This window comes from Parvularcula oceani, assembly GCF_000733125.1.
Taxonomy (GTDB): domain Bacteria; phylum Pseudomonadota; class Alphaproteobacteria; order Caulobacterales; family Parvularculaceae; genus Parvularcula; species Parvularcula oceani.
Map to the genome: position 1 here is coordinate 57,112 of NZ_JPHU01000006.1, position 55,569 is coordinate 112,680.

At 67.9% G+C, this 55,569-nt stretch carries 54 protein-coding genes and 1 tRNA gene (2 of these 55 cut by a window edge); 26 read left to right on the plus strand and 29 right to left on the minus strand.

The genetic code is table 11. The features are described from left to right. On the minus strand, nt 1-761 hold the 5' portion of the coding sequence (gene purD / locus IE88_RS0108160) for a phosphoribosylamine--glycine ligase (RefSeq protein WP_031552814.1). The gene continues 484 nt to the left of window position 1, outside the view; the window shows 761 of its 1,245 coding nt (coding positions 1-761); it begins with the start codon at nt 759-761; its stop codon lies beyond the left edge, outside the window. Between purD and IE88_RS0108165 the strand changes: the two genes are divergently transcribed. Genes IE88_RS0108165 through IE88_RS0108185 form a run of 5 tightly spaced genes read left to right on the plus strand, consistent with a single transcriptional unit; the run spans nt 760 to nt 5,688 of the window. Next, nucleotides 760-1,545, plus strand: coding sequence for a hypothetical protein (locus IE88_RS0108165; RefSeq protein ID WP_162178320.1), 786 nt, complete (start codon nt 760-762; stop codon nt 1,543-1,545). The genes purD and IE88_RS0108165 overlap by 2 nt on opposite strands. A 9-nt stretch (nt 1,546-1,554) precedes the next feature. Then, entirely contained in the window at nt 1,555-3,183 is a 1,629-nt protein-coding gene (gene xseA / locus IE88_RS0108170; RefSeq protein WP_036766900.1) for an exodeoxyribonuclease VII large subunit, read from the plus strand. A 38-nt stretch (nt 3,184-3,221) separates the two neighbouring features. After that, nucleotides 3,222-3,449 (plus strand): DUF2093 domain-containing protein, encoded by a 228-nt coding sequence (locus IE88_RS0108175; RefSeq protein WP_031552822.1) that lies wholly within the window; start codon nt 3,222-3,224, stop codon nt 3,447-3,449. Next, nucleotides 3,449-4,360, plus strand: coding sequence for a M23 family metallopeptidase (locus IE88_RS0108180; protein ID WP_051881707.1), 912 nt, complete (start codon nt 3,449-3,451; stop codon nt 4,358-4,360). The genes IE88_RS0108175 and IE88_RS0108180 overlap by 1 nt, the downstream gene beginning before the upstream one ends. After that, entirely contained in the window at nt 4,357-5,688 is a 1,332-nt protein-coding gene (locus tag IE88_RS0108185) for a dihydroorotase (RefSeq protein WP_031552829.1), read from the plus strand. The genes IE88_RS0108180 and IE88_RS0108185 overlap by 4 nt, the downstream gene beginning before the upstream one ends. Here IE88_RS0108185 and IE88_RS0108190 read toward each other — a convergent pair. Next, nucleotides 5,675-6,073: a TIGR02301 family protein gene (locus tag IE88_RS0108190; protein WP_031552832.1), complete on the minus strand. Its 399-nt coding sequence runs from the start codon at nt 6,071-6,073 to the stop codon at nt 5,675-5,677. The genes IE88_RS0108185 and IE88_RS0108190 overlap by 14 nt on opposite strands. Nucleotides 6,074-6,075: 2 nt before the next feature. Further along, a complete protein-coding gene (locus IE88_RS0108195; protein ID WP_036766901.1) occupies nt 6,076-6,522 on the minus strand; it encodes an NUDIX hydrolase in 447 nt (148 codons plus the stop codon). Nucleotides 6,523-6,542: 20 nt separating this feature from the next. Between IE88_RS0108195 and IE88_RS0108200 the strand changes: the two genes are divergently transcribed. From IE88_RS0108200 to IE88_RS0108210, 3 genes are all read left to right on the plus strand, one after another. After that, nucleotides 6,543-7,214: an SOS response-associated peptidase gene (locus IE88_RS0108200; RefSeq protein WP_031552838.1), complete on the plus strand. Its 672-nt coding sequence runs from the start codon at nt 6,543-6,545 to the stop codon at nt 7,212-7,214. Next, the gene (arfB, locus tag IE88_RS0108205) at nt 7,211-7,636 is read left to right on the plus strand and encodes an alternative ribosome rescue aminoacyl-tRNA hydrolase ArfB (protein ID WP_031552841.1); all 426 of its coding nucleotides are present in this window, start codon (nt 7,211-7,213) and stop codon (nt 7,634-7,636) included. Before IE88_RS0108200 ends, arfB begins: the two co-directional genes overlap by 4 nt. 219 nt (nt 7,637-7,855) lie before the next feature. After that, on the plus strand, nt 7,856-8,575 hold the full coding sequence (locus IE88_RS0108210; RefSeq protein ID WP_031552844.1) for a hypothetical protein: 720 nt from the start codon (nt 7,856-7,858) through the stop codon (nt 8,573-8,575). 121 nt (nt 8,576-8,696) lie between these two features. Here IE88_RS0108210 and IE88_RS0108215 read toward each other — a convergent pair whose 3' ends face one another. Next, nucleotides 8,697-9,728 (minus strand): patatin-like phospholipase family protein, encoded by a 1,032-nt coding sequence (locus IE88_RS0108215; RefSeq protein WP_031552848.1) that lies wholly within the window; start codon nt 9,726-9,728, stop codon nt 8,697-8,699. After that, complete coding sequence (locus tag IE88_RS0108220) at nt 9,728-10,519, minus strand: 3-hydroxybutyrate dehydrogenase (RefSeq protein WP_031552851.1); 792 nt, start codon at nt 10,517-10,519, stop codon at nt 9,728-9,730. Before IE88_RS0108220 ends, IE88_RS0108215 begins: the two co-directional genes overlap by 1 nt. A 110-nt stretch (nt 10,520-10,629) precedes the next feature. Between IE88_RS0108220 and mnmA the strand changes: the two genes are divergently transcribed. After that, complete coding sequence (gene mnmA / locus IE88_RS0108225; RefSeq protein WP_238319285.1) at nt 10,630-11,808, plus strand: tRNA 2-thiouridine(34) synthase MnmA; 1,179 nt, start codon at nt 10,630-10,632, stop codon at nt 11,806-11,808. Here the strand turns inward: mnmA and IE88_RS0108230 are convergent. Continuing rightward, the gene (locus tag IE88_RS0108230; protein ID WP_031552855.1) at nt 11,786-12,160 is read right to left on the minus strand and encodes a hypothetical protein; all 375 of its coding nucleotides are present in this window, start codon (nt 12,158-12,160) and stop codon (nt 11,786-11,788) included. The two genes, mnmA and IE88_RS0108230, sit on opposite strands and share 23 nt — an antisense overlap. A gap of 1 nt (nt 12,161) precedes the next feature. Next, nucleotides 12,162-12,701 (minus strand): hypothetical protein, encoded by a 540-nt coding sequence (locus IE88_RS0108235; protein WP_156032497.1) that lies wholly within the window; start codon nt 12,699-12,701, stop codon nt 12,162-12,164. Nucleotides 12,702-12,860: 159 nt separating this feature from the next. Between IE88_RS0108235 and sucC the strand changes: the two genes are divergently transcribed. Beyond that, on the plus strand, nt 12,861-14,054 hold the full coding sequence (gene sucC / locus IE88_RS0108240) for an ADP-forming succinate--CoA ligase subunit beta (RefSeq protein ID WP_031552859.1): 1,194 nt from the start codon (nt 12,861-12,863) through the stop codon (nt 14,052-14,054). Nucleotides 14,055-14,057: 3 nt separating this feature from the next. Beyond that, nucleotides 14,058-14,807, plus strand: a complete 750-nt coding sequence (locus IE88_RS0108245) for a class I SAM-dependent methyltransferase (protein ID WP_051881710.1) — start codon at nt 14,058-14,060, stop codon at nt 14,805-14,807. 76 nt (nt 14,808-14,883) lie between these two features. Here the strand turns inward: IE88_RS0108245 and IE88_RS17285 are convergent, their stop codons facing one another. From IE88_RS17285 to IE88_RS0108265, 3 genes are all read right to left on the minus strand, one after another. After that, the gene (locus IE88_RS17285) at nt 14,884-15,684 is read right to left on the minus strand and encodes a cupredoxin domain-containing protein (protein WP_051881713.1); all 801 of its coding nucleotides are present in this window, start codon (nt 15,682-15,684) and stop codon (nt 14,884-14,886) included. A 164-nt stretch (nt 15,685-15,848) separates the two neighbouring features. After that, the gene (locus IE88_RS17840; protein ID WP_081871538.1) at nt 15,849-16,025 is read right to left on the minus strand and encodes a CsbD family protein; all 177 of its coding nucleotides are present in this window, start codon (nt 16,023-16,025) and stop codon (nt 15,849-15,851) included. A gap of 18 nt (nt 16,026-16,043) precedes the next feature. Beyond that, complete coding sequence (locus IE88_RS0108265) at nt 16,044-16,871, minus strand: DUF1206 domain-containing protein (RefSeq protein ID WP_036766904.1); 828 nt, start codon at nt 16,869-16,871, stop codon at nt 16,044-16,046. Between the two features lie 176 nt (nt 16,872-17,047). Between IE88_RS0108265 and sucD the strand changes: the two genes are divergently transcribed. From sucD to IE88_RS0108300, 7 genes are all read left to right on the plus strand, one after another. Next, nucleotides 17,048-17,947, plus strand: coding sequence for a succinate--CoA ligase subunit alpha (sucD, locus tag IE88_RS0108270; protein WP_031552867.1), 900 nt, complete (start codon nt 17,048-17,050; stop codon nt 17,945-17,947). A gap of 137 nt (nt 17,948-18,084) precedes the next feature. Continuing rightward, nucleotides 18,085-21,048, plus strand: coding sequence for a 2-oxoglutarate dehydrogenase E1 component (locus tag IE88_RS0108275; protein ID WP_031552869.1), 2,964 nt, complete (start codon nt 18,085-18,087; stop codon nt 21,046-21,048). Nucleotides 21,049-21,059: 11 nt separating this feature from the next. Beyond that, the gene (odhB, locus tag IE88_RS0108280) at nt 21,060-22,610 is read left to right on the plus strand and encodes a 2-oxoglutarate dehydrogenase complex dihydrolipoyllysine-residue succinyltransferase (protein WP_031552871.1); all 1,551 of its coding nucleotides are present in this window, start codon (nt 21,060-21,062) and stop codon (nt 22,608-22,610) included. Between the two features lie 85 nt (nt 22,611-22,695). Beyond that, nucleotides 22,696-24,288, plus strand: a complete 1,593-nt coding sequence (gene guaA / locus IE88_RS0108285) for a glutamine-hydrolyzing GMP synthase (RefSeq protein WP_051881714.1) — start codon at nt 22,696-22,698, stop codon at nt 24,286-24,288. Between the two features lie 73 nt (nt 24,289-24,361). Beyond that, nucleotides 24,362-25,753 (plus strand): alpha/beta hydrolase, encoded by a 1,392-nt coding sequence (locus IE88_RS0108290; protein WP_051881716.1) that lies wholly within the window; start codon nt 24,362-24,364, stop codon nt 25,751-25,753. 27 nt (nt 25,754-25,780) lie between these two features. Next, the gene (thpR, locus tag IE88_RS0108295; RefSeq protein WP_031552878.1) at nt 25,781-26,323 is read left to right on the plus strand and encodes an RNA 2',3'-cyclic phosphodiesterase; all 543 of its coding nucleotides are present in this window, start codon (nt 25,781-25,783) and stop codon (nt 26,321-26,323) included. Between the two features lie 121 nt (nt 26,324-26,444). Next, the gene (locus tag IE88_RS0108300) at nt 26,445-27,173 is read left to right on the plus strand and encodes a DUF1499 domain-containing protein (RefSeq protein ID WP_036766905.1); all 729 of its coding nucleotides are present in this window, start codon (nt 26,445-26,447) and stop codon (nt 27,171-27,173) included. Here IE88_RS0108300 and IE88_RS18135 read toward each other — a convergent pair. Together IE88_RS18135 and phaC are read right to left on the minus strand one after the other, a co-directional pair. Next, nucleotides 27,170-27,319: a hypothetical protein gene (locus tag IE88_RS18135; protein WP_156032499.1), complete on the minus strand. Its 150-nt coding sequence runs from the start codon at nt 27,317-27,319 to the stop codon at nt 27,170-27,172. The genes IE88_RS0108300 and IE88_RS18135 overlap by 4 nt on opposite strands. A 106-nt stretch (nt 27,320-27,425) precedes the next feature. Further along, complete coding sequence (gene phaC, locus IE88_RS0108310) at nt 27,426-29,489, minus strand: class I poly(R)-hydroxyalkanoic acid synthase (protein ID WP_081871540.1); 2,064 nt, start codon at nt 29,487-29,489, stop codon at nt 27,426-27,428. Nucleotides 29,490-29,577: 88 nt separating this feature from the next. Here phaC and IE88_RS0108315 point away from each other — a divergent pair, with 88 nt between their 5' ends. From IE88_RS0108315 to glpX, 3 genes are all read left to right on the plus strand, one after another. Next, nucleotides 29,578-29,961, plus strand: coding sequence for a hypothetical protein (locus IE88_RS0108315; protein ID WP_031552884.1), 384 nt, complete (start codon nt 29,578-29,580; stop codon nt 29,959-29,961). A 97-nt stretch (nt 29,962-30,058) separates the two neighbouring features. After that, nucleotides 30,059-31,333 (plus strand): homoserine dehydrogenase, encoded by a 1,275-nt coding sequence (locus tag IE88_RS0108320; protein WP_162178321.1) that lies wholly within the window; start codon nt 30,059-30,061, stop codon nt 31,331-31,333. Nucleotides 31,334-31,342: 9 nt separating this feature from the next. Beyond that, nucleotides 31,343-32,335, plus strand: coding sequence for a class II fructose-bisphosphatase (glpX, locus tag IE88_RS0108325; RefSeq protein ID WP_036766907.1), 993 nt, complete (start codon nt 31,343-31,345; stop codon nt 32,333-32,335). 69 nt (nt 32,336-32,404) lie between these two features. Here glpX and IE88_RS0108330 read toward each other — a convergent pair whose 3' ends face one another. The 3 genes from IE88_RS0108330 to IE88_RS0108340 form a co-directional block, all read right to left on the minus strand. Next, complete coding sequence (locus IE88_RS0108330) at nt 32,405-33,265, minus strand: acyl-CoA thioesterase (protein ID WP_031552890.1); 861 nt, start codon at nt 33,263-33,265, stop codon at nt 32,405-32,407. Nucleotides 33,266-33,356: 91 nt separating this feature from the next. Continuing rightward, entirely contained in the window at nt 33,357-35,453 is a 2,097-nt protein-coding gene (locus tag IE88_RS0108335; RefSeq protein ID WP_031552893.1) for an alpha/beta hydrolase family protein, read from the minus strand. An 83-nt stretch (nt 35,454-35,536) separates the two neighbouring features. Next, on the minus strand, nt 35,537-36,052 hold the full coding sequence (locus tag IE88_RS0108340) for a gluconokinase (protein ID WP_156032503.1): 516 nt from the start codon (nt 36,050-36,052) through the stop codon (nt 35,537-35,539). 200 nt (nt 36,053-36,252) lie between these two features. Here IE88_RS0108340 and IE88_RS0108345 point away from each other — a divergent pair, with 200 nt between their 5' ends. Together IE88_RS0108345 and IE88_RS0108350 are read left to right on the plus strand one after the other, a co-directional pair. Further along, on the plus strand, nt 36,253-37,623 hold the full coding sequence (locus IE88_RS0108345) for an MFS transporter (RefSeq protein ID WP_337588811.1): 1,371 nt from the start codon (nt 36,253-36,255) through the stop codon (nt 37,621-37,623). Between the two features lie 9 nt (nt 37,624-37,632). Next, entirely contained in the window at nt 37,633-38,811 is a 1,179-nt protein-coding gene (locus tag IE88_RS0108350; protein WP_031552901.1) for a vWA domain-containing protein, read from the plus strand. Between the two features lie 4 nt (nt 38,812-38,815). Here the strand turns inward: IE88_RS0108350 and IE88_RS17290 are convergent, their stop codons facing one another. The 10 genes from IE88_RS17290 to IE88_RS0108400 all read right to left on the minus strand — a co-directional run bounded on the left by IE88_RS17290 (nt 38,816) and on the right by IE88_RS0108400 (nt 46,758). Then, nucleotides 38,816-39,517 (minus strand): anti-sigma factor, encoded by a 702-nt coding sequence (locus tag IE88_RS17290; RefSeq protein WP_031552903.1) that lies wholly within the window; start codon nt 39,515-39,517, stop codon nt 38,816-38,818. Further along, nucleotides 39,517-40,155: a sigma-70 family RNA polymerase sigma factor gene (locus IE88_RS0108360; protein ID WP_051881720.1), complete on the minus strand. Its 639-nt coding sequence runs from the start codon at nt 40,153-40,155 to the stop codon at nt 39,517-39,519. The genes IE88_RS17290 and IE88_RS0108360 overlap by 1 nt, the downstream gene beginning before the upstream one ends. Nucleotides 40,156-40,363: 208 nt before the next feature. Continuing rightward, nucleotides 40,364-41,284 (minus strand): DUF4394 domain-containing protein, encoded by a 921-nt coding sequence (locus IE88_RS0108365; protein ID WP_031552907.1) that lies wholly within the window; start codon nt 41,282-41,284, stop codon nt 40,364-40,366. Nucleotides 41,285-41,397: 113 nt separating this feature from the next. Next, nucleotides 41,398-41,835: a response regulator gene (locus IE88_RS18535; RefSeq protein ID WP_202900461.1), complete on the minus strand. Its 438-nt coding sequence runs from the start codon at nt 41,833-41,835 to the stop codon at nt 41,398-41,400. Nucleotides 41,836-41,847: 12 nt separating this feature from the next. Next, nucleotides 41,848-42,855 carry a sensor histidine kinase gene (locus IE88_RS0108375; RefSeq protein WP_031552913.1) on the minus strand — a complete coding sequence of 336 codons (1,008 nt, stop codon included), beginning with the start codon at nt 42,853-42,855 and terminating at the stop codon, nt 41,848-41,850. 139 nt (nt 42,856-42,994) lie between these two features. Then, nucleotides 42,995-43,070 (minus strand) — tRNA-Lys (locus IE88_RS0108380). 44 nt (nt 43,071-43,114) lie between these two features. Further along, the gene (gene tgt, locus IE88_RS0108385) at nt 43,115-44,251 is read right to left on the minus strand and encodes a tRNA guanosine(34) transglycosylase Tgt (protein ID WP_031552916.1); all 1,137 of its coding nucleotides are present in this window, start codon (nt 44,249-44,251) and stop codon (nt 43,115-43,117) included. Continuing rightward, nucleotides 44,248-45,303 (minus strand): tRNA preQ1(34) S-adenosylmethionine ribosyltransferase-isomerase QueA, encoded by a 1,056-nt coding sequence (gene queA / locus IE88_RS0108390; RefSeq protein ID WP_031552919.1) that lies wholly within the window; start codon nt 45,301-45,303, stop codon nt 44,248-44,250. The genes tgt and queA overlap by 4 nt, the downstream gene beginning before the upstream one ends. 139 nt (nt 45,304-45,442) lie before the next feature. After that, complete coding sequence (locus IE88_RS0108395; RefSeq protein WP_031552921.1) at nt 45,443-45,883, minus strand: peptidylprolyl isomerase; 441 nt, start codon at nt 45,881-45,883, stop codon at nt 45,443-45,445. Then, nucleotides 45,880-46,758: a peptidylprolyl isomerase gene (locus IE88_RS0108400; RefSeq protein WP_031552923.1), complete on the minus strand. Its 879-nt coding sequence runs from the start codon at nt 46,756-46,758 to the stop codon at nt 45,880-45,882. Before IE88_RS0108400 ends, IE88_RS0108395 begins: the two co-directional genes overlap by 4 nt. Before the next feature lie 190 nt (nt 46,759-46,948). Here IE88_RS0108400 and IE88_RS16505 point away from each other — a divergent pair, with 190 nt between their 5' ends. Further along, nucleotides 46,949-47,380: a response regulator gene (locus tag IE88_RS16505; RefSeq protein ID WP_051881723.1), complete on the plus strand. Its 432-nt coding sequence runs from the start codon at nt 46,949-46,951 to the stop codon at nt 47,378-47,380. Nucleotides 47,381-47,382: 2 nt separating this feature from the next. Here the strand turns inward: IE88_RS16505 and coaD are convergent, their stop codons facing one another. Further along, entirely contained in the window at nt 47,383-47,886 is a 504-nt protein-coding gene (gene coaD, locus IE88_RS0108410) for a pantetheine-phosphate adenylyltransferase (RefSeq protein ID WP_031552926.1), read from the minus strand. Next, nucleotides 47,883-50,621, minus strand: coding sequence for a DNA gyrase subunit A (gene gyrA / locus IE88_RS0108415; RefSeq protein ID WP_051881757.1), 2,739 nt, complete (start codon nt 50,619-50,621; stop codon nt 47,883-47,885). Before gyrA ends, coaD begins: the two co-directional genes overlap by 4 nt. 170 nt (nt 50,622-50,791) lie before the next feature. Between gyrA and IE88_RS0108420 the strand changes: the two genes are divergently transcribed. Together IE88_RS0108420 and IE88_RS0108425 are read left to right on the plus strand one after the other, a co-directional pair. Next, complete coding sequence (locus IE88_RS0108420) at nt 50,792-51,433, plus strand: superoxide dismutase family protein (protein WP_162178323.1); 642 nt, start codon at nt 50,792-50,794, stop codon at nt 51,431-51,433. Then, on the plus strand, nt 51,430-51,846 hold the full coding sequence (locus IE88_RS0108425) for a secondary thiamine-phosphate synthase enzyme YjbQ (protein ID WP_081871543.1): 417 nt from the start codon (nt 51,430-51,432) through the stop codon (nt 51,844-51,846). The genes IE88_RS0108420 and IE88_RS0108425 overlap by 4 nt, the downstream gene beginning before the upstream one ends. On the opposite strand, the gene IE88_RS0108430 is transcribed toward IE88_RS0108425, so the two are convergent. Continuing rightward, nucleotides 51,831-53,060, minus strand: a complete 1,230-nt coding sequence (locus IE88_RS0108430; RefSeq protein WP_156032507.1) for an MFS transporter — start codon at nt 53,058-53,060, stop codon at nt 51,831-51,833. The genes IE88_RS0108425 and IE88_RS0108430 overlap by 16 nt on opposite strands. 182 nt (nt 53,061-53,242) lie before the next feature. Then, on the minus strand, nt 53,243-55,569 hold the 3' portion of the coding sequence (locus IE88_RS0108435) for a glucan 1,4-alpha-glucosidase (RefSeq protein ID WP_031552944.1). Its footprint extends 37 nt past the window's final position; 2,327 of the gene's 2,364 nt are visible here — the last part of the coding sequence; its start codon lies off the right edge, out of view; its stop codon occupies nt 53,243-53,245.

The window sequence follows — 55,569 nt, forward strand, 5'->3', positions numbered from 1 at the left end:
GATTTGAGGGCGGCGAGGGCCGGGCGGATGATCTCGTCATAGGCGCGGCGCTCGAGCGCCTCGGGCAGGTTGCCGGGCGGGGCATAGGCGCCCATGCCGCCGGTGTTCGGGCCTTCGTCCCCGTCGAAGGCGCGCTTGTGGTCGCGGGCGCTGCCGAAGGGGAGGACGGTTTCGCCGTCGGTGATCGCGAAGAGGGAAACTTCCTCGCCTTCGAGGAACTCCTCGATGACGATCGTGGAGCCCGCCTCGCCGAATTCGCCGCCGAGCATGTCGTCCACGGCGGATTTGGCGTCTTCGAGCGCCTCTGCGATGACGACGCCCTTGCCGGCGGCGAGGCCGTCCGCCTTGACGACCCAGGGGCCGGGGAGCTCGCTAAGATAGGCCTTGGCGGCGTCCGCCTCGGTGAAGCTGCGCGCGCGGGCGGTGGGGATGCCGGCCTCTTCGCAGAGGTCCTTGACGAAGGCCTTGGAGGTCTCGACCCGGGCGGCCTCCCGTTTCGGGCCGAAGCAGGGGATGCCCGACTCTTCGAGCGAATCGGCGAGGCCGTCCGCGAGAGGCTGTTCGGGGCCGACGACGACGAGGTCGAATCCCTCTTTTTTGGCATAAGCGGGGATGTCGGCGGGTGTGGGCACGCACTCCGCGACCGCCGCCATGCCGGGATTGCCGGGCGTGCAGACGAGGCGCCGCACCAGCGGGCTCTGCGCGATCTTCCAGGCGAGGGCGTGCTCGCGGCCGCCGGAGCCGATCAGCAGGATGTCCATGACCTCTCCATTCGTTCAGGTGATTGTTGTCTGGCCCCGACGCACCCTTCGCGCAATGGCCGGGATCACGGAAGAGGGGCGGCGGGACCGGTGGGTCGGGCTGGGGGCGGCGGTCGGCGTGAATGCGCTGATCGTGCTGCTGCTGTGGTCGGCCTATGACCCGAAGCCCCCGCGCGGGCGGGAGGACGGGGAGCGCGTGGTGCAGGTCGAGATCGTGCGCGCGCCGCCTGTGCCTGAGCCCGAACCGGAGGCGCCGCCGGAGGTGGCAGCGCCCGAGCCCGAACCTCAGCCTGTCGAGGACGCGGCGCCGGTTGCCGAGGCGCCGGAAGCTGCGCCGCCGCCGCCGAGCCTGCCGCAAGTGGCTTTGCCGGATGTGGAGCGGGGGCAGGGCGTGCCGTCGGGCGTGGTGGGGCTCGACTGCAATGCCGTGTTCTCGGATCCCGATAAGGCGGCGGAGTGCGCGGGGCGGGAGGTGCTGTCGGGCTGGCAGGCGGAGGTCGACGGCTTGGGCGAGGACTGGGAGCGGATCGCCGAGCGGCTGAAGGATGTCGCGCCGGGCGCTGTGGGCGGGATGATCCCGCCTGAGCGGCGCGGAGAGTTCGGGGCGGCGATCTCGCAGAAGCGCGCGATGCAGCGGCGGCGCGAGGCCTCTCCGATTGCGGACGGGGTGGGCGATGCGGGGGCGCAGGGCGGAACGCTGGATTATCTAGGCGTGCCGAGCTTTATCCAGTCGAACGAACCTGTCGTGGAGACGCCCCGCGACATCCGCGAGGACGGACGCTAGACAGAGGCCATGCCAGCGCCCTCGTCGAACACGCCCGAATATACCGTCTCGCAGCTGTCGAGCAGCCTCAAGCGCACGATCGAGGACGCTTATGGCTATGTCCGGGTGAGGGGCGAGCTGGGGCGCGTGACGCGGGCGGGGTCGGGGCATGTCTATCTCGACCTCAAGGACGAGCGGGCGGTGCTCTCCTCGGTCGTCTGGAAGGGCGCGGCGGCGCGGATGAAGGTGCGCCCCGAGCAGGGGATGGAGGTCATCGCCACCGGGCGGCTGACGACCTTCCCCGGCCAGTCGCGCTATCAGCTGGTCATCGACACGCTGGAGCCCGCGGGGGCGGGCGCGCTGATGGCGCTGTTCGAGGAGCGCAAGAAACAGCTCGCCGCGGAGGGGCTGTTCGCGGCGGAGCGCAAGAGGCCGCTGCCCTTCCTGCCGCGCACGATCGGGGTTGTGACCTCGCCGTCCGGCGCGGTGATCCGGGACATCCTGCACCGCCTGCGCGACCGCTTTCCGAGCCATGTGCTGGTCTGGCCGGCCCTCGTGCAGGGCGAGCGGGCCGCGGCGCAGATCGTCGCCGGGATCGAGGGGTTCAACCGCTTGCCCGAAGGCTTTCCGCGGCCGGACGTCCTGATCGTCGGCCGGGGCGGGGGGAGCCTCGAGGACCTCTGGTGCTTCAATGACGAGGCGGTGGTGCGCGCGGTGGCGGCGAGCGGCATCCCGGTGATCTCGGCCGTGGGGCACGAGACCGATACGACGCTGATCGACTATGCCGCGGACAGGCGCGCGCCGACGCCGACGGCGGCCGCCGAAATGGCCGTGCCGGTGCGCATGGAGCTTCTGTCCGAGGTCGAGAGCAAGGGCGCGCGGCTGTCGGGCGCCGTGTTCCAGGCGGCCGAGCGGCGCGCGCTGGCGCTGACCTCGGCCATACGCGGGCTCGGGCGGCCCGAGGCGCTGATCGAGCCGGTGGAGCAGCGCTTCGACCGGGCGACGGAACGGCTGGGGGCTGCGATGCGCAGCTGGCTTGAGCGGGCGGAGACGCGGTTTTCGCGCGCCGAAGGACGCTTGCGGCCGAGCACCGTGCTTCAGGCGCTGCGCCTGCGCGAGCAGACCTTGCGCGAGGCGGGGCGGCGCCTGCCCGAGGCGCCCCTGCGCGGCATCGACCGGGCGCAGCAGAGAGTGGCGGGGCTGCGCCTGCGGCCGCTGGGGCAGGCGGCGACGGAGAGGGCGGCCTCGCGGCTGTCGAGCCTGCGCCTGACGCCTGCGGCGGGGCGGCGGCTGGTGCGCGAGGCGGAGGAGGGGCTGGGCGGCGCATCGGAGCGCTTGGCGCGCAGCACGAGCGCGCTGGACCGGCTGTCCGAGCGGCTGGCGGCGCAGGAGCGTCTGTTGCGCAGCTATTCCTATCAGGGCGTGCTGGAGCGCGGTTTCGCGCTGGTGACGGCGGAGGATGGCAGCGTCCTGCGGCGGGCGGCGGAGACCGGGGCGGGGCAGGCGGTGACCCTGCGCTTTGCCGATGACGAGCGGAGCGCCGTGATCGGCGCCGATGCGCCCAAGCCGCCGCGCAAGAAAGCCGCCAAGGCGAAGGCCGCGCCGAAAAAGGCCGAGGCCGGGGAAGCGGCTGCCCCGCAACCGACCCTCTTTGAATGACCCCGTGCGCGGACGGGCAAACCTGCTAGGAGCAGCGCATGCTGGATACGAACACGATGAACGGACCCGAAGCGAAGCTGCGCTATGGCGACGGCGATTTCGACGTGCTGCGCCCCGGTGCCTATGTCACCTGCGCGGTGACGGGAAAGCCGATCCCCCTCGAAGAGCTGCGCTATTGGAGCGTTTCGCGCCAGGAGCCCTATGCCGACGCGGTAGCCACGGCGAAGGCCTATGCGGCCGCGCTGGAGGCGGGAGAGAAATTCTGATGCGGCGGATCGCGACCACCGCCGCCATCCTCGCCATGAGCGCCTGCGCGGCGAATGCGCAGCCGCCGGAGCCGAGCCTGTCGCCCTCCAAGGGCGCGGGAATTGCGGGCGAGGCACCCGAAGATGCGCGCACGACCTTCACCGAGGACAGCCGGTTCACCCAGGGCGGCCTCGCCTTCGGGCAGACCGAACCGGGAACCGCCGTGGCGCTCGACGGCGAAGCCGTGCCGGTGACGCAGGACGGACGCTTCGTCCTCGGCTTCGGACGGGACGAGGATACGGAGGCGCGCCTGCGCCTCGCCTATTCCGACGGCAATGTCGAAGAGCGGTCCTTACGGATCTCCGACCGCTCCTTTCCCGAAAGCCGGATCGAGGGCGTGCCGTCCAATACGGTGAACCCCTATTCGGAGGAAGACCTCGAACATATCGCGGTCTCGACCGACAAGAAGACCCGCGCGCGCGAACGCTGGTCGCCCGATCCGATGTGGACGAGCGGCTTCACCTGGCCCGCCCGTGGGCGCATCTCGGGCGTGTTCGGCTCGCAGCGCTTCTATAACGGCGAGGCGCGGCGACCGCATTCCGGCCTCGACATCGCCGCGCCCGACGGCACGACGCCCATGCAGTTCGTCGGGACCGATATCGCAGCGCCCGCCGATGGCGTGGTGACGCTGGCCGAGCCCGACATGTTCTTCGAAGGCGGCCTCGTCCTGATCGATCACGGCCAGAACCTCGAGAGCGCGCTGATGCACATGTCGCGCGTGGATGTGCAGGCGGGGCAAAGAGTGCAGAAGGGCGATGTGATCGGCGGCGTCGGCATGACCGGCCGCGCGACCGGGCCGCATGTGCACTGGTCGCTGAAATGGCGCGACCGTCTGGTCGACCCGCTCCTGCTGGTGGAGAACGAAAAATGAGCCAGGCTTACGATACGATTCTCCGCGGCGGCACGGTGGTGAACCATGACGGGGCCGGTGCGCGCGATGTCGGCATCCGGGGGGGCAAGATCGCCGCGATCGGCCTGCCCTCCAATGCTTCTGCGGGCGAGGTGATCGACTGCACCGGGCTGCACGTTTTGCCCGGCGTCATCGACACGCAGGTCCATTTCCGAGAGCCCGGCGCGACCCACAAGGAAGACCTGGCGGCGGGCGCGCGCGGCGCAGTGCTCGGCGGCGTGACCGCCGTTTTCGAGATGCCGAACACGAACCCGCTGACCACGGACGAGGCGACGCTGGCCGACAAGCTGGACCGGGCGCGCGGCATGATGTGCGATCACGCCTTCTATATGGGCGCGACCCGGCAGAACACGGACCAGCTGCACGAGCTCGAACGCCTGCCCGGCGTCTGCGGCGTGAAGCTGTTCATGGGCGCCAGCACGGGCAACCTGCTGATCGAGGACGATGAGGGCGTGGCCGCGGTGCTGGCGAACGGAACCCGCCGCGTCGCCTTCCATTCCGAAGACGAATACATGCTGCGCGACAATGCCGGGCTGGCGCGCGACGGCGACTGGTCGAGCCACCCCGAGGTGCGCTCGGTCGAAGCGGCGGTCCGTTCCACCGAACGCCTCTTGCGCCTCGCGACGGAGGCGGGGCGCCGCATCCATGTCCTGCACATCTCGACCGAGGACGAGGTGCCGCTTCTCGCCGCGCATCGGGACGTCGCGACCTGCGAGGTGACGCCCCAGCACCTGACCCTCGGCATGGACGCCTATGAAAAGATGAGCGGCCGGGCGCAGATGAACCCGCCCGTGCGCGGCGGGCGGCATCGCGACGGGCTGTGGCGCGCGCTGCAGGAAGGCCTGTTCGACGTGATCGGCTCGGATCACGCGCCGCATACGCTGGAAGAGAAGGCCAAGCCTTACCCGAAGAGCCCGTCCGGCATGCCGGGCGTGCAGACCCTGCTGCCCGTCATGCTGACCCACATGGCCGAGGGCCGGTTGAGCATGGCGCGCCTGATCGACCTGACGAGCGCCGGTGCGCAGCGGGTCTTCGGCATCGCGAACAAGGGACGCCTGGCGCTCGGCTATGACGCCGACTTCACCGTGGTGGACCTGAACGCTCGGCGCGTCATCGAGGATTCGCAGATGGCGAACCTGTCAGGCTGGACGCCGTTCGACGGCTTTGAGACCACGGGCTGGCCGGTCGGCACGATCATTCGCGGGCGGCGCGTGATGTGGGAGGACGAGCTGATCGGCGATCCTGCGGGCGAGCCCGTGCGTTTCGTCGAAACGCTCAGGACGACCTGAAGGGGGCGTAGAGGCGCTCGGTCACGCCGAGCGCGGCCTCTGCCGCCAGCGCATAATCCTGCCGCGCCTGCCGGCCGCAGGTCGCGTGCTCCCGGCTGGTGTCCCGGTATTGCATGTTGAAGGCGTCGATCATCCGCACGCGGGTCGCGCCCATCGGCACTTCGAGCGGAATGAGGGTCATCAGCCTGCGCCGGAAGAGCTCGGGGCTGTCATCCGGATAGCAGACCTGGCGCAGGCGGTGCAGCGTGCCGAGATGGCCTGCCAGCGTGACGAGATCCTGCTGGCGCTGCTCGAAGGCCTCTGCGGCTTCCGGAATGGCCTGCGCGCCCGCAGGCGGGATGAGGACCGGCCAAGCGGCGAGGAGCGCTGCGGCCAGCCTGCGCACCTCTACTCCACCCGCCCCGCAAGCGAAGGCGCATTGGCGCGGCGGAAGGCCATGGCGCCCTGAAGGGCGAGGCGCGTCTTGTCCCAGGCGAGGCGGGACAGGGCCTCGGGATAGGAGACGAACTCCGCCTCCAATGCATCGTCGCCGGGGCGCGGCTCGCCTGAGAGGTGTTCGGCCACGAAATCGATCATGACGAAATGGCGCGGCTCGTTGCCGGTCGGCAGCGCCTCGAAGGCGTCGATCAGGCCGCGCACCTCGATCTCGATGCCGGCTTCCTCCTCGACCTCTCGCCGCACGGCGTCGCGCAGGGTCTCGCCATGCTCGACCTTGCCGCCGGGGATCGACCAGTGGTTCTGGAAGGGCGGGCGGCCCCTGCGGATGAGGAGCACCCGGTCGCCGCGGAACACCACTGCGCCCACGGAGAGGGTCGGCTTGCCGGAATCGGTCATGACCTCTCATAAGGCGTTCCATGAACGCGCGCTACGTCGTCACCGAATCGCCTTCATCCATGGGCGAGCATTTCGGCATCAGGCTGACCGAGAACTTTCCCGCGCGCTACAACATCGCGCCGAGCCAGCCCGTGCCGGTCATCCGCCTCGGCCCGAAGGGCGAGCGGCGCTTCGACCTCGTCCGCTGGGGCTTCGTGCCCGCATGGGACCGGCAGGGCAGCTTCCTGAAGAAGGCGATCGTCAATATTCGCTCGGAGACGGCGGCCGAGAAGCCGAGCTTCAGGAACGCCTGGCGGCGGCGGCACTGCCTGTTCCCGATGAACGGCTTCTACGAGTGGAAGGCGGAGGTGGGCGGCAAGCAGCCCTACCTGATCGCGCGGGACCGGGACATGCCGCTCTTCTGCCTCGCGGGGCTCTGGGAGGAGTGGATGGGGCAGGGCGGCGAGGAGATGACGAGCGCCGCCTTCCTGACCCGGCCCGCGCGGGGCCCGCTGGCGCAGCTGCATTCCCGCGTCCCGGTCTTCGTGCCGGAGGGGCGCTATGACGAATGGCTACATGCGGACGAACTGGACGATGCGCCCGCAAGGGACATCGTGGGGCTACCGCCGCCGGAGCTGACCTGGTGGAAAGTGAGCCGGAAAGTGAATTCGTGGAAGCCGGACGGGCCGGAGCTGATCGAGGCGGTGGAATGACCCTGCATGTGAGCGACCGCATCAAGGTCGAGGACTGGGAGCTGACCGAGAGCTTCACCCAGTCCGGCGGGCCCGGCGGGCAGAACGTCAACAAGGTGGCGACGGCGGTGGAGCTGCGTTTCGAGGCGGCGCGCTCGCCGAACCTTTCGCCTTCGGTGAAGCGGCGCCTGCGGCGGCTGGCGGGGCGGCGCTGGACGCAGGACGGGGCGCTGATCCTGCGCGTGTCCGACACCCGCTCGCAGGCCCGTAACCGCGAGATCGCGCGCAGCCGCCTCGCCGCGCTGATCGAGGAGGCGCTGACCCCGCCCAAGCGCCGCATTCCGACCAAGCCGACAAAGGCGAGCCGGCGGCGCAGGCTGGACGCCAAGACGCGGCGCGGGCAGCTCAAGGCGAAGCGGCAGGCGCCGGGGCTTGAGGAGTAACGGGGATCGGGCCCGTTCACGAATGATACCGAACTAATGAATGGGCGCTGTCTGCAATAATGTCTCGCTTGATCGGATCAGGAGAACGGGTGACCGGTCTTCGATGCCAGAATTCAGTAAGCTGTTCCCGCGTGGCGTGAGTGGCCAGGCTCATTCCGGTTTTGGCACTAATTGTGCGGATGGCACTGCCCGCGACCGTCGGAGAAAGACGAATTGAAGATGAGAACGGCTCTCGGCGCGCTTTTCGCGGCTTTGTCGACCAGTGGCTGCGTGACCACAGCCTTTCTCCTCGATGCGGCAACGAACACGGCGGTCGCGCCATTTAGTGCCGGTCGCGCCGAGGCCTTACAGGACGAAATGGATATAATCTGCGAGAAGCTTGGAGCCGCTTCGGCTATGGAGATCGACCACAGCCGCGGCGCCGCGATCTATGGTCGCGACGGGTGGTGCAGTGGCGTGTGCATCCGCGCTCTCCAAGACGGCTACGCGTTTGTTGATGTTTTCGATCTCGCCCGAGCACCAGGAGGTCGGCGTGATCTTGCATCGGAGCAGCCCGAGAACGTTCGGCGGTACAGTCTGGAGGACCGTTGGTGTTCAACGGGGACGATCCGTGACTGTATAGTCGGCCGCGACGTCGAAGAGGTCACGGGCGCCTACGAACCGATCTTTTTCTCCGCCGAATGGCCGACCGCGCGGCATGGTGGCCTCGGCGAGCACATCAGTCGTCGTCATGTCGGGGTTTTCGATCCGGCCCTGCGCATCAATGCGCGTCAGATCCGCGGGAGGTTCGAGGGGGTCAGAGACCGAACGACGGGCGCCCTTCAGGGGACGGGCCATCTCTTCCTAGAACGGACCGTGCCTGGAAGCCGCTTTCCGGCAGGTGATAACACGGAAGTCCTGAGCAGATGTTCGGTAGAGGGAGGGAAGACTGACTTTTGACCTCCAAAGAGCGGCCACGGGAAATGATGAAGGAGTGCCGAGTTAGGCGGCAGAGGGCTGCAAGATCATGCCGCCGGTGATGAGCGACGGCCGTTCCAACCGTGTCGCCATCTCCACAGCCTCAAAGGTCCAGGAACTCCGCGTGGAGGTTCACGGTCTCGCGTTCGCCCACGGCGTCCCAGTGGGTGTCGAGCCAGACCTCCGCCGCCTCTCTGCCGCGGTCGCGGAGGTCTTTGAGGAATTCCCAGTCGGTGTTGTATTTCGAGGCGAGGCTGAGGTCCTTGAGGGCCTTGTCGGCGCGGATGGCGTGGAAGCGGATGTCGGCCAGCTCGTGCGCCCGGTCCTCCCGCACCCAGCCCTCGCGCAGCAGCTTCTGGACGAAGGCGACGGCGCGCATCTCCTTGAGGAGGGCGGAGTTGAAGCTGATCTCGTTGACGCGGTTGTCGATGGCGGAGACGGTCTTGGGGATGTCCGGCCGCTCGATCGGATTGATGTGCACGACGAGGAGGTCCTGCACATCCGTCTCGTAGAAGAGAGGCCAGAGCGAGGGGTTCCCCATGAAGCCGCCGTCCCAATAGGCCTCCCCGTCGATCTCCACTGCCTGGAAAAGCTGGGGCAGGCAGGCCGAGGCGAGGACGGCGTCTGAGGTCATCTCCTCGTTCTCGAAGACGCGGACCTTGCCTGTGCGGACATTCGTCGCGCTGACGAAGAGCTTGATCTGGTTGCAGGCGCGCAGGGCGCGGAAATCGACGGCGCGCTCGAGCACGGTGCGCAGCGGATTGAGGTTCAGCGGATTGAACTGGTAGGGGCTGAAGGAGAGCCCCGCCAGCTCCATCGTCGCATAAGCGAGCCATTCCTCCGCCTCGGCGTAATAGGGAATGGCATTCTTGAAGGGCATGTCGGGCAGGCCCGCCATCGCCTTCATGTCCGAGACCTCGCGCCAGAACAGCTCGAGCGCGGCGCGCGCGCCCTCTTCGCCGTCGCGGGCGAAGCCGCAGCAGAGGACAGCGGCATTCATCGCGCCGGCGCTGGTCGCGGTGATGGCGTTGATCGCCACCCGCCGGCTCTGCAGCAGGCGGTCGGCCACGCCCCAAGCATAGGCGCCATGCGCCCCGCCGCCCTGGAGCGCGAGATTGATCGGCTTGCGCGCCACTATTGCGCGGTCCAGCCGCCATCCACGGTATAGGCGGACCCGGTGCAGGAGGCGCCCGCATCCGAGCAGAGATAGATCAGGAGGCCGTTGAGCTGTTCGTAGGTGACGAACTGCTTGGTCGGCTGCGCCTTGAGGATGACCTCGTTCTTGACCTCTTCCTCGGTCATGCCGCGCGCCTTGGCCGTGTCGCCGATCTGGCCGGTGACGAGCGGGGTCTCGACATAGCCGGGGCAGATCGCATTGACAGTGACGCCGCTCTCGGCCGTCTCCAGCGCCACGGATTTGGTGAAGCCGACCACGCCGTGCTTGGTCGCGACATAGGGCGCCTTGAAGGGCGAGGCGACGAGGCCGTGGGCCGAGGCGGTGTTCACGATCCGGCCGAAGCCCCGCGACTTCATGCCGGGCAGGGCGGCCTTGGTCGCATGGAAGACGGCCGAGAGGTTCAGCGCGATCATCTGGTCCCACTTGTCCTCCGGGAACTCGTCGATGGGGCTGACCTTCTGCATCCCGGCATTGTTCACGAGGATGTCGACCGCGCCGAAGGCCTCTTCGGCATCCGTGACGAGGCGGGCGGTTTCCTGCGCGTCCATGAGGTTGGCGCCGTCGAAGCGGACCTCGACGCCATGCGCCTCGGCGATGCGCTTTCGCTCGGCCTCGATCTCGTCTTTGTCGCCGAGGCCGTTGATCGTCACATTGCAGCCCTGGGCTGCGAGCGCTTCGGCCATGTGCAGGCCGATGCCGGAGGTCGAGCCGGTGACGACGGCGCTGCGCTCGCGGAGGTCTTCGAACATTTCAGGGCTCCCTGTTGTCTCTCCTCCCGCCGATAACACGGCGCCTCCCGCCGGTCGCCGCATTGCAGCAGCCGGTTCACGAAGACGCGTTCGGCGCATATATGCGGGCGATGACCGATACGCCTCTGACGAACGAAATCGCCGCTTCGCTGGATCTCGGCGTGCCGAAGGGCGCGCGCGTGGTCGTGGCCATGTCGGGCGGCGTGGACAGCTCGGTGACGGCCGCCCTCGTCGCGAAAGCGGGCTATGACGCGATCGGCATCACGCTGCAGCTCTACGACCACGGGGTCGCCATCCAGAAGAAAGGCGCCTGCTGCGCCGGGCAGGATATCGAGGATGCGCGCGCGGTCGCCGACCGCCTCGGCATTCCGCACTACGTTCTCGATTACGAGGATCGCTTCGGCGATGCGGTGATGGAGGATTTCGCCGAGACCTATCTTGCGGGCGCAACGCCCATTCCCTGCGTGCGCTGCAATGAGCGGGTGAAGTTCAAGGACCTCCTGCACACGGCGCGCGACCTCGGCGCCGAGGCGATGGCGACGGGCCATTACATCCGCCGGGCGGACGGGCCGGAGGGGCCAGAGCTGCGCCGGGCGGCCGATGCGGGCAAGGATCAGAGCTATTTCCTGTTCGCGACGACGCGCGAGCAGCTCGGTTTCCTGCGCTTCCCGCTGGGCCACCTGCCCAAGGAGACGACGCGGAAAGTCGCCGCCGAGCTCGGCCTCGTCGTCGCCGACAAGCCGGACAGCCAGGACATCTGCTTCGTGCCGGAGGGAAAGTATACCAGCGTCGTCGAGCGCCTGCGCCCCGGCGCGGCGGAGCCCGGCGAGATCGTCACCGAAGAGGGCGAGGTGCTGGGCCGCCATCCGGGCGTCATCCACTATACGGTGGGCCAGCGGCGCGGCCTCGACATCGGCGGCCTGTCCGAGCCGCTCTATGTCGTGCGGCTCGATTCGGAGGCGCGGCAGGTCGTGGTCGGCCGCCGCAGCTCGCTCCTCAAGGGGCGGGTGCGCCTGAAGGAGCTGAACTGGATCGGGGATGGAGAGGGCTTTCCACCCGGCATGGAGGTCGCGGTCAAGCTGCGCTCGACCCGTCCGCCCGCGCCGGCGGTGACGGGGCGGGACGAGCGCGGTCCGTTCGTCGATCTCGTCACGCCCGAAGAGGGCGTGGCGCCGGGCCAGGCCTGTGTCCTCTATTCGCCCGAGGCAGGGCATGGCCGGGTTCTCGGCGGCGGCTGGATCACGGCCGCAGAAGCCCCGGCAGCGCTTACGGACCGACCTGCGGCTTGAGCGGCTTGGGGCCGCGCTCCTCTTCGGGAGGGACGCTGCCATCCGAGGCGTGAACCTCCCGCCCGGCGGTCACGCTCCGGCCCTCGCCGCCCCGTGCGGCCAGAGCGTCTCTCGCCGTGTCCGTCATCGCGGTCGCGAGCGCGGGGGCGGAGGCATCGAGCGCCCCGAGGCCGGGAGCATCCTCGGAGCCGAGCTCGTCAGGTCCGGAGGGATCGCCGGGAGGAGAGAGGCGGCGCGGCATCATCGCGGTGACGCCGCGCATCGTTTCGGTCGCTCCGTGAATGGCGGTCTGCATCAGGCGCAGATGGCCGTCATAGAGCAGGAAAGGCAGTCTTGGAGCGTCGCCGGTCATGTCAGGCTCCTGTGTCCGAGGGATATTTCACGCGCGGGCCGTCATCGATGCCGAGGCCTTCCGAGGGCACCTTGCCGTCTTCGTCCTCCTGCATCGTGGCCATGCCGTGACGCTCGACCTCATCGGCTGCCGGCGCGGCGGGATTCTCGGCCCCGACAGGACGCTTGGGATCGCCGCTGGGAACCTCGACCTGACCGCGCGGGCCGCCATCGTCCTCGCCGGGCCCGTCCTGCGAGGGGGCCTCGCGGCCGCTCTTTGAGGACGGTTCGCGTTCGGCCCGGCGATTGTCCGAAGGCATGACGCCGTCGCCGTCATAGATTTCCTTGCGCTCTTCCTGGCTGCGGACCTCGTCCGCCTGCGAGACCTCCTCGGCGGGCTTGCTCTTCCAGTCATGGCCGGAATCGGCCGGGTCCTTCTGCGGCGTGTGGGTCTCGATATCGTGTTTGCCACCCCCCATCAGGCCGCTCAGCTTGGCCTTGGCGCGGCGATAGGTCTTGAGGAGGGGGCCGCCCTCCCTTTCGGGGTTCTGCGGAGTGGTCATCGCGCTCTCCATTTCTTCGGTCCTCTGGGAAACAGAACTGTGAACCCGCCGTTCCGCATCGCCGCATGAACTGGCAGTGAGACGCCCGATTGAAGGGCGCCGCCTCAGGCGCTAGTGCCTCTCGCGAACGAACATCCCGCAGAGCCCGGAAGCAGCGTCATGAACATTCACGAATATCAGGCCAAACAGCTCCTCAAGCGCTATGGCGCGCCCGTCGCGGACGGCGTCGTCGTCATGAATGCGGGCGAGGCCGAGGAAAAGGCGAAGCAGCTTCCCGGCCCGCTCTACGTGGTCAAGGCGCAGATCCATGCCGGCGGGCGCGGCAAGGGCCACTTCAAGGAAGCCGAAGCGGGCGAGAAGGGCGGCGTGCGCCTGACCAAGACGCCCGAAGAGGCCGCCGCCGAAGCCAGGAAGATGCTCGGCAATACGCTCGTGACCAAGCAGACGGGCGAGGACGGCAAGACGGTCGGCCGGATCTATATCGAGGATGGCGCCGACATCGACCGCGAGCTCTATCTCTCCGTGATCGTCGACCGGTCTTCGGGCCGGGTCGCGTTCATCGCCTCGACCGAAGGCGGCATGGACATCGAGGAAGTCGCCGAGTCGACGCCGGACAAGATCGCGACCGTCACCGTCGATCCGTCCGAGGGCATGACCGATGCGGTCGCGGACAAGCTGGTCGCGGCGCTGAAGCTCGACGGCAAGGCGGCCGAGCAGGGCCGCGAGCTAATGGGCACGCTCTACAAGGCCTTCACCGAGAGCGACATGGCGATGCTGGAGGTCAACCCGCTGATCGTCATGGAGAATGGCGGCCTGCGCGTTCTCGACGCCAAGGTCGGCTTCGATCCGAACGCCGAGTTCCGCCATGCCGAGTTCGAGGAGCTGCGCGACGAGACCGAGGAAGACCCCCTCGAGCTGCGCGCGGGCAAGTCGGACCTGTCCTACGTGAAGCTCGACGGCAATATCGGCTGCATGGTCAATGGCGCCGGCCTCGCCATGGCGACCATGGACATCATCAAGCATTACGGCGCCGAGCCCGCAAACTTCCTCGATGTCGGCGGCGGCGCGACCAAGGAGAAGGTGACCGAGGCCTTCAAGATCATCACCTCGGATGCCGGCGTGCAGGGCATCCTCGTTAACATCTTCGGCGGCATCATGCAGTGCGACGTCATCGCCGAGGGCGTTCTCGCCGCGGTCGAGGAGACGGGCCTGAACGTGCCGCTGGTCGTCCGCCTCGAAGGCACCAATGTCGACAAGGGCAAGGCGATCATCGACGGCTCCGACCTCAACGTGATCGCGGCGAACGACCTCGACGACGCGGCGCAGAAGATCGTGAAGGCCGTCCAGGGCTGACGATTGGACAATGCGCGCAGCTTCGGCGCCCATGCGGGCGCCTACAAGGCAGGGCGGCCGACCTATCCGGACGCCCTGTTCGACTGGCTCGCGCAGATGTCTCCCGCCCGGGAGGCCGTCTGGGACTGCGCCACGGGATCGGGTCAGGCCGCACTGGCGCTCGCCGAGCGGTTCGACCGGGTCTTCGCGACGGACATCGATGCGGCGCAGCTCGAACAGGCCGAGCCGCACCCGCGCATCGCCTATCGCGTCGCTCCGGCCGAGGCTTCGGGCCTTTTCGAGAACGGCGCGGACCTGATCACCGCGGCAACGGCGCTTCACTGGTTCGCAGGCAAGCCGTTCTGGGAAGAGGTGCGTCGGGTCGGACGACCCGGCAGCGTGTTCGCGGGCTGGGTCTATAGCGACATCATCGTGCCTGCCGCGATCGAGGATGCCTTGGTCGCCCCGCTGCGCGGGATGATCGATCCTTATTGGGCAGACGGAAACAGGATCGCCATGGCCGGTTACACGGCGGCGGCCCTGGAATTCCCGTTCGCCGAACTGACGGCGCCGCCCTTCGCGGTGGAGGTGTCGTGGAATGCCGAGCGGCTCATCGCCTATCTGCGGACCTGGTCCGCCCACACCCGCGCCATGAAAGAGCCCTCCCTCGCTTCGCGCCTCATCGCGGTCGAGGAGGCGGCGCTGGACCAGTTCGGCGGCGAGCCCTTCGAAATCCGCATGCCGCTTTCCCTGATCGGCGGGCGGGTCGGGTAGGGCTGTATCCGGCAGCGGGCGGCGCATGAAAAAGGGCGCCCTGCGGCGCCCTTTCCCTGGCATTCGGACCGGAGGCTTACGCCGCCGACTTCTTCCGGCTGAAGCGGAACGCGCCGCCCGCAATGCCGGCCGTCAGGAAGAAGGCTGCCGCACCGGGCAGCGGGACGGGAGAAATCTCCGCCGCGGCGACCGGGAGAAGCGCGACATAGCAGCCGCCCTCGACCGGCGTGTCGCCGAAATCGTCGCCGCAATTCCCGTCGACCTCGAACATCGTGCCGTCGCCGGTGCCATCGGCGAGCACGAGGCCGTGGATGACGATCTCCCGCAGGATCAGCGGGAAGAGGTCCTCCGCGCTGTAGACATTGCCGGTCGGCAGGGACGGCAGGAAGATCGAGCTGTCGGACAGGTCGAAGGTGACGTCATAGCTCGCCGTGCCGTCCTCCCCGGCGGTCAGGAAGGCCGTGCCGTTGCCCGGCTCGGTGACGAGCTGGAGGAGGATGTCCCCGTAGAAGGGCACGCCCTCCAGGGTCTCGACGAAGCCGTCGCCGTCACCCTCGCCGGTCGTGTCCGCGCTTTGCGGCGGCGTCACCGAATCGGCCGGCGTGCCGCCGGGCACGGCGACGCCCTCTTCGAAGAGGCCGTGGATGTGCATGGGGTGGGGGCCGGCAGCGAGGCCGGTGAAATCGAGGCTGACCTCGAGCGTGCCGTCCTCGGAATTGTAGACCAGCGTGCCGTTCCCATCGACGCCGCTGTCATTGAGTTCTTCGAAGTCGACCAGATAGGTCGTCAGATGAGCCGCCTGAGCGCCTCCCATGGACAGCGCTAGGGCAGCCCCCGCCGACATCAGCGCCGTCATCATCTTGTTGTTCTTGGTCATCCCAGTCGCCTCTCTCGCTTTGGTTAACGATGAAGAGACGGGCGGGAGAGGCTGGCGGTTGCGTCACGTCGGCGTGTAACTGCCAGAATCTTCAGTGTTTTGCCGTTATTCGAACAAAATGCCGCCCCCGGCGGGAAGCCGGGGGCGGCGGAAGCGTGGCAGTGTCACTTGCCCTTGAGGGCGTCTTTCACATTGCCGACGGCCTTGCGCAGGCTGCCTTCGCTCTTGTCGGCCTTGCCTTCGGCTTCGAGGTTCTCGTCGCCGGTCACCTTGCCGGCCGTCTCCTTGACCGAGCCCTGGACCTTCTTGCCTTGGCCCTTGGCGTGCTGTTCGTCTGCCATGTCGTGCTCCTTTCGGGGTTACGCGGTGGCGCCGCGAAGCTTGCCCTTCGCTTCGCCCTCGGGATCGGGGATGAAGCGGTAGCGGGCTTGGAGAATGCTGAAGAGGCCGAAGGCGACGAGGCCCAGGCCGATCAGGCCGAGCAGGATCGAGCCCCAGGCCTGCCCCCGCAGCCAGTCGAGCGCGCCGCCGACGCCGCGGGCATTGTCGGGGTTCGCGGTGAAGGCCGCGACCAGGAGGAAGACGCCGATGATCGCGAAGATCACCGCGCGGCTCAGAATGCCGGCCTTGATCGCCTTGTTGACCCAGCCCCTGTGCTCCGGGATCCGGGTGCGGGCCTTGTATTCTTCCTTGATCGCCTTCTTGGCCTGCGCCGCCGCGGCGGCGAGGCCGATCAGCCCCGCAATGCCGACGAGGATGCGGCCGAAGGGCGCCTGCATCAGCTTGGCGGTCAGGGAGTCCGCGCCGCCTGTGCCGCCCCCCGCAGCGCCGAAGATCAGCATGAAGCAGTAGACGGCGAGCGCGAAATAGGTGAGCCCCGCGAAGAAATGCGCCACCCGCTTGGCGGTGCCTTCCTTGTCATGGCCCTGGTTTTCGAGGTCGAGCGCGGCGGCGGTCGTCCGCCAGATGCCGTAGCCGAACAGGCCGATGCCGATCAGCACGAGGGCGAAGACGCCCCATCCGCTGTCCGCCAGCGTGCGCAGCGCGCCCGTGCTGCCCGTCGTCTGCCCGCCGGAGCCGAAGGCCGCGAGCACGGCGAGCCCGCCGATCAGGCAGTAGGTCACGCCGCGCGCGGCGAAGCCCGCCCGTGCCAGTTTCTCGAACAGATCCTTCTTCGATGCGTCCATGACCGAACGTCTCCTTCTCGTTCCCGACGACCCGAACACGCAGAAGCGGCCTTCGTCCCCCATGCGAACTGCGCGCGGTTGCGCGGTTCGCCTTGTCTCGGTCAGGTCTGCTCGCTACTCCCCCCGCAACCTTCAGAACCATTGCCCGGGCGGGCAGTCAGGCAAGCGGAGCGTCCATGTCGATTCTGGTGAACAAGAACACGAAGGTCCTGTGCCAGGGCCTGACCGGCAAGACCGGCACCTTCCACACCGAGCAGGCCATCGCCTATGGCACCAAGATGGTCGGCGGCGTGGTGCCCGGCAAAGGCGGCCAGACCTGGGAAGCCGGAGAGGCTGCCAAGGGGGCGACCCTGCCGGTCTATGACGACGTGAAGACGGCGCGGGAGAAGACCGGCGCCGATGCCTCCGTCGTCTATGTGCCGCCGAAATTCGCGGCGGCCTCGATCCTCGAAGCCATCGAGGCCGAGATGCCTCTCGTCATCGTGATCACCGAGGGCATCCCCGTCCTCGACATGGTCAAGGTGAAGGATGCGCTCAAAGGTTCGAAGACGCGCCTCGTGGGCCCGAACTGCCCGGGCGTCATCACGCCGGACGAATGCAAGATCGGCATCATGCCGGGTCACATCCACCGCCGCGGCTCGGTCGGCATCGTGTCGCGCTCGGGCACGCTGACCTATGAGGCGGTGCATCAGACCACCAATGCGGGCCTCGGCCAGTCGACCTGCGTCGGCATTGGCGGCGACCCGGTGAAGGGCATGGACTTCATCGACGTGCTCGAGATGTTCCTCAAGGACGACGAGACCGAGAGCATCATCATGATCGGCGAGATCGGCGGTTCCGCCGAGGCCGAGGCGGCGCAGTTCCTGGCCGAGAATTCGGTCAAGAAGCCCACTGTCGGCTTCATCGCCGGCGTCACGGCGCCTCCGGGCCGCCGCATGGGCCATGCGGGCGCCATCGTCTCGGGCGGCGACGATACGGCGGAAGCCAAGATCGAAGCCATGCGCAAGGCCGGCATCGCGGTCAGCCCGACGCCCGCCGCGCTCGGCACCACGCTGGTAGAAGTTCTGAAAGGCTAACGCCGTAGGCGAGGACTAGCTGTTGCGCGCGGGCCGCGGCCCGTTAAGTACAGTGTCAACCGAGGCGGGTATGCCCGCCTCCTTCACGTCCTGAGGCCGGGCGGGAGCCCGGCCCGATCTGCGAGGCCCAGCGTCCCATGGCCCATGACGGCTCACAAGGCGACGACTTCAACACGCGGGAGGCCGTCGCCTCCACTTCCTTCCTGAGCGGCGCGAATGCCGGCTACCTCGCCGAGCAGCATGCCCGCTATGCGAAGAATCCCGCCAGCGTCGATCCCGAGCTGCGCGCCTATTTCGACGGCCTCGGCAGCGACGGCGCGAGCGAGAACGCGAACGGCCCCTCCTGGTCGCGCAGCGACTGGCCCACCCGGTCGGGCGATGAGCTGACGGCCGCGCTGTCGGGCGACTGGTCCGCGCTCGAAGGGGCCTTCGAACGCAAGATCGAGAAGCGCTCGCCCGAGCTTGCGCCCGCGGATGTGCGCGCCGCCGTGTCCGATTCGGTCCGGGCGCTGATGCTCATCCGGGCCTACCGCATCCGCGGCCACCTCATCGCGGACCTCGATCCGCTGGAGATGCGCACGCTCGAGGTCCACCCCGAACTCGACCCGCAGACCTACGGCTTCGCCGAGGAGGACTGGGGCCGCGAGATCTTCATCGATCAGGTGCTGGGGCTCGAGACGGCGAACCTGCACACGATCATGGAGATCCTCCGCCGCACCTATTGCGGCACCTTCGCGATCGAGTTCATGCACATCACTGACCCGACGCAGAAGCAGTGGCTTCAGCAGCGGATCGAGGGCATGGACAAGGAGATCAAGTTCACCGCCGAGGGCAAGCGGGCGATTCTCTCCAAGCTGATCGAGGCTGAGGGCTTCGAGAACTTCCTCCACGTCAAATATCAGGGCACGAAGCGCTTCGGGATCGACGGCGGCGAGGCCATGGTTCCCGCGCTCGAGCAGATCATCAAGCGCGGCGGCGCCCTTGGCGTCGAGGAGATCACGGTCGGCATGCCCCACCGGGGGCGCCTGAACGTGCTCGCCGCCGTGATGGGCAAGCCCTATCACCAGATCTTCCACGAGTTCCAGGGCGGCGCGGCCATCCCTTCGGATGTCGGCGGCTCGGGCGATGTGAAATATCATCTCGGCGCTTCCTCGGACCGCGAGTTCGACGGCAACAAGGTTCACCTGTCGCTCGCCGCGAACCCCAGCCATCTCGAAGCGGTCGATCCGGTGGTGCTGGGCAAGTCGCGCGCCAAGCAGGACATGAACCCGCCGCGCACCAAGCTGACGCAGGCGCGCACCCATGTCCTGCCGCTTCTGCTGCATGGCGATGCGGCCTTTGCGGGGCAGGGCGTGGTCGCGGAATGCTTCGGCTTCACCGGACTGCGCGGCTATCGCACGGGCGGCACGATCCATTTCATCGTCAACAACCAGATCGGCTTCACGACGAGCCCGCGCTTCGCGCGCAGCTCTCCTTATCCGTCCGATGTCGCCAAGATGGTCGAAGCGCCGATCTTCCACGTCAATGGCGACGACCCGGAGGCCGTGGTCTTCGCGGCCAAGGTCGCGACCGAGTTCCGGCAGGAATTCGGCCATGACGTGGTTCTCGATATGTGGTGCTACCGCCGCTACGGGCACAATGAGGGCGACGAGCCGAGCTTCACCCAGCCCCTGATGTACAAGCGCATCAAGGCGCGAGAGAGCTCCCCGGTGCTCTATGCGCAGCGCCTGATCGAAGAAGGCGTGGTCACGGAGGAAGAGGTCCAGCGCGAGCGCGACGACTTCAAGGCCTTCCTTGCCGAGGAATTCGACGCCGGCGGGCCCTATGAGCCGAAAAAGGCCGACTGGCTCGACGCGCACTGGAAAGGGTTCCGTCCGCCCCAGGAGGATGACCGCCGCGGCAATACCGCCGTCTCCATGGAGCGCCTGCGCGAGATCGGCGCGAAGCTGACCCATGTTCCCTCGGACCTGAAGATCCACAAGACGCTGGCCCGCATCCTCAAGGCGAAGAAGGCCGCGATCGATGCGGGGGAAGGGATCGACTGGGCGACGGCAGAGGCGCTCGCCTTCGGCTCGCTCCTCAAGGAAGGCTACCGCGTCCGCCTGTCCGGCCAGGACTCCGTGCGCGGCACGTTCAGCCAGCGCCACGCGCAATTCGTCGATCAGGAGACGGAGAAGCGCTGGACGCCGCTGCGGCACCTGGGCGGCGATCAGGCCGAATTCGAGGTGATCGATTCGAACCTGTCCGAATTCGCGGTGATGGGCTTCGAATACGGCTATTCGCTCGCCGACCCCTGCACGCTCGCCCTGTGGGAAGCGCAGTTCGGCGATTTCGCCAATGGCGCGCAGGTCATCTTCGACCAGTTCATCTCCTCGGCCGAGCGCAAGTGGCTGCGCATGTCGGGCCTGACGCTCCTCCTGCCGCACGGCTATGAGGGGCAGGGGCCGGAGCATTCCTCCGCCCGGCTCGAGCGCTATCTGCAGGCCTGCGCCCAGGACAACATCCAGGTCGCCAACTGCACGACGCCTGCGAACTATTTCCACATCCTGCGGCGCCAGCTGAAGCGCGATTTCCGCAAGCCGCTCATCCTGATGACGCCCAAGAGCCTGCTGCGCCACAAGCGGGCGGTCTCGACCCTGGAGGAGATGAGCAATGGCTCGTCCTTCCACCGCGTGCTCCAGGACGATGCGGAATACCGGCCCGGCAGCACGGTCGACCTCGTCCCCGACAATGTGGTGCGGCGGGTCGTGATGTGCTCCGGCAAGGTCTATTACGACCTGCTCGAAGAGCGCGAGAATCGGGGTATCAACGACGTCTACCTGATGCGCGTCGAGCAGTTCTATCCGTTCCCGGCGCAGTCGCTGATGAAGGAACTGCGCCGCTTCGACCAGGCGGAGATGGTCTGGTGTCAGGAAGAGCCGAAGAACATGGGCGGCTGGTCCTTCATGGAGCCGAACCTCGAATGGACGCTGGGACAGGTGGGCGCCAAGCATGGCCGGGCCCGCTATGCCGGCCGCCCCGCCGCCGCCTCGACGGCGACGGGTCACGCCGCCCAGCATAGACAGGAACTCGCAGCCTTCCTCGACGAAGCGCTGAGTTAGGAAGAAGACGAATGACGGATATCGTGGTGCCCGCAGCGGGCGAAAGCGTCACCGAAGCCGATATCGGCGAGTGGCTGGTGAAGGTCGGCGACCGGGTGAAGGCCGATCAGCCCATCGTCAGCCTGGAGACCGACAAGGCGGCGATGGACGTGCCCGCGCCGGCCGATGGGGTGATCACCTCGATCGACGCGCAGGAAGGCGACACGGTGTCGGTCGGCGACGTCATCGCCAAGATGGAAGAGGGCGACGCCGCCACTGCCAAGGACGCGCCGAAGTCCGGCGGGATCGAGCAGGACTCGAAGGGCAAGGCGAAGGATGCCGGCAATGGCGGCAGCGCCGGGGCCGATGGCGGCGCTGCGGCCTCGGGCAAGGCCGAAGGCGAAGAGGTCGAGATCGTCGCGCCCTCCTCGGGCGAAAGCGTGACCGAGGCCGATATCGGCGAGTGGCTGGTCAAGGTCGGCGACTACGTCAATGCGGATGATCCGATCGTCAGCCTGGAGACGGACAAGGCGGCCGTCGACGTGCCCGCGCCGACCTCCGGCACGCTCAAGGAGATCAAGGCGCAAGAAGGCGACACCGTCGCCGTGGGAGACGTGCTCGGCATCCTCGTCTCCGGCGAGGTGAGCGGCAAGCCGTCCGCGCCCGCGCCCGCCGAGCAGAAAGAGCAGACGCCGCAGCAGACGAACCAGAAGCTGTCCACGCTCTCCCCCGCGCCGCGCCGCGTGGTCGAGGAGCGGGGCCTCGACGCCTCGCAGATCGAGGGGACCGGCAAGGATGGCCGGGTCACGAAAGGCGACGCGCTCGCCCATCAGCCGCAGCAGGCGAAGCCCGCCGCCCGTCCGGCGGAGCCGCGCTCGCTCGAGGAGCGCGAGGAGCGAGTGAAGATGTCCCGCCTGCGCCAGACCATCGCCCGGCGCCTCAAGGAGAGCCAGGACACGGCGGCGCAGCTGACCACCTTCAACGACGTCGACATGACGGCGGTGATGGAAGCGCGCTCTCAGTACAAGGAGCTCTTCGAGAAGAAGCACGGCGTGAAGCTCGGTTTCATGTCCTTCTTCGTGAAGGCCTGCGTGCAGGCGCTGCGCGAAGTGCCCGATGTCAACGCCGAGATCGACGGCACGGACATCATCTACAAGAACCATTACGACATCGGCATCGCGGTCGGCACCGAAAAGGGCCTCGTCGTTCCGGTCCTGCGCGATGCCGAGGCCAAGTCGCTCGCGCAGATCGAGAAGGACATCAACGATTTCGGCAGGCGCGCCCGCACCGGCGACCTCAAGCTCGACGAGATGCAGGGCGGCACGTTCACCATCACCAATGGCGGCGTGTACGGATCGCTGATGTCCACGCCGATCCTGAACATGCCGCAATCGGGCATTCTCGGCATGCACCGGATCGAGAAGCGCCCGGTCGTCGTCGGCGATCAGGTGGTCGTGCGGCCGATGATGTATCTGGCGCTGAGCTACGATCACCGGATCGTGGACGGGAAAGGCGCCGTGACCTTCCTCGTGCGGGTGAAGGAAAATCTCGAGGATCCGCAGCGCCTGCTGCTGGACCTCTGAAGAGTGCGGCGGGCGGCCTCCGGCAGGCCGCCCGCGCTGCATCGCAGCGCGTTGAAGCCAAGGCGGTTCCGGCGTAAGGCGCGCCATGGCCGACTCGCTTCAGACAATCGCTCCGCAGGTTCACCAGCACCATGAACGGGTGCTCGTCGTCGACTTCGGCAGCCAGGTGACGCAGCTCATCGCGCGGCGCCTGCGCGAGGACGGCGTCTATTGCGAAGTCCATCCCTTCAATCGCATCGGCAAGGCGATGCTGGACGAGTTCGCGCCCAAGGGCGTGATCCTGTCCGGCGGCCCCTCCAGCGTGAAGCGGGCCGACCGGCCGCATGTCGATGACGCGGTCTTCGCGCTCGGCGTGCCGGTCCTCGGCATCTGCTATGGCCAGCAGATCATGGTCGATCAGCTCGGCGGCGAGGTCGAGACGGCGCGGGAGCGGGAGTTCGGCCGGGCCGATGTGACGGTGCAGACGCAGAGCGCGCTGTTCCAGACCGTCTGGGCCGAGAACGGCACCTACCCCGTCTGGATGAGCCATGGCGACAGGGTCGTCCGGTTGCCCGAAGGCTTTCATCCCATCGCGACGACGCCTTCGGCCCCCTTCGCCGCCATCGCGGACGAGCTGCGCGGCTTTTACGGCGTGCAGTTCCACCCCGAGGTCAGCCACACGCTGGACGGGGCGCGCCTTCTGTCCAATTTCACCCGCCAGATCTGCGGGCTGAAGGGCGATTGGACCATGGCCGCCTTCCGCGAGGAGATGACCGCCAAGATCCGCCAGCAGGTCGGCGACGCCCGCGTCCTCTGCGGCCTCTCGGGCGGCGTGGACAGCGCGGTCGCCGCCGTCCTGATCCACGAGGCGATCGGCGATCAGCTGACCTGCGTCTTCGTCGATACGGGCTTGATGCGGAAGGATGAGGGCCGCCAGGTCGTCGACCTGTTCCGCGGCAGCTACAATATCCCGCTCGTCCATGTGGAGGCGGAGGACACCTTCATGGGCGTCCTCGACGGGCTCGACGATCCCGAGGCCAAGCGCAAGGCGATCGGCAAGACCTTCATTGATGTCTTCGAGGCGGAGGCGAAAAAGCTCGGCGGGGCGGACTTCCTCGCGCAGGGCACGCTCTATCCGGACGTGATCGAGAGCGTCAGCTTCGATGGCGGCCCGTCGGTCACGATCAAGTCGCACCACAATGTCGGCGGCCTGCCCGAGCGCATGAACATGGGCCTCGTCGAACCCCTGCGCGAGCTGTTCAAGGACGAGGTGCGGGCGCTGGGGCGCGAGCTCGGCCTGCCCGACGGTTTCGTCAGCCGGCATCCCTTCCCGGGGCCAGGCCTCGCCATCCGCATTCCCGGCGCGGTGACCAAGGAGAAGGCGGACCTGCTGCGCGAGGCGGACGCCATCTATCTCGACATGATCCGGGAAGAGGGCCTCTACGACGCGATATGGCAGGCTTTCAGCGTGCTCCTGCCCGTGCGGACGGTCGGGGTCATGGGGGACGAGCGGACCTATGACTGGGTGCTCGCGCTTCGCGCGGTGACGTCCACGGACGGCATGACCGCGGACAGCTATCCCTTCGAGCACGACTTCCTGAGCCGGGTTTCCACGCGCATCATCAATGAGGTCCGCGGCATCAACCGCGTCGTCTATGACGTGACGTCCAAGCCGCCCGGCACGATCGAGTGGGAATAGGGCCTGCCCGGATCTGACGTTCCGCCCTGCGCCGCCGGTGGCGGAGGGCCGCTGGCGAGGTTAAGGGGAGGTCATGATCAGGCCCATCCTGTCCGCCGCTTTCGCCGTCTTCGTTCTCGGCGGAGCGTCTCCCGCTGCCGCGCAGGATTTCGAGCCCTGCGCGGATGCCGGGTCCATACCCGCCCTAGCAGGGTCGCTCTGCCTTCGCGAGGCGGTGCCTCTCGATCCGGCCCATGAGGATGCATCTCGCGGCGAAGAGATCACGCTCTTCGTGCGGAAATTCCCCGCGCCCGACCCGGCCGCGCGCCGCGGCGAGGTCTGGCTGGTTGCGGGCGGGCCGGGCGAGACGGGCGCCAGCTTTTATCCGGTGCTGCCGGTCCTGCGAGCGGCCTTCGCGGACTATGACCTGGTCATCCCGGACCATCGCGGGACCGGCTATTCGGCGAAGCTCTGCCCTGAGCAGGAGGCGGCCGAAAGCCCGGCGGGCCTGTCGCTGGCAGGCGAGGAATGGGGGCCGTGCATCGGCGCGATGCAGGGCGCGGCGGAGCGGGCCCGCGCCTTCACCATCACCAATGCCGCGCATGACCTGTCCGGGCTGATCGCCCGGCACAGGCAGTCCGGCGAAGTCCACCTTTACGGCGTGTCCTACGGCACGCAGCTGGTCCTGCGCATGATGCAGGCCGCGCCCGTGCCGGTGGACGGCATCGTGCTCGACGGCCTCGTGCCGCCCGAAACCGATCCGCGCTGGGATCTGAGCCGCCGCACAGAGGTGGTGGATGCAGTCGGGCATGACGTGCTGACGCCTGCACAGATCGACGCCTATCGCGCGCTCCTCGCCGACAGGACCGCAGGATGGCGGAAAGTCGTGCCCGGCGGCGATCTGCGCGCCTTCATGGGCCGAGCGCTGAACTTTCCTCAGCTGCGGGAGCGGATCCCGGCGGTGATCGAGGGCCTGTCCCGCGGCGACACCGCGCCGCTCGAAGCAGCGCTCGGCGCGCTCGAGGAGGCGGTTGCGGACCTCCGCATCTCCGCGCAGTCGCCGCCCTCGCTTCCGCTCGTCATGCTGATCAGCGGATCGGAGAACAATGCACGGCCCGACCTGACCGCGCAGATGGTGGAGGAGGAAGCCGTGGACGCGCTGTTCACCAGTCCGCTGCCCGGCCTCCTGACGAACAATCCCGCCCCCCTCTATGAGCGTGACGGGTTCTTCGGCGGGGTGCCGCGGAACCTGCCGCCGACGCTGATCGTGCACGGAACGCTCGACCCGAATACGCCCTATGAGGGCGCGCGCGATCACGCAGCGATCCTGTCGGGCGCAGGGAACGATATCCGCTTCGCGGCTGTGGAGGGCGGCGCGCATTTCCTGCCCCTCGTGGCGCCGGACTGCTTTGTGCGGATCGTTTCGGCGCATCTGGACGAGGGGCAGGAGGCTCCCGCGCGCTGCCGCTCCGCCAGAGCGCCGTAAGCGAAGCGCGGGAGGAGCTCGAACGTCATGCCGCGTCTCTTCGTCGGAATAGGGCTGCCGGACGGGGTGCGTCAGGCGCTGGCGCTGTCGCGCGGAGGCCTGCGGGAGGCGCGCTGGGTCGATCCTGCGGACTATCATGCGACGCTGCGCTTCGTCGGGGAGGTGGAGCCGCCCCGGGCCGAAGCGCTGCTCCGGGCTCTGCATGCCGTATCGGCCGAGCCGGTGGAGATCGAGGCGGATGCTTTCGGCGCCTTCGGTGGCGATGCGCCGCGCTCGCTGCATCTGAGGCTGCGGACGACGCCCGCGCTTTCGGCGCTCCAGTCTTCGGTGGAGCGGGCCTGCCGGGACATCGGGCTCGAACCGGAAACCCGGGTCTTCGCGCCGCACGTCACGCTGGCCCGAATGCGGCGCGTGAAGCCGCGCGAGGTGGCGCGCTGGCTGTCGGAGCATGTCTATGCGGGGCCTCTCCGCTTCCAGGCGGACGCCTTCTCGCTTTTCAGCGCCCGTCCGGGCGGCGGCGGCCCTTATGCCGAGATCGAGCGGTTTCCGCTCGGCGCAGCGGCGCGATGACGCGGCGCTGCGGGCGAGGCGAGACGCTGCGGGCGCAGCAGGCTAGGCTCTGCCCGCAATGACGGATCGAGGGGCCGAGCCGATGACCTATCCGACACCCAGCCGCGGGAGCCGCTGAGCCATGCGTGCGGCGGCGCTCGTCCTGGTGCTCCTCGCCCTCGTGCCGGTGCTGATCTATGGCGGCATGTCGGTGGGCGTGCGCTACGACCTGATCGGGTTCGGGGCGCTGTTCTCGCAGCTTGGCTGGCTGGTTCCGGTGCTGCTGGTCGCCGGCGTCGCGGCGCTGGTCTCCTTCGTCCTGATGCTGCTCAAGCGGGCGCTCCTTCCGGCCGCGGCGAGCTTCTGCGTCTGTCTTCTGGCCTTCGGCATGGCGGCCGGGCCGATCCTGCTGCGCGCCAAGGCGGCCACCGTGCCGCCGATCCACGATATCACCACGGATACGGTGAACCCGCCGGCCTTCGTCGCGGTCCTGCCCCTGCGCGAAGGGGCGGCCAATCCGCCGGAATATGACCGTTCGCAGACGGAGGCGCAGCTCGAGGCCTATCCGCAGATCCGGCCGCTGGTGATCGAACGTCCGTATCAGGAAGTCTACCCGCTGGTCATCGAGGCGCTGCGGGCGGAAGGGATGCGGATCGTCGCGGCGGACCCGCGCGAAGGGCGGATCGAGGCCGTGGCCACCACGAGCTGGTTCGGATTCCGCGACGATGTCGTCCTGCGCCTGCGCGGCGCGCACGGGATCGCGACGCTGATCGACATGCGGTCCAAATCGAGAGTGGGGCGCTCGGATGTCGGCGCCAATGCCGAGCGGATCGAGCGGGTCTTCGGAAGGATCACCGAAGAGGCAGCCTAGCCTCTCTTGGCGATGCGTTCCTGACGCTGCTGCTCTTCTTCCTGCCGCAATTGCCGGAAGATCCGGTCTGCCGTCAGGCTGCGCCTGTGCTGCGTGCTTGCCAGCTTTTCAAGTAGCTCTCTCGTCTTCGATGCGGTCTCGGACATCTCGCTCCGCCCCGGCCCCGATAATTTGCCCTACGAGACTCACCGTGCGGTCACAATCATGAACGGATCGTTAAATCCGTGTGTTGCCGCTGCCACAGCCAGCCCTTCAGTCCGAGCGCACCTTCACATAGGAGCCGGGCGCCTCTTCGAGGACCGGGAGGTCACCATCACCCGGCTGGCGCGCCGGCACCGTTCCCGGCGAACGCTCGCGCAGCCAGCGGTCCCAGTACGGCCACCAGGAATGCTCGTGCAGGTCCGAGCCTTCGCACCATGCCTCCATGGTCTCGGGCAGTTCGTCATTGGTGCGATAGTGGTACTTCTTGCGCGCAGGCGGGTTCACGACGCCGGCGATATGGCCTGATCCCGCCAGCATGAAGCGGGCCTCGCCGCCGAAGAGGCGGGCGGATTTGTAGATCGAGCGGGGTGGGGCGATGTGGTCCTTCTCGCCGGCCTGCATGAAGACCGGGATCTTGACGTTCTGAAGCGCGATGGGCGTGCCCTCGACGTTCAGGTCTCCCCGCGACAGCGCGTTGTCGCGATAGAAGTTGCGCAGGTAATAGAGGTGGCACGCCTTGGTCATGCGCGTGGCGTCCGAATTCCAGTAGAGGAGGTCGAACTTCTTGGCTTCCTTGCCCTTGTAGTAATTGTCGACGAAGGCCTGCCAGATCAGGTCGTTGGGCCTCAGCATGTTGAAGGTGCGCGCCATGGCCGAGCCTTCGAGGACGCCGCCAGAGGCGTCGATCTGCTTTTCGAGCGCGGCGAGCTGCCGGTCGTCGATGAAGACGCGCAGGTCGCCCGCCTCCGAAAAATCCGTCTGCGCCGTGAAGAAGGTGGCGGTGTTGATCCGCTCGTCGCCGTGCTTCGCCATATAGGCGAGAGTGACGGCCAGCAGAGTGCCGCCGATGCAGTAGCCGATCGTGTCGAAGGATCGCACGCCGGTCGCGCGTTCGGCCGCCTCCAGCGCCTCGAACACGCCTTCGCGCATATAGTCGGGGAAGGACTTGTCCCTGAGCGCCGGCCCCGGATTGACCCAGGAGACGACGAAGACGGTCCGGCCCTGATCGACTGCCCACTTGATGAAGGAGTTCTCGGGCTGGAGATCGAGGATATAGAACTTGTTGATCCAGGGCGGGAAGATCACCAGCGGCCGCTCGGCCACTTCCTCCGTGGTCGGCGAATACTGGATCAGCTGCATGAGGTCGTTCTGGTAGACGACCTTGCCCGGCGTGGTCGCGACGTTCTCGCCGACGCGAAAATAGTCGAGATCGGCCTGGCGGATGGCGAGCTCGCCATGGCCCCGTTCGAGGTCCTCGACGAAGTTCTTCATCCCCGCGAGCCAGTTGGCGCCCTGGGTCTCGATCGTCTCTTCGTAGACCTCGGGGTTCAGCGCCGGGACATTGGTCGGCGACAGGGCGGCGAGGAACTGGTCCGCGTGGAAATGGGCGCGCTTGCGCGTCGCCTCGTCGACATGGGGCGCCTCGTCGATGGCCGCGTTCACCCAGCGCGCCATCAGGAGGTAGGACTGCTTGACGAAGTCGAGCGTCGGGTTCTCCTCCCAGGCTGCGTGGCTGAACCGCTTGTCGGTCGGCGCGGGGGCGGCCACGGGCTCGGATCTGCCGCCGGACATCTTCTCGGCCATGCCGGTGAACAGGCGGGTATAGTCGCTCCAGAGGTTCATCTGGAGCTTCATCATCCGGGCGGGGTCGGAGGCGAGGGCGGTGGCGACGTCCCTTGCCGCCTCGGAGACGTTGAAGGGGTCGGGCGTCGGCTCGGAGGGGCGGACGCTGCGCTGCGCGGAGCGGCTCGCCATGTCCTTCATCAGGTCCTGCGCCTTGAGATTCACCTCGGTCATGTATTCGGCGAAGCGGGCCATGTCCCCCTGCAGGAAGCGCTCCTGGGCGCCGGCCTCCGCCTTCGGCGCGGAAGCGGCCGTACCGGCCTCGGACGCGTCCGCCCGCGCCGCCTCCGGCTTCGCCGCGGTCTTCGGCGATGGGGCGGCGGCTTTCTTCGCAGGCGCCTCGGCCTTGTCCGCCGATTTGCGCGCGGTCTTCTTCGCGGTGCTTTTCGGGGCAGCCGCCTTCGTGCCTGCCGACTTACGGGCAGCGGTCTTGCGCGCGGGCGCCTTGCGTCTGGGCGCCGTCTCGTCGGGCTTTTTGGGCGCGTCGCTCATCGTCCCGGCCTCCTTGTCGGGAGCGTGCCGCACCCCCTATGGTCCGTTTCGGCCCTTACAGTAGAGTGCGGCGCACCCGCGAGGATCAATGTCAATTTTCCGCAGCGCTTTCATCGTGCTCCTTCTGGCGGGCTGCGCGAGCGACACGCCGCCCGATGCCTCGCCGGTCTCGGCGCAGCGCAACGCCGAAATCGAGGCGCGCATCGACCGGGAAGTCTCGCAGGGGCGGCGGTCCGGCTTTCCCGACCTCTCCGATGTCCCGGCCCCCGAGAACGCGCCCGCCCTGACGGCGGAGATCGAGGCGCAGGAAGCCGTTCTGGACGAGCGGGCCGCCGAGCTGCGGGGCCTCCAGGACGAGGCGGCGCAGGACGACGACCTCTCCGCGCTCGAAGCCGAAGCGGCAGCTCTGCGCGCGGCGGTGGCCCGCGACCGGGCCCTGATCGACGCGCAGGAGCCTCTGCAGCTGCCTTGAGCCTTTCGCGGGCATCAGGCGTGGCCAATCCTCTTCCGCCCCGTTAGACCCGGTTCCGACGCGTTAGAAGAGGGTGGGACCCGTGCAGGATCTTCGCTTGAGTATCGCCGGCCTCGGGACCGTCGGCTGCGGCCTCCTCCGCCTGCTGCAGGACGACCGCCGTCTCGGCCGTCAGGGAGTGGGCTTCGAGGTGACGGGCGTGAGCGCGCGCAACCGTAATGCCGAGCGGGCCGTGCCGGTCGAGCAATATCGCTGGTTCGACGATCCGGTCGAGATGGCCCGCGATGCGAATGCGGACGTCTTCGTCGAGCTGATGGGCGGTGCGGACGGTCCGGCCTATGATGCGGTGAAGGCAGCGCTCGAAGCGGGCAAGGCGGTGGTGACGGCCAACAAGGCGCTGATCGCGCTTCATGGCGGAGAGCTCGCCCGCATCGCCGAGGCGAACGGCGCCGCGCTGCGCTACGAAGCCGCCGTCGGCGCGGGCACGCCGGTCATCCGAGGCCTGCGCGACGGCCTCGCCGCCTGCTCGGTCGAGACGATCGCGGGCATTCTCAACGGCACCTGCAATTTCATCCTGAGCGAGATGGGCAGCACCGGCGCGCCCTTCGCCGACGTGCTCGCCGAGGCGCAGCGCCTTGGTTATGCCGAAGCCGATCCGAGCTTCGATGTCGGTGGCATCGACGCGGCGCACAAGCTCGCCATCCTGGCCACGCTGGCCTTCGACAGCGAGGTGTCGCTGGACGATATCGAGACCACCGGGATCGAAGCGGTCACGTCGCAGGACCTCGAAGAGGCCAGGCGCCTCGGCATGGGCGTGAAGCTCCTCGCGACGGCAACCATTGTCGGCGAGCGCATGGCGCTTCGGGTGTGTCCGGCGCTGATCGCCGAGACGAGCCCGCTGGCGCGCGCGCAGGGGCCGGAGAACGTCTTCATCATCGATGCCGATTCGGTCGGCCGCGTGGGCTTCACCGGGCCCGGGGCAGGGGACATGGCCACGGCGGCGGCGGTCGCAGCCGACCTCGTCACCGTCGCCAAGGGCGCGACGGGCCCCGTCTTCGCCAGTCCGGCGGAACGGCTCCAGAGCCTCGATGCGAGCGGCGCGGCGGATCTCGTCAACGCCTATTACCTGCGCATTCCGCTGCATGACGAGCCGGGCGCGCTCGCCAGCGTCGCCACCACGCTCGGCGAGCACGGCGTCAGCGTCGAGCGCGTCTCGCAGCGGGCCGAAGAGGACGGCACGGTCAGCCTGGTCATCACCACCCATCCCTGCCGCGCGGCGACCTTCGCCAAGGCCCGCAGCGCGCTGTCGGAAGCGCGCCCGGTCGCAGGCGCGTTCTCTGCATTCCCCATCGCCGACGCTTCTTACTTCTAGGACTCCTCCATGGCCGAACAGCATCAGGAATATCTCGACCGCATCCTGACCATCGAGCTCGGGCGCTGCACCGAGGCGGCGGCCGTGGCGGCCAGCACCAAGATTGGGCACGGCGACAAGGAAGCCGCCGACCAGGCCGCGGTGACCGCCCTGCGCGCAGCCTTCAACAAGCTCGACATCGACGGCACCATCGTGATCGGGGAGGGCGAGCGCGACGAGGCGCCGATGCTCTATATCGGCGAGAAGGTCGGCAAGGGCGGGCCGAAGATCGATATCGCGCTCGACCCGCTCGAGGGCACCACGCTGACGGCCAAGGCGATGTCCAACGCCCTCGCCGTGGTCGCCATGGCGACGGGCGGCTCGCTGCTCAATGCGCCGGACGTTTATATGGACAAGATCGCCTGCGGTCCCGGCTTTCCCAAGGGCGTCATCGACCTCGACGCATCCGCAGAGGACAATATCCGCTCGCTCGCCAAGGCCAAAGGCGTCGATCCGAGCGAGATCACCGTCTGCGTCCTGGACCGTCCGCGCCACGACTATATCGTCGAAGGCTGCCGCAAGGTCGGCGCCCGGGTGACGATGATCCCCGATGGCGACGTGGCCGGCGTCTTCCACACGACGAACCCGGAGGAGTCGGGCATCGACCTCTATATCGGCACCGGCGGCGCGCCCGAGGGCGTTCTCGCCGCGGCGGCGCTGCGCTGCGTCGGCGGTCAGATGCAGGGGCGGCTCGTCTTTCGCAATGACGACGAGCGGGCCCGCGCGGAGAAATGGGGTATCAAGGACCTCGACCGCAAATACGACCTTCTGGACATGGCGTCCGGCGACGTCATGTTCGCGGCCACCGGCGTGACCGACGGCACCATGCTGAAGGGCGTGAAGTGGCGCGGCGAGAAGGTCTTCACGCAGACCATCGTCATGCGGTCGAAGTCCGGCACCGTTCGGGTCATCGACGCCGCGTCGAAGGCGGACAGCTTCAACCGCGGCTATAGCGACCAGTAGGCGGATGCCGCTTTTCCACAAGGTTGTGTGGAAAAGCGGCCATTCCGGAAAGGCTGTGGAAAACGCCGCTCAGTCGAGCAGGCGGACCAGCCCTTCCTGCGCGCAGGAGGCGATGAGGGTGCCGTTCTTGTCGTAGAAGCTGCCGCGATTGAAATTGCGGGCGCGGGCGGCGCGCGGGCTGTCCATCGAGTGGAAGATCCACCCGTCCACGCGCACATCGCCGTGGAACCACATGGCATGGTCGAGACTGGCGCCGAGGATCCTCCGGGTCGAGAAATCCATGCCGTGCGGGCGCAGACCCGTGCCCATCAGGCGATAGTCGGAAATATAGGCGAGCAGCGTCTGGTGGGTGACCGGGTCCTCTCCCACGCCGCGGGCGAAGCGGAACCAGAAGCCCTGCTCGGGCGGCTTGGGGGCGGTGTCGCCCGGCTGGCTCGAGGAGACCGACCGCACATCGATCACCGTTTTGGGCAGGAAGAAGGGGCGCGGCGCGTCAGGATTGTCCCTGAGCGCCGACTCGGCGCGGTCGATGTCCGGTTCCAGCGTCTGCGGCTCGGGGATGCCGTCGGGCAGGTCCATTTGATGGTCGAGGCCCTGCTCGCGCTTGTGGAAGGACACGGCGGTATTGAAGATCGCCTCGCCGTTCTGGCGCGCCACGACGCGGCGCGTGGAGAAGCTGCCCCCGTCGCGGATCGGGTCGACCTCGTAGATGATCGGGCGATCCGCGTTTCCCGGGCGCAGGAAATAGGCATGCAGGGAGTGCGGCAGCCGGTTCGGCTCGACCGTGCGCACGGCGCTGTTGAGCGCCTGGGCCAGGACCTGCCCGCCGAAGACGCGGGGCAGGTCGAGCGGCAGCGAGGTGCCGCGGAAGAGGAGCTTGTCCAGCTGCTCGACATGGAGGCTGGCGATCAGGTCAGCGAGGCCGAACATGGCGTCTCCGCGGGAAGGAAACCCGGCCGGATTTCCGCGATGTTGCATTGCAAAAGACCCTGCCGCCCGAGCACGCGCGGCGCAAGGCGGCTCAGTCGCCCTGCGCCGCGTCCTCTTCTTTATTCGCCTTCGCGGCATCATGGGCGGCGAACCAGCCCATGATGTTGTCCGTCTTGGCGATCAGGCGGCTCGGCCGGCTGGCGATGCTGTGCGAGGAGCCCGGCACGCGGATCAGCGCCGTCTCGACGCCCGCGAGCTGCAGCGCGGTGTAGAACTGCTCGGCCTCCCATGTCGGCGTGCGCCAGTCTTCCTCGCCGACCATGACGAGCGTCGGCGTCGTCACGTTCTCGATCAGCATGATGGGCGAGCGGTCGAGAAAGGCGTCGGGGTCCGTCCACGGCTCGGCGCGGATCCAGTGCCGCTTCACGTAAGGGGCGATGTCCGCGGCCAGCGCCATGGTCATCCAGTTGATGACCGGCTTGACCGAGGCCGCGGCCTGGAACCGGTCGGTCATGCCGACGATCCAAGCCGTCAGGATGCCGCCGCCCGAACCGCCGGTGACGAAGAGGCGTTCGGGATCGGCATAGTCCCGCTCGACCAGATAGGTGACGACGCTCATCAGGTCGTCATAGTCCTCGCCCGGATAGTTCAGGTCGATGAGCTGCGCGAACTCTTCGCCATAGCCCGTCGAGCCGCGCGGGTTCACATAGACGGTGACATAGCCCTCCGCCGCATAGCGCTGCATCTCGGCGGAGAAATAGGGGCCGTACATGGCGAAGGGGCCGCCATGGATTTCCAGGATCAGCGGGTGGGAGCCGTCCGCCTCGAAGCCGGGCGGCAGGGCGACCCATGCCTCGATCTCCCGGCGGTCGAAGGAGGAGGGCACCTTGATCTCCTCGATCTCGGCGAGGTCGAGATAGGACAGGACATCGGCGTTGAGATCGGTGAGGAAGCGGCTCTCGCCGTCTTCGAGGACGGCGATGTCGGCGGGCCGATGCGGCCCCGTCGCGGTATAGGCGATGACCCGGTCTCCGCCGCTGCCCCCGACGGAGAAGGACGCCGAGGCATAGGGCCGTCCAATCGACGTGCCGCCCAGGCCGCCGCCGAGGGTCTGCATCCGGCCCGACAGGCCGACCTGCCGCAGCGTGATGTCGCCCGCATCCTCGACCTGCACGATGAGGCTGCGGCCGTCGGGCGACCAGGCGAAATCGCCGACAGAACGGTCGAGCCCGTCCGTCAGCAGCTTCGGCTCGCCGCCATCGGCGTCCATGACGTAAAGCTCCGTCTGCTGATAGGAGAGCCGCTCGTCGTCATAGCCGACATAGGCGATCCGGCGCCCGTCCGGCGACACTTTCGGCATGGCGTCGGGGCCGTCGCGATCGGTCAGCGCGCGGCGTTCGAGATCGGAGAGGGAGACGGCATAGATCTCGTTCTCGATCGGATCGAGGTCGCGGTCTTCCGCTTCGTTGCCCACGACGAGCAGCGTCTCGTCGCCGAGCCAGGCCGCGCCGCCGAAATCGGCTTCGCCTTGCGTGATCTGGCGCGGCGAGCCGCCTTCGGCGGGCACCGTGTAGACGTGGTCCGCGCCCTCGCTGAGATAGCCCTGGCCGTCGAAGCGGAAGGTGATGTCGTCGAAGACCCGCACCGCTTCCGACCATTCGGCGCCCTCGGGCGCTTTCACCGTGCTCTTGGCGAAGGAGGGCGTCTCGCCGGGCGTGAACATGGTGAAGGCGATGGTGCTGCCGTCCGGCGACCAGACCGGCCCGCGGGGCGCCTCTTCGAGCTGGGAGAGAACGAAGCTCTCCCCGCTATCCATGTAGAGGACGCGCAGCTCGGGCTTGCCGCCCGAAGCGGTCGTGTAGAGGAGGCGGCTGCCATCCGGGGACCAGCGCGGCGATCCCGCCGAGGCGCCGCCGGTGACGAGCGGGCGGTGCGCATCGGTTTCGAGGTCGTAGATCCAGAGGTCGCCGCGGACCTGGTCGCTGCGCCGGTCCATGGAGCGGCGGACATAGACGATGGTCTTGCCATCGGGAGACACCTGCGGATCGTCCGCATATTCGAGGTCGAAGACGTGCTCGGCCGTGAAGCGGCGGTAGTCCTTTTCCTCGTCGCCGCTCTGGGGAGCGGTCTGCGCCGTCGCGGCGGCGGGAAGAAGGGCGAGAAGGCCGAGCAGCGTTCGGGCGGACATGGCGTCTCCTTGTTCGATCTTGGCTTCGGTTCCGGTTCTAGAGCACGAGGCGCAGAAGCGCATGGCCCGCCCGCAGTCGCGCCTCAGAGGGTCTTCACGAGCTGCGCCGCGGAATGGGCGACCCGGCCGATGGGCTGCGTCCCGTCGAGCCGCACGACGCCGACGGCGTCGTCCATCGCGGCGATCTGGCTTTCCAGGAGAGCCGGTCCCGCGAAATGGTCCTTGCGCGCTTCGAGGCGCCGGCGGAGCTCGTCGGCCGGCACGACCAGGAGCGCGAAGGCGCAGGGGCCGGGCAACGCAGCTTTCAGGGCATCGCGGATGTCCTGATTGAGCGCGGAGCAGGCCAAGAGGGCCTTGGGCGGCGCGGCCTCGGCGATGCCGCGGCCGATGGCGGCGATCCAGGGCATGCGGTCCTCGTTGCTGAGAGAGCCGCCGCTGCGGATCTTCTCGACGTTGCTCGGCGGATGGTAGGCGTCGCCCTCGAAGAACGGGACGCGGGCGAGCTTCGCCGCGCGCGCGCCGACCGTGCTCTTGCCGGCGCCGGAGGGACCCATCAGGACGAGCGTGCGCGTGGGCTCTGCGGGTGCGGCTTCGCTCACGCGGCGGAACCGGGGCGGTCGGGACCGTCACATGATTTGCGACAAGATAGATTGTGCGACATCGACGTCCTCGCGTTCCTGAGCGGCGGTTGCGGCGCGGTGCCGGTATGCAGGCTCCGGCGCTTCTTGGGCAAGCCGCACCCATGCATCCGGCCTCCGGCCCCATCGCGCCTGCGCGCTGGGCGTCATTGGCTTCGGTCATGCTGCCGTGCACAAAGAAGTTGAGCCTCCTTCGGCATCGGTTACACGCGCCTGTGGAACATCCTGACCCCCAGACTTCGCGCACGCTCGCAGCGGCGCCATCCGCGCCCCTTCGGCGCGGCGGACGGCAGCCGGACTTCGAGCGTTCGCCGACACCGCCGCTCAGGCGCCGGCTCGGCATCGGCGTCTTGCTGCTCACGGCCTTCTGCCTCGGGCTCGGCCAGACCGTGCTCTTCGCGATCCTGCCGCCGATCGCGCGCGATATCGGCATGTCGGAGATGCAGGTCGGCCTGATCTTCACCGTTTCGGCCGCATTCTGGGTGCTGACGAGCCCGCGCTGGGGGCGCCTCAGCGACCGGCTGGGCCGCCGTCCGGTGGCGCTGATCGGGGTCGGCGCCTTCGTTCTCGCCATGCTGGCCCTGACGGCCGCGATCGGCATCGCGATGTCCGGCGCCCTGTCCGTGCTCGGCGCCTTCGCGCTGATGACCGCCGCGCGATGCGTGCACGGCGCGTTCGGCAGCGCGGGGCCCGCCGCCTCGCAGGCCTATATCGCGGACCGCAGCAGCCCCGCAGAGCGCACCTCGGCCATGTCGAACTACGCGGCCGCCTATGGCCTCGGCGCGGTTGCGGGGCCCGGGATCGGCGCGGTCGGCGCTCTCGTCGGCGCGCTCGTCCCTCTGATCCTCGTCGCAGTGGTCGGGGCGGTGGCCTTCGTCCTGATCTGGCGGCTCCTGCCCGAAGCGACGCCCCCCGCGGAGCGGCGGCGCTCGGCGGTCAAGCTGGGCGCGCTCGACGAGCGGCTGCGCATCGTGCTGCTCTACGGCCTCTTGTCGGGCATCCTCAACGCCGTGCCGCTCCAGGTCCTGGGCTTCTATCTGCTCGACACGCTCGACCTGGCCGAGGACCATGCTCTTGCCAGCGTGGGAACGGCGCTGATGACGATGTCGGCTGCTTCGCTCTTCGCCCAGCTCGTCCTCGTGCGGCGCCTGCGCCCCACCCCGCGCGGCATGATGCGCACCGCCCCCCTGCTCTGCGCCGTCGGCTATGTCGGGGTCGTGCTCGGCGGCACCCTGCCCCTGATCCTGGCAGGCCTCGTCTTCGCTGGGCTCGGCCTCGGCATGAGCATGCCCGCCTTCAACGCGGCCGCATCGCTCAGCGTGACGCCGGAGGAGCAAGGCGGCGCGGCGGGCCTCGCCACGGCGGCGGGCGCGTCGGGCTTCATCGTCGCGCCGGTCATCGCCTTCACGCTCTACGAGCTGACGCCGCACGGCCCCTTCCTCCTGGGCGCGGGCGTGGCGCTGGTCATGGCGCTCCTCGCCTGGACGAGCCTGAACCCGGCCCTGGGTGCAAGATCGGTCCCGGCGCGCTAAGGGGGCAGCATGTTCACGCGCTTCCTCCTCGACCTCAAAGCCGCAGAAGTGCCCGTCTCGCTGCGCGAATACCTCACCCTGCTCGAAGCGATGAAGGCCGACCTCGCCGACATGAAGGTCGAGCATTTCTACTATCTCTCGCGTTCGGCCCTGGTGAAGGACGAGCGCCACATCGACCGCTTCGACCGCGTCTTCGCGGAGGTCTTCAAGGGCATTGAGAGCCTTGCCGAGGGCGTTGTCGGCGAGACCGAGCTGCCCGAGGACTGGCTGCGGGCGATGACGCAGAAATACCTCTCCGAAGAGGAGAAGGCCGAGATCGAGAAGCTCGGCGGCTGGGACGAGCTCATGAAGACGCTCGAAGAGCGCCTCAAGGAGCAGAAGGAGCGCCATCAGGGCGGATCGAAATGGATCGGCACGGGCGGCACCTCGCCCTTCGGCAATTCCGGCTACCACCCCGAAGGCGTCCGCATCGGCGGGCAGTCGCGCAACAAGCGCGCGGTGAAGGTCTGGGAGAAGCGCGAGTTCAGGAACCTGTCGGACGACGTCGCGCTCGGCACGCGGAACATCAAGCTCGCCCTGCGCAAGCTGCGCCGCTTCGCCCGCGAAGGCGCGCCGGACGAGTTCGACCTCGACGGCACGATCAAGGGCACGGCCCGCTCGGGCTATCTCGACGTGAAGATGCGGCCAGAGCGGCGCAACACCATCAAGGTGCTGCTCTTCTTCGATATCGGCGGCTCGATGGACCCCTATATCCGCCTATGCGAAGAGCTGTTCTCGGCGGCGCGGGCGGAGTTCAAGCACCTCGAATTCTTCTACTTCCACAATTTCCTCTACGATTATGTGTGGAAGGACAATGCGCGGCGCTGGAACGACAGGACCCAGACCTGGGACGTGCTGCACACTTACGGCTCGGATTATGTCGTCATCTTCGTCGGCGACGCCTCGATGAGCCCCTATGAGATCACCATGCCCGGCGGCTCGGTCGAATATCTGAACGAGGAGCCGGGGGCGCTGTGGATGCAGCGGCTGACGGACATCTATGCGCGCACGATCTGGCTCAACCCGATCCCGAAGGATCGCTGGAGCTACACGCCCTCGATCCAGATGACGCGGGAGCTGATCGACGACCGGATGTTCCCCCTCACACTCGAAGGGCTGGATGACGCAATGGCGGTGCTGCGCCGCTGAACGCCTAGTCCCGCACCGGCGACAATTCGATCACGGGTCCCGTCGCGACCACCGGTCCCGTCGGCTGGCCGGTCGGCGATCCGCCCGGCGGCTCGAGGCTGAAGGCGAAGGTCATGTTCTCGAACTGCGAGGGCGTGTCCGTATCGCCAGGGCGGTCCGGGCTGACGAGGCCGATCGACACCGGCGCGCCGTCCGGCGGGATCGCCCAGAGCTGGACCACGCGCTCGCCCGGCTCTTCGCCGAAGACCGCGGGATCGAAGGCGGGCACGCGGACCCGGCCGTCCGGGTAGATCTCGACCATCACCGGCGGCCCTTCCCCGGCCTCCGAAGAGATCGGCGCGACGAAGCGGATCGGAGTCGGGGCGGGAGCCGGCCCGGGCCGGAGCAGGACGGCGGCGAAGAGGAGCAGCGACAGGGCGACGAAGGCGCCCGTCAGCGCTTTCCACAGGCCGATGCCGCCGGGCCGCGCCCGGTCCGCAGGCGCCTCGTCGCCGAACAGGGCGGCGTCGAGACGGCGCTTGAGCGTCGGCGGCGGCGTGCGGGCGAAATGAGCGGTCAGCTCTGCGAGATCGTCCTCCCACTCGGCCACGGCGGCACGGAAAGCGGGGTCCTCCTCGAAGGCGCGGCGCGCGTCCTCCCGCCCCTCCTCCCCCAGGAGATCGAGAACATACTCCGCTGCCAGGATATGCCGGTCCTTATCGTCCATCACGACCTGTCTGCGGGCAGCTGCGGCGCCTTTTCCGATCCTGGTCCGCTCACCTGGTCGATCAGGCACTCCCGCAGCTTCTCGAAGCTGCGCCGCATTCGGCTTTTGACGGTGCCCAGCGGCGCCTCGATATCGGAGGCGATTTCAGCATAGGTCTGTCCGAGGAAGAAGGCGCGCCGGACGAGCTTCGCCTGGCCCGCTTCGAGAAGCTGAAGGCAACGGTGCAGATGCGCCGCCTCGCTGCCCTTCACCGCGTTTTCCTCGGGAGTGGGCGCATCGCACACCCGTTCCAGATGGGCGGGATCGACGCTGACATTCCGCCTTCGCCTGCGGCGGTCGACGGCCGCGTTCCTGACGATGATCACCATCCACGAGATCGCGCGCGACGAGGCCGCGTTCTGCGTCGCGGCGCGCCGCCAGATGCTGATGAAGGCTTCCTGCACCACGTCCTGCGCTTCGTCGGCATCCCCGAGCACGGCATAGGCGACACCGTAGAGTTGCGGCGAAGCCAGCTCGTAGAGGCGGTCGAAGGCCCGGCGGTCCTCGAGCCCGACCTTGGCGAGAAGCTCATCGAGAGACGGATCGGGCGCGTTCTTTTCCACGGCGGGCAGGTCGCAGTATTTCGCGCAGCAGGTCAAGAGCTTTGTTCATGGTAGGAAAATGGAGGTTCCACCAAGACGGCGCCGGATTTTCCCTATCCCGTGTTCTCTGAAGAACGATCGAAGGCCTGCGAGAGAACACGTCCATGTTATCCTTCGCCTGCGCGAAGGGTTTTTCTTGCGTCTTCCGAACGGGACGCGGGGGCGCCTCGCGGCGCCCCCGGCCTCTCCCCCAGCCTGTCAGGGCTCAGGCTGCGCGTTTGCGCCTGCGCATCGCCCCGATAGCGCCGGCGCCGGTCAGGAACAGGAGGCCTGCGGCAGGCAGCGGAATGGGATCGGTCGGCACGAAGACGGCGAGGCCCTGAAGCGGGCCGAACTCGCCGCTGACCGTGCTGATCATGGTGGCGACCGCGAGGCCGAGGTCGATCTCGTAAAAGGCGGTGCCGTCGACCGTGGTCAGCAGGGCATAGGCGATGTTCTCGCCGTCGGGCGAGGTGAAGATGTCGAAGCCGCCGACGGAGGCGAAGTCGATGTTCTCGCCGCTGCTCATCATGGTCAGCGCGCCGACGCGGTCGATGTCGCCATTGTTGTTGCCGAGGATGCCGAGCGTATCCGTCTGGCTGTCCAGCACGTATTGCGTCGTGCCGAGAACGTCGGCTTCCGCCTCCGGCACCTGATTGGTGTAGGCGTTTCCGATCACGTTCGGCCCGACCAGCTCGGACGAATATCCTTCGTCGTAGAAGAGATCGGTAACACGCGTGACCGTGCCCCCATTCGGATCGTAGACGATGTTGTCACCCGCGACGCTGACGAGGCGGACGGCATCGAGCGTCGGGTTGAAGTCGAGCCCGACAATGTCCGTCTGCACGTCGACCGGGCTTTCGAAGACGAGGCTGGTCGCGCCCGTCATCGGGTCGATCAGGAAGAAGCTATCGGAGTCCTGGGAGTAGCCATAAAGCTGACCCGTCTCGGGGCGATAGGTGATGGTATCCAGGGAGTCCGCATCACCGGAGAGGTCCACGCCCGTGAAGCCGGTGCCGTCGGGTGCGAACTGGACGAGGGTGTTGCCATTGTCGCCGAGGCTGAAGGCCATATGCGCGGCATTCGCGGTGCCGAACGAGAGCGCGGCCACTGCGGCGCTCGCGGCGAGTGTCTTGAGAAGAGTCATAACAGGCTCCTTGTTACGAGCCGTATCGCCGCGCAGGCCGCGCGGCGCGCCCCTCCCTCGGAACGGGCCCGTCACATCAAGGACGGATTAACCATGAGCGCGGTTTGCCCTTCTCACTCCGATGTGACCCCGGAGTGCCGATCCGAGCTCTTCGCTGCGTCCTGCTCGTCGGCAGAACCGGTCCTACCCCCGTGCAGGCAGGGCAGGATCTCGCGGAGCTTTTCGAGCGTATAGGGCTTGGTCAGGACCGGGCAGTCCGCAAAGCGGCTTTCGATCCCCTCCCCGCCGTAACCGGTCTGGAAGGTCAACGGGATGCCCCGCTCCCGAAGCACTTCGGCGATCGGGAAGGACAGATCCTGATTGAGCCGGACATCGAGGATCGCGAAGTCAAAATCGCCTCTGCGCGCCTGGGCCAGGCCGTCCTGCAGGGTGGCGCTTCTGGTGACCCGCTCCACCCCGAGGTCGTGCAGATAGCCTTCGACCAGCATCGCCACCATGAACTCGTCCTCGACGAGCAGGGCGTGCAGTCGGGTCGATCCGCTTCCGGTCAATTCAGAGGCTCCTCAGGCCGCGATGTGCCCGCTTTGGGCGAGGAAGGTCAGCCGGACCTTCAAGCCTTCGGCGAGAAAGGAGATCTCGGCCTTCCCTTCGGGCTCTGTCGGCATGAGGCCCCTGATCAGCGTCAGGCCGAACCCCGTTCCTTCAGGTTCACGAACGGCCGGACCGCCGGTTTCGGTCCATGTCATCTCGCACAATTGTTCCTCGCCATGGGGCGAACAGGTCCACCGCACGGCGATGCGTCCCTCCTGCGTGCTGAGGGCGCCATGCTTGAGCGCGTTCGTCGCCAGCTCGTGCAGGGCCATGGTCAGGCTCACGGCGGTCTTCGCCGGCAACCACGCCTCCGGCCCCTCGACGCTGCAACGCTCCTCTCGGTCTCCGCAGAACGGCAGGAGCGCCGAACGGACGACGGCGGGGATCGGCGCTCCGGTCCAGCTCTCATTGGTCAGAATCGAATGCGCGCTCGCGAGGGCGTCGATGCGCTCGATGAAGGCCTTGCGGCCTTCCGCGACACTCCGATCGTCGGGGAAGGAACGGGTGGCGAGCGACTGCACGATGGTGAGCGTGTTCCGGACGCGGTGGTTCAGCTCGTGGGAGATCGTCCTCAGGCGGTCCTCGTCGCGCTTCAGATCGGTGATGTCGAGGACGTGGCCGATGAACTTCTCGACCTGTCCCTCCTGATCGCGCAGAGGGGTTCCGCGGACCGAGATCCACCGCTCTTCGCCGTCGGGCCGCCGGATCCGGCACTGGAAGGACCAGGGCTCGCCCTCCTCCAGTGAGCGCCCATAACGTTCGCGCACTGCGGGCCGATCGGCCTCGACGACGTGGTCCACGAACATCTCATAGGTCCATTCGGGCAGGCCCTCGGGATAGCCGAAGATCTCGTCATGGCGCCGATTGCGCCAGGCCGAGCCGTTCTTCGTATCGAGCTCCCATGCGCCGATGCCGGAATGCTCCAGCACGAAACGCAGGTGATCGGCTTCGCTTCCGCTTCGCGGTATACTCTTCGGCATCGAAAATCCCGCCTGCCATGGATCGCCCAGATAACAGTCCGCACCGCCCGATGGAACAGCGGCACCGGCGCAGGCCCGGCTTCGCCTCGCGGGCGGGGATGTCAGGCGCGGGTGCCGATCCGAGATCTGGGAAATGCAATGGTGAGCCCGACAGGATTCGAACCTGTGACCCGCTGATTAAAAGTCAGCTGCTCTACCAACTGAGCTACGGGCCCACTCGGGCTGCGAAGTAGAGGCGCGAGGCGGCAGCGTCAACAGGTCAGGACGCGCTTTTCGCCCGCCTTTCGATATGATTTTCCCGAAATTCCGCTGCCCAGTCGGCGAAGCGGTCTTCGGCGATGGCCTGCCGCATGGCGCGCATCATGCGCTGGTAGAAATCGAGATTGTGCCAGGTGAGAAGGGTCGCCGCGAGATACTCTCCTGCGCGGAAGAGGTGGTGGAGATAGGCCTTGGAATAGTCGCGCGAGGCGGGACAGTCCGAATCGGGGTCGAGCGGGCTCTCGTCGTCGGCGAAGCGGGCATTGCTGAGATTGAGCGGGCCGTTCCAGGTCCAGGCCTGGCCGTGCCGCCCTGCCCGCGTCGGCAGGACGCAGTCGAACATGTCGACGCCGCGCTCGACCGCGCCGACGATGTCGAGCGGCTTGCCCACGCCCATCAGATAGCGCGGCTTGTCCTGCGGCAGGAGCGGCGTCGTGACGTCGAGGACGCCGAACATCGGCTCCCGCCCCTCGCCGACGGCCAGCCCTCCAATGGAATAGCCGTGAAAGCCGAGGTCGATCAGGCCGCGCGCCGAGGCTGCGCGCTGCTCTTCGAAGACCGAGCCCTGTACGATGCCGAACAGCGCCTGGTGCTCTCCCGCCAGCTTCTCGAACGCGTCCTTCGATCGCTTCGCCCAGCGCAGCGACATCTCCAGGCTCTCGCGCGAGGCGTCCTTTTCGATCGGAAAGGGCGGGCATTCGTCGAGCTGCATCTGGATATCCGAATGCAGGAGGCACTGGATCTCGATCGACCGTTCAGGGGTCAGCATGTGCCGCGAGCCGTCGATATGGCTCGCGAACTTCACGCCCTCCTCGGTCAGCTTGCGGATGTCGGTCAGCGACATGACCTGGAAGCCGCCCGAATCGGTCAGGATCGGACCGTCCCAGCCCATGAAGCGGTGAAGCCCGCCAAAGCGGTCCACCCGCTCCGCCGTAGGGCGCAGCATCAGGTGATAGGTGTTGCCGAGCACGACCTGCGCGCCCGTCGCCGCGACATCGCGGAACTGCATCGCCTTGACCGTCCCGGCCGTGCCGACCGGCATGAAGGCGGGCGTGTCGATCGGCCCGCGCGACGTCGTGATGCGCCCGCGGCGCGCCTGGCCGTCCGTGTGCATCAGGTCGAAGGAAAAGCGGGTCATTCGGCTCTCTCCAGAAGGCAGGCATCGCCATAGGAATAGAAGCGGTAGCCCGCCTCGACCGCATGGGCATAGGCGGACTTCATGCGTTCGGTTCCGGCGAAGGCGCAGACCAGCATGAACAGGGTCGAGCGCGGAAGGTGGAAGTTGGTCAGGAGGACGTCGCAGGTCCTGAAGCGGTGGCCCGGCGTGATGAAGATGTCGGTCTCGCCCGAGAACGGCGCGATGGCGCCATCCGCCGAGGCGGCCTCGACGAGGCGCAGCGACGTTGTCCCGACACAGACGATCCGGCGGCCCTCGGCCCTCGCTTCGGCGATCCTCGCCGCGGTCTCCGCGGACAGCTCGCCGCGCTCGGAATGCATCTCGTGGTCTTCGGGCCGCTCCGCGCTGACCGGCAGGAATGTGCCGGCCCCGACATGCAGGGTCGCCCGGACGCTGCCGATCCCGCGCGTTTCGAGTTCTGCGAGGAGCTCGGGCGTGAAGTGGAGGCCGGCGGTCGGGGCGGCGACGGAACTCGCTTCGGCCCGCGCATAGACGGTCTGATAACGGTCCGCATCGGCCTCGTCGGCGGCCCGTTTGCGCGCGATATAGGGCGGCAGGGGCATCTGCCCCGCCGCGGCCAGGGCCGCATCGATCGGTCCGTCGGCCTTGAGCGCGAGCTCGATCTCGCCGCCGTCGCGGCGCCTGACCTCCCCCGACAGCCCCGCGCCGAAATCGAGCCGGTCCCCTGCCCGCAGGCGCTTGGTCGGCCGGGCGAAGGCGCGCCAGACAGTGCCCTCGGCGAGCGGGGACAGGAGGTTCACGTCCACCGTCACCGCGCCGCCGCCGCCCACCTGCCGGGCGGGACGGACCCCCTTGAGCGCGGCGGGCAGCACGCGCGTGTCGTTGAGGACCAGGAGGTCGCCCTCTCGAAGGAGCGTGGGCAGCTCCGAGAAGACATGATCGCCAAGCCCCCCGCCCTTCACATGAAGCAGGCGGGAGCGGTCGCGGCGGTCCGCCGGGCGGAGCGCGATCCTGTCATCGGGCAGGTCGAAATCGAAGTCGGAGGTTCTCACGGGCCGCCTTTAGCGGAACGCGGTGCCCGGACCAGCCGCGAACGAAGAGCGTCCTGCGGGCACAGGCGCCGGGGCGGGCCCGGTTTCCGCGGAGGAAGAGAGGGGGAGGCCCGCCCCCGGAGGAGCGGGCCGGCGGACCTTACGCCTTGCGGAAGGTCTTGATCTTGGTGGGGTTCCTGGGCGGCTCGCCCTTGTTGATCGCGTGCACGGCATCCATGCCTTCGGTGACGCGGCCCCATGCCGTGTACTGCTTGTCGAGGAAGGTCGCATCGTCGAGGCAGATGAAGAACTGGCTCGATGCCGAATTCGGATCCTGCGCGCGCGCCATGGAGCAGACGCCCTCGACATGCGGCGTGTCGTTGAATTCCGCCGGGATGTTCTGATCGGCGCCGCCCGTGCCATTGCCGGTCGGATCGCCGCCCTGCGCCATGAAGCCCTCGATGACGCGGTGGAAGGTCAGCCCGTCGTAAAAGCCCTCTTCGGCGAGGCGGGTGATCTGCTCGACATGCTTAGGCGCCTTGTCGGGGAAGGTCTCGATGACGACGTCGCCCGTTTCGAGCTCAAGCTTGAGTTTGCTCATGATTGTATCTCTTCGTTCACGCGGACCGGAACGGTCACATTGCACACATCGTCTAGGTAACCCGTCCGCGAGATGGCACCCGTCCGCTGCAAATAAGCAGCGAAGGTCTCCGAATCGCTGCGCAGGACCTCGACCTTGGGCCGCTCGGCCTCGGGCATGTCGGCCGCGATGCGCGCCCTGACGATCGGTGTCGGGCGCTCGGGCGGCTCGCCGCGATTGATTCGGCGCATATTGCGCTGGCCCTCGACCACGCGGCCCCAGACGGTATAGCGCTGGTCGAGGCTGGTGCGGTTGTCGCCGAACATGACGAAGAACTGGCTGTTCGCCGAATTCGGATCGTTCGCCCTCGCCATGGACAGGACGCCGGGGCAGTGCAGGCCCCAGAGCGCCACATCGTCCTGCGCCACGAATTCGCGCATCGTCGGCGGCTGCGTGCCGACGGGCACGGCGCCGACAAATCCCACCTGGGCCGCGCGATTGTCGCGTCCGATGGGAGAGAACGTCGCCACGCCGCTCATCGGCTGGGCGAATTCCCCCTGAAGGTCCGGAAGATCCGAGCCGCCCTGCCCGGTGCCGGTGGGGTCCCCGCCCTGCGCCATGAAGCCGTCGATGACGCGGTGGAAGGCGACGCCGTCATAGAAGCCCTGGCGCGTCAGCTCGCGGATGCGCTCGACATGGGCCGGGGCGAGGTCGGGCCGCATCTCGATCAGCATGGTGCCGCTGGGCAGGTCCATGACCAGAAGGTTCTCGGGGGCGACCGGCTCCCAGACCTCGTCGGGGGCGCGCTCGAGAATCGCCTGCGGCGTCTGGGCCGCGCCGGCCCCCTGCTGCGCAAGCGCGGCGAGTGCAGCCGCCGCGAATAGCTGTCCGATCATGCTGGCCAAATCCTTCCTGCCGACCCGCCTTCTAGCGATGGCGCGGCCTTTGGGCCACTGCCCCCGGGCTTAACGCTCCGCAAGCCGTGCGATGACGAATACGTGCATTGCAACAGGGCCGACAACTTTTAGCCTCGCGAAGTGTTAAGGGAACATAAACCTATATCGGCGGGGTGCGGAGAGGTCGGAGATGATGGTCGAGACGGAAGCCAATATCGACATGGCGGCGCTGACGGTGACGGGAGAACCCGAAGCGGCCTCGCTCGAAGGGCGGCGCGTGCTTGTGGCGGAGGACAATGTGATCCTCTCCATGCACCTTTCTCTGGTCCTGGAACGCGCGGGCGCGACCGTGCTCGGTCCCTATCCCGATGCCGCCGAAGCCCTGACCGCCCTCAAGGGCAGCAGCGCGCCGGATGCCGCGGTTCTCGACTACTGGCTCGCCGAGGGCGACAGCAGCCAGATCGCCTCGCGCCTGACCGACATGCACGTGCCCTTCGCGTTCTTCACCAGCCACGACCCCGATGAGTTGCAGCCCTGGTCGGAGAGCGCGCCCGTCCTGACCAAGCCCACCGATGACCGGGAGATCGTCGACACGATGACCGGCCTGTTGTCCGGCCAGTAGGATCAGCCCCGGCCGACCTTGGCCAGCAGCCGCCGCGCCACCGATGGCGGCACGAAATCGTCGATATCGCCGCCGAGCTTCGCGATTTCCTTGACCAACCGCGAGGCGATGGCCTGGTAGCGCGCATCCGCCATCAGGAAGACGGTCTCCACCTCCTCGTTGAGGAAGCTGTTCATCCCGACCATCTGGAATTCGTATTCGAAGTCGGAAACGGCGCGCAGCCCGCGAATGATCACCTGGCAGCCGTTCTGCTCGGCGAAATGCATCAGGAGCCCGTCAAAGGGCACGACCTTGATCTGCGCCCGCGCCTCGGAATCGATTCCGTCCAGAGCCTCGCGGACCATGTCGACCCGCTCGTCGAGATCGAAGAGCGGGCCCTTTCCGGCATTGACCGCCACGCCGACCAGCAGCGTGTCCACGAGCTTCACCGCCCGCTTGATGATGTCGATATGGCCGAGCGTGAGCGGATCGAACGTGCCGGGGTAAAGGCCGGTGAGGCGGGTCATGAGGCCGCTCCGCCCTTGTCCTGCTCGGGCGCATCGCCCGCCTCGTCCAGCGCCTCGTTCGCTTCGGCTTCGGGCACGTGCTCGACGGAAACGACTCGTTCGCCCTTGCGGGTGTTGAGGATCGTCACGCCCTGCGTGTTCCGGCCGGCGACGCGGATATCGGCGATGGGCGTCCGGATCAGCTGTCCGCCATCGGTGACCAGCATGATCTCGTCGCCGTCCTCGACCGGGAAGGAGGCGGCGACGGCGCCGTTCCGCTCGGTCGTCTGGATGGCGATGATGCCCTTCCCGCCCCTGTTCGAGGTCCGGTATTCATAGGAGCTCGACCGCTTGCCGTAACCGTTCTCGGTGACCGCGAGAATGAACTGCTCGCGGGCGCCGAACTCTGCGAGGCGTTCGGGCGACAGCGCTGCGGCGGCGCCCTCCTCGTCCGCATCCGAGCCCTCGGTCTCGCCCTCGCCCGCAGCCCTGCGCGCGGCGGCCGAAGCCTTGAGATAGGCCCGCAGCTCTTCGGGCTCGGCATCGACGTGGTGCAGGATGGCCATGGAGATGACGTGGTCGCCGTCGGCCAGCCGGATGCCGCGCACGCCGGTGCTCGTCCGCCCGCTGAAGACGCGGACATTGTCGACCGGGAAGCGGATCGCCATGCCCTCGGCCGTGGTCAGGAGGACGTCGTTCGCTTCGGAGGCGAGCGACACGCCGACCAGCACGTCGCCCTCGTCGAGCTTCATCGCGATCTTGCCGGCCCGGTTCACATTGGTGAAGTCGGACAGCGTGTTCCGGCGGACACCGCCCGAACGGGTGGCGAAGAGGATGTCCATCCGTCCCCACTCGTCCTCGTCGTCGGGCAGCGGCAGGATGTTCGTCACCCGCTCGTCCTGGGACAGGGGCAAGAGGTTGATGAAGGCCTTGCCGCGCGCGGTCGGCGCGCCTTCGGGCAGGCGCCAGAGCTTGAGCTTGTAGACCATGCCCTGGTCCGTGAAGAACAGAAGCGGCGTGTGCGTATTGCCGACGAAGAGCTGGGCGACGAAATCCTCGTCCTTCATCGACATGCCCGAGCGGCCCTTCCCGCCCCGGCGCTGCGCGCGATAGGTGTCGAGCGCGGTCCGCTTGACATAGCCCGAATGGGTCACGGTCACGACCATGTCCTCGCGCGCGATGAGGTCCTCGTCCTCCATCTCGATCGCGTCGATGAACTGCGAGCGCCGAGGCGTGGCGAACTCGTCGCGCACTTCGGTCAGCTCGTCCTTGATGATCGTCAGGACGCGGTTCCGGTCGCGCAGGATTTCGAGATAGTCCGCGATGCGCTCGGCGAGCGATTTCAGCTCGTCGCCGATCTCGTCGCGGCCGAGCGCGGTCAGGCGCTGAAGGCGCAGGTCGAGGATCGCCCGCGCCTGCACCTCGGTCAGCCTGAGCGTGCCCGCCTCGGTCAGGGCGCTGCGCGGATCGGCGACGAGGGCGACGAGCGGCGCCATGTCGGCGGCGTCCCAGTCGCGCGCCATCAGCGCCTCGCGCGCCGCGCCCGGATTGGGCGCCGAGCGGATGAGCCTGACGACTTCGTCGATGTTCGCGACCGCGATGGCGAGGCCGACCAGCACATGCGCCCGGTCGCGCGCCTTGGCGAGCTCGTATTTCGTGCGCCGCGTGACGACTTCCTCGCGGAAGCGCACGAAGGCCTCGAGCACGGTCCGCAGCGTCATCTGCTCGGGCCGGCCCTGGTTGAGCGCCAGCATGTTGACGCCGAACGAAGTCTGAAGCTGGCTCTGCTTGTAGAGGTTGTTGAGCACGACCTCCGGGTTCGCGTCGCGCTTCAGCTCGACCACCACGCGGATGCCCTGCCGGTCGCTTTCGTCGCGCAGGTCGGAGATGCCCTCGATCCGCTTCTCGCGGACGAGCGAGGCGATCTTCTCGACCATGGCCGACTTGTTCACCTGATAGGGAATCTCGGTGATGATGATGGCCTGGCGGTCCTTGCGGACCTCCTCGATGGCGGTGACGCCGCGCATGACGACCGAGCCGCGCCCGGTCAGAAGGCCCTGGCGCGCGCCGGACTGGCCGAGGATCTGCGCGCCGGTCGGAAAGTCCGGGCCGGGCACGATCTCGATCAGCTCGCTGTCGGCGATCTGCGGATCGTCGATCAAGGCGATGGTGGCATCCACCACTTCGCCGAGATTGTGGGGCGGGATATTGGTCGCCATGCCGACCGCGATGCCGCCGCCGCCATTGACCAGGAGGTTCGGAAAGCGCGCGGGCAGGACGACGGGCTCGGCCTCCGAGCCGTCATAGTTGTCCTGCTTGTCGACCGTTTCCTGGTCGATGTCGGCGAGCAGCGCCGTGGCGGACTTCGCCATGCGCACTTCGGTGTAACGCATGGCCGCGGGCGGGTCGTTGTCGATCGAGCCGAAATTGCCCTGCCCGTCCAGAAGCGGCAGGCGCAGGGAAAAGTCCTGCGCCATGCGCACCAGCGCGTCATAGACCGCCGAGTCGCCATGCGGGTGGTATTTGCCGATCACGTCGCCGACGACGCGGGCGGACTTCTTGTAGGGCTTGTCGTGCGTGTACTTGTTCTCGTGCATCGACCACAGGATGCGGCGATGCACGGGTTTCAGGCCGTCGCGCGCATCCGGGATGGCGCGGCTGACGATCACGCTCATCGCGTAGTCGAGATAAGACCGCTCCATCTCGTCGGTGATCGAGATCGTGCTCGCCCCGGGAGGCAGAGGCGGCGGCATCATGTTCTCAGGCGCCGTGCCCTCCGCGGGGTCGACCCCGTCGCCATCGACTGCTTCGGTTTCCGGTGTGTTGTCGTCGTCTGCCACAAGCGCCCTAGGTTCAATTCCGTGAGTCGATGTGGGCTTTAGCATTTCGGGTCCGAGAGGGCCAGCGGAACCCCTGGAGGTGGACGATGACACATAAGACGCAACTCGCTGTAATCATGGCGCTTTCCCTGCCGCTGATCGCGTGTCAGAGCTATGCGGGACAATCCGCCGATACTTCGATGGACATGGGCATGCAGGAGGGGGCCTCGGACACGGTGCCGAACAGTCCGCATGACGAGGAGCGGCACGACCAGATCATGGCTCTCGACGACCTGCCGGGCGGCGCCGGACTCGAAGGCACCTTCCTCAATACCGACGGCGAAGAGGCCGGCACGGTCATGCTGCAGGAAACGCCGAACGGGCTTCTGGTCCGGGTCGACGTGATGGGTGTCGAGGAAGGTTTCCACGGCGTCCACCTGCACGAAACCGGCCTTTGCGAGCCCGAGGAAGGCTTCACCACGGCCGGCGGGCACGCCGCGCCGAACGGCAATTCCCACGGCTTCCGCGTCGATGGCGGCCCGCATGCCGGCGACCTGCCCAACGGCTTCGCCCATCGCGACGGCCACCTGCGGACAGACCTCTTCGGCAGCGGGACCATGCTCGCCGACCTTCAGGACAGCGACGGCTTCGCCGTGATGGTCCATTCGGGCGCCGACGACTATGAAAGCCAGCCGAGCGGCGACGCCGGATCGCGCGTCGCCTGCGCCGCCTTCGAAGGCGGCATGTGAGGCAGGCCCATGGCAGGCTCCGGGTCCGCACCGGCGGGCCCGGCTTCACCAAGGTGACGGCGAAGCTCTCGGAGTGGCTCGAAGAGCAGGAGGCCGGGAACGGCCTCCTGACCGTGCTCGTCCGGCACACTTCCGCTTCGCTCGTCATTCAGGAGAACGCGGACCCGGACGTCATGCGCGATCTCGGCGATGCGCTGGATCGCCTTGCGCCGCGTGATGCCGGCTACCGACACGATGCGGAGGGGCCGGACGACATGCCCGCGCATATCCGCTCCGCCCTCACCGCGACCAGCCTCGGCATTCCCGTCCTGGACGGCCGGATGGACCTCGGCACCTGGCAGGGCGTCTATGTGGCGGAGCATCGCGACCGCCCGCATGAGCGGACGCTGTCGCTGCATTACGCTGGCGACTGAGGCTCGGTGCGCGGATCGAGCGCATAGGCCGCCGGCGTCGTTCTCGGCACGGGGACGAAGGGCGCGGTGGCCTCGGGCGGCGCGCGGCGCGCGATCCTGATCACGGTCAGAACCGTCATCGCGGCATAGACCGCGCCGATCCAAACGAACAGCGCCTCGCTGCCGAACAGGCGCATGACCTGCGCGGCCAGCACCGGCCCCGCCACGGCGACGAGCCCGAAAAGGAGCAGGAGGCCGCCGCTGACCGCCAGCGCTCCGCCGGGCTCGGCGTGGTCGTTCGCATGGGCCACGATGATGCCGTAGCAGGGCAGCGCGAACAGGCCGAAGACGAAGGCCGCGCCGACCAGCGCTTCGGCGGACTGGGCGCCGAAGCCCGGCATGGCGAGAGCGCTGGCCGCGGCCCCGACCGTGCAGCCCACGAGGACGAGGCGGCGGTCGATCCGGTCGGACAGCCAGCCCACCGGCCACTGGGCGATGGCGCCGCCGAAGACGATGGCGCCGATGAAGAGGCCGATCGCCGTCGCGTCATAGCCGAGCCCCGAGACGAAGAGCGGGCTCATCGACCAGTAGGCGGAAGCCGAAAGGCCGATCATCCCCGCCCCGAGAGCGGCCACGGGCGAGACGCGCCAGAGCCGCCGCAGGTCGAGCTTGGCGGAGGCGGGCGGCAGCGGCGCCTCCGTGCGCGACAGCGCGACCGGCACCAGCGAAAGCGACAGGCCGATCGAGATCAGCGCGAAAAGCAGGAAGCCCGTGGGATCGAACAGGCCGAACACGGCCTGGAGCGCGGTCACCGCCGTGAAGTCGACGATGCGGTACACGGACAGCACCTGGCCGCGCGTGGCATTGGTGCTCCGCTCGTTGAGCCAGCTTTCGAGAATCATCTGCAAGGCGGCGAAGCTGAAGCCGGTGACGATCCGCAGAACGATCCAGAACCACGGCAGAACCAGCAGCGCATGAGCGAGGGCAACGGCCGAGGCGATGGAGGCGAAGGCGGTGAAGGCGCGGATATGGCCGACATCCCGCACGAAAGCCGGAACGACCCGGCATCCCGCGATCATCCCCGCATAATAGCCGGACAGGAACAGGCCGATCACCGTCGGCGAGAAGCCTTCGAGCTCCCCGCGCACGGCGAGAAGCGTCGTTTGCAGTCCGTTGCCGCCGAGGAGGATGGCAGCAGCGGCCAGCAGGGGCCAGAGCGAGAAGAGAAGCCGCAAGACGCTGATCCGGCGGACGAGCCGCAAATGAGCTGGAAGAGACAAGCCGCCTTGCGCGAGGAAAAGCGGCCGGGCGATGGGCCGGGCAATAGGCCCGGCGACCGGGCGAGGTCAACATTCCTCCGGCGGACCGGACTGGGAAGGCAGCGCCCTCCCTTCCGCCCCGCCGGAGGACCCCGGTATCAGTCCCGCGCGTAGCGCTCTTCCACGGGCGCATAGCGGTCCCAGACCCGCTCATCGCGCAGCGAGCGGAGAAGCTTGACATATTCGGCATGGGTCCAGGCCAGCGGCGTCGCCGAGTTCGTTCCCTCGCCCGGCGTATAGTCATAGGCGGTGGGATCGCCGACCCCGTCCCAGACCTGTTCGGGCAGCATCAGCCCTTCATTGGCGAAGAGCTCCATCGCGCGGACATGGGTGGCCGCCACCTCTTCGGGCGGCATGCCCGCTGCGAGCTCGTAATGGCCGCGCTCGCCGGTGAAGAAGGGCCAGACCCGGCCGCGCTGCCCCGGCGTCATCCGGCCGTAATTCGCGCCCGTCTCGGCATCGCCGCCATAGCCGTCATTGCCGTAGCGCCGCCAGCCGGGAAAGGCCCCCTCCTCGCCCTCGAAGGTGAACTCGTATTTGACCCGGTAATGGTCCTCCAGCGCCTGGTCGTCGAGTTCCGGCAGGCTTTCGGTAATCGAGGCAACATCGGCCGGGCGCACGCCGTAACGAACGAGCTCGAGGAAGCCCGCATCGAGCACGCGGTCCTCGGCGACGCCTTCCTGACCGTTGGCGGGACCCGTCGGGCCCCGGTCGTCCGGGTCCTCGTTCCGGGTGATGCGGAGGAAGTAGCGCCCGTCGCCATAGCGCCCTTCAGTCGTGAACATGGTGTCCTCGATCCGCGCCTCATAGGCGTCGGCCGCTTCGAGGAAACGCCGGGCATCGTCGCCGCGCCCCAGCGCCTCCGCCATATCGGCGGCGCTGACGAGCCCGGCGATGACGGCCGCCGTCGTGGAGGGCGAGTAGCCTTCCTGCTCCTCCCAGCGTTCCTGCTGGGTGCGCGGCGGGATCACCTCGCCCTGATTGTAGTCGAGATCGGTCTCGCCGCCTTCGGTCAGGAAGACCGCAGCCGGGCGCAGCATGCCGTCATAGGACGCCCGCAACTCTTCCTCGGAAAGGACGCCCGCCTGCCAGAGCTTCCATCCCAGCATGATCGGCATGGCCGTCTGGTCGAGCTGCACCATGACCCATTCGCGTTCGCCGTCGACATGGGTCTTCTGCAGGAACCAGCCGGTCGCGCCCTCGTTTCCGGGCATGTCCTCCGTCACCTGAATGTCCGGCAGGTAGTCGAAGGCCGCCCGCGCCGTCTCCTCGTCGCCCATGGCGAGGAAGGCCATGGCGACCTGATAGAAGTCGCGCGGCCAGACCGCCTTGTAGCCGGTCGAGCTTTCCGCCGCCGAGACCGTGTCGCCCCACGGATTGGACAAGGATGCGATCAGGGCGCCGGGATGGGTCTTGTCCTCCTGCGCCTTGAGGACGAGCGCGCTCGCATAGGCGAGCCTGCCGCCGTCGCGCGCTTCTTCGGCGAGGTCCGGCAGCGCGTCGAGCGATGCGATATAGTCGGACCAGCCGACCGCCGCGCCCTCTCCGTTGTAATTGGCGAGGATCGTGTCATAGCCCTCGGCGAGCGAGCCGTCCGCTTCTTCGCGCGCCGCCTCGCGGCTGTCGCCGAAGCCGATAGCGAGGTCGAAGGTGACGCTTTCCCCGGGGCGGAGTTCTGCCAGCTTGCCGGTCATGGCGACATTGCCGGGCGCCTCGCCGGTCGTATCGTAGCGCTCTTCGAGCCCGCCGCTCCGACGAAGCTGGCTCAGCCCGTCCGAGGCACCGACAAAGCCTGCCGAAGCGGCCTCGAAGGGGGACGAAGGCACGACGGCGAGCGCGCTTTCGCCGTCCGAGGCAATGAGCGCGTCCTCGCCGGCCGAAGCGGTGTCGTCGTCGCCCGTATTGGCGACATGCGGATTGACGAGGAGGTAGGGCGTGACCGGCTCTTCGCCCAAGGCACGGATGGTCGTCCGCACGAAGAGGGTCTGGCGATCAGGGTCGGTGAAGACGTCCTTGACGGCCTCGTAGCGCCCCTCCTCGTCCCGCGTCGTGACGCGATAGGCGAGCGAAAGCGGGCGGCCTTCATCGTCCGTGGAGAGGTATTCGATCTCGAACTCGGTGTCCTCGCCTTCGACGTCGACGAAGCCCTCGCCCACGAAGGCGAGCTTCATGTCCTTGATCTGGGCCTCGTGGATCAGGCCGGCCATGGTCTCGGTGACGATCCCTTCGGCGAGGGAGAACCACACCTTGGATACCGGCGCGGTCGGCGCCTCGCCGTCCTCCCCCGCATAGGCCTCATAGGACGTCCCGATGCCGGTCTTGCCAGAAAAGGCCCATACGGAGGGGTCGCCCGGCGCGCCGGGCGCGATGGCGGCCGGGGCTGCATCCTGCGCGCCGGTCGCGCTGCATGCGCCGAGTGCCGCGG

Coding starts and splice junctions, on each gene's coding strand:
- IE88_RS0108365 (WP_031552907.1), bottom strand. CDS start 41,284: ATGACTCTTCTCAAGACACTCGCCGCGAGCGCCGCAGTGGCCGCGCTC.
- IE88_RS17285 (WP_051881713.1), bottom strand. CDS start 15,684: ATGACCAAGAACAACAAGATGATGACGGCGCTGATGTCGGCGGGGGCT.
- sucD (WP_031552867.1), top strand. CDS start 17,048: ATGTCGATTCTGGTGAACAAGAACACGAAGGTCCTGTGCCAGGGCCTG.
- IE88_RS0108265 (WP_036766904.1), bottom strand. CDS start 16,871: ATGGACGCATCGAAGAAGGATCTGTTCGAGAAACTGGCACGGGCGGGC.
- arfB (WP_031552841.1), top strand. CDS start 7,211: ATGACCCTGCATGTGAGCGACCGCATCAAGGTCGAGGACTGGGAGCTG.
- IE88_RS0108165 (WP_162178320.1), top strand. CDS start 760: ATGACCTCTCCATTCGTTCAGGTGATTGTTGTCTGGCCCCGACGCACC.
- IE88_RS17290 (WP_031552903.1), bottom strand. CDS start 39,517: ATGGACGATAAGGACCGGCATATCCTGGCAGCGGAGTATGTTCTCGAT.
- thpR (WP_031552878.1), top strand. CDS start 25,781: ATGCCGCGTCTCTTCGTCGGAATAGGGCTGCCGGACGGGGTGCGTCAG.
- IE88_RS0108350 (WP_031552901.1), top strand. CDS start 37,633: ATGTTCACGCGCTTCCTCCTCGACCTCAAAGCCGCAGAAGTGCCCGTC.
- mnmA (WP_238319285.1), top strand. CDS start 10,630: ATGACCGATACGCCTCTGACGAACGAAATCGCCGCTTCGCTGGATCTC.
- IE88_RS0108330 (WP_031552890.1), bottom strand. CDS start 33,265: ATGTTCGGCCTCGCTGACCTGATCGCCAGCCTCCATGTCGAGCAGCTG.
- IE88_RS0108235 (WP_156032497.1), bottom strand. CDS start 12,701: ATGACCACTCCGCAGAACCCCGAAAGGGAGGGCGGCCCCCTCCTCAAG.
- IE88_RS18135 (WP_156032499.1), bottom strand. CDS start 27,319: ATGTCCGAGACCGCATCGAAGACGAGAGAGCTACTTGAAAAGCTGGCA.
- IE88_RS16505 (WP_051881723.1), top strand. CDS start 46,949: ATGATGGTCGAGACGGAAGCCAATATCGACATGGCGGCGCTGACGGTG.
- phaC (WP_081871540.1), bottom strand. CDS start 29,489: ATGAGCGACGCGCCCAAAAAGCCCGACGAGACGGCGCCCAGACGCAAG.
- IE88_RS0108180 (WP_051881707.1), top strand. CDS start 3,449: ATGCGGCGGATCGCGACCACCGCCGCCATCCTCGCCATGAGCGCCTGC.
- IE88_RS0108210 (WP_031552844.1), top strand. CDS start 7,856: ATGAGAACGGCTCTCGGCGCGCTTTTCGCGGCTTTGTCGACCAGTGGC.
- IE88_RS0108195 (WP_036766901.1), bottom strand. CDS start 6,522: ATGACCGATTCCGGCAAGCCGACCCTCTCCGTGGGCGCAGTGGTGTTC.
- IE88_RS0108290 (WP_051881716.1), top strand. CDS start 24,362: ATGATCAGGCCCATCCTGTCCGCCGCTTTCGCCGTCTTCGTTCTCGGC.
- IE88_RS0108315 (WP_031552884.1), top strand. CDS start 29,578: ATGTCAATTTTCCGCAGCGCTTTCATCGTGCTCCTTCTGGCGGGCTGC.
- glpX (WP_036766907.1), top strand. CDS start 31,343: ATGGCCGAACAGCATCAGGAATATCTCGACCGCATCCTGACCATCGAG.
- IE88_RS0108400 (WP_031552923.1), bottom strand. CDS start 46,758: ATGATCGGACAGCTATTCGCGGCGGCTGCACTCGCCGCGCTTGCGCAG.
- IE88_RS0108420 (WP_162178323.1), top strand. CDS start 50,792: ATGACACATAAGACGCAACTCGCTGTAATCATGGCGCTTTCCCTGCCG.
- IE88_RS0108175 (WP_031552822.1), top strand. CDS start 3,222: ATGCTGGATACGAACACGATGAACGGACCCGAAGCGAAGCTGCGCTAT.
- tgt (WP_031552916.1), bottom strand. CDS start 44,251: ATGACCCGCTTTTCCTTCGACCTGATGCACACGGACGGCCAGGCGCGC.
- IE88_RS0108185 (WP_031552829.1), top strand. CDS start 4,357: ATGAGCCAGGCTTACGATACGATTCTCCGCGGCGGCACGGTGGTGAAC.
- coaD (WP_031552926.1), bottom strand. CDS start 47,886: ATGACCCGCCTCACCGGCCTTTACCCCGGCACGTTCGATCCGCTCACG.
- sucC (WP_031552859.1), top strand. CDS start 12,861: ATGAACATTCACGAATATCAGGCCAAACAGCTCCTCAAGCGCTATGGC.
- IE88_RS0108300 (WP_036766905.1), top strand. CDS start 26,445: ATGCGTGCGGCGGCGCTCGTCCTGGTGCTCCTCGCCCTCGTGCCGGTG.
- IE88_RS0108220 (WP_031552851.1), bottom strand. CDS start 10,519: ATGTTCGAAGACCTCCGCGAGCGCAGCGCCGTCGTCACCGGCTCGACC.
- IE88_RS0108335 (WP_031552893.1), bottom strand. CDS start 35,453: ATGTCCGCCCGAACGCTGCTCGGCCTTCTCGCCCTTCTTCCCGCCGCC.
- IE88_RS0108275 (WP_031552869.1), top strand. CDS start 18,085: ATGGCCCATGACGGCTCACAAGGCGACGACTTCAACACGCGGGAGGCC.
- xseA (WP_036766900.1), top strand. CDS start 1,555: ATGCCAGCGCCCTCGTCGAACACGCCCGAATATACCGTCTCGCAGCTG.
- guaA (WP_051881714.1), top strand. CDS start 22,696: ATGGCCGACTCGCTTCAGACAATCGCTCCGCAGGTTCACCAGCACCAT.
- IE88_RS0108395 (WP_031552921.1), bottom strand. CDS start 45,883: ATGAGCAAACTCAAGCTTGAGCTCGAAACGGGCGACGTCGTCATCGAG.
- IE88_RS0108375 (WP_031552913.1), bottom strand. CDS start 42,855: ATGCCGAAGAGTATACCGCGAAGCGGAAGCGAAGCCGATCACCTGCGT.
- IE88_RS17840 (WP_081871538.1), bottom strand. CDS start 16,025: ATGGCAGACGAACAGCACGCCAAGGGCCAAGGCAAGAAGGTCCAGGGC.
- IE88_RS0108345 (WP_337588811.1), top strand. CDS start 36,253: ATGCTGCCGTGCACAAAGAAGTTGAGCCTCCTTCGGCATCGGTTACAC.
- IE88_RS0108200 (WP_031552838.1), top strand. CDS start 6,543: ATGAACGCGCGCTACGTCGTCACCGAATCGCCTTCATCCATGGGCGAG.
- odhB (WP_031552871.1), top strand. CDS start 21,060: ATGACGGATATCGTGGTGCCCGCAGCGGGCGAAAGCGTCACCGAAGCC.
- gyrA (WP_051881757.1), bottom strand. CDS start 50,621: ATGATGCCGCCGCCTCTGCCTCCCGGGGCGAGCACGATCTCGATCACC.
- IE88_RS0108230 (WP_031552855.1), bottom strand. CDS start 12,160: ATGACCGGCGACGCTCCAAGACTGCCTTTCCTGCTCTATGACGGCCAT.